The following is a 57,671-nucleotide window of genomic DNA, read 5'->3' on the forward strand; positions in this document are numbered from 1 at the left end:
GCTGGTCGCAGCCGGGCTCCGCGCACAGAGGCGGTTCCGGCGCGGCGATGCGGCCGTGGAAGCGTTCACGAGGTTTGCGGGGGGCGGTGATCGGGTCGGTCCTGAGTCTGGTTTTTGCCTATATAGGAAGGTGCGGCGGCAATGGCAGCCCCACTCCCGATCAGAGAAAATTCTCCTTTGAGAAAACCACGGCCCGCCATACGTTCTCCCATCGGCTTGGGGGAGCGGCACATGGAACAGCGAAAACGCGTCGGCGATATTCTATTCTTCCTGGCACTGACGCTCAGTATCAGTTGTATCTTTTACGTCCCGCTGGTGACCCTCCAGCCCTCCCCCGCCTTCATGCCCTATGTCACCGGCCTCATGTGGTCCCCCGCGATCGCCGCGCTCCTCACCGTCCGCTTCCGCCGCCTCGATCTCTCGTCGCTCGGCTGGGGATGGGGGGAGCACCGCTGGAACCTCACCGCCTATCTCGTTCCCCTCGGCTACGCGGGCCTTGCCTATGCCGCGGTGTGGATCCTCGGCCTCGGCGGCTTTGCCGACGCGGAGAACATCAAGCAGCTCCGCACCTTCCTCGGCTGGAAGGACGCGCACCCGGCGCTCGTCGTCATCGGCTACGCGCTCCTGATGGCCTCAGCAGGCATGGCGATTTCGCTCGCGACCGCGCTCGGCGAGGAGATCGGCTGGCGCGGCTTCCTTGCGCCCCGCATGGCCGAACTTACCGGGTTCATGCCGAGCGTGCTCATCGTCGGCCTCATCTGGGGCCTGTGGCACATGCCGCTCATCCTGCTCGGCGGCTATAACGCGAAGACCGAATTGTGGGTCACCATCCCCTGCTTCATGATGCTCGTGCTCGGCGTCTCGCTGATCGCGGCCTGGCTGCGACTGAAGTCTGGCAGCCTCTGGCCCGCCGCGATCCTGCACGCCAGCCACAACCTCTTCATCCAGCGCGTGTTTACCCCCCTCACCGGCCCCCGCGGCGAGGTGACGCCTTATGTGATCGACGAGTTCGGCATCGCGGTCCCGGTCGCGATCCTGATCTTCGCGGTCTGGTTCTGGAAACGCCGCGCCGTCGTCGCCTGACCGGCTGACACGCCAGCGCATTGCTGTATAGAGGCGGCATGACCACGATCAGCGCCGAAATCGAACGCCGCCTCGCGGCACTCCAGCCTACCCACCTCGAGGTCCGCAACGACAGCGACCGCCACCGCGGCCACGCCGGTCACGACGGTACCGGCGAGAGCCACTTCACCGTCAGCATCGTCTCGGAAGCCTTCGCAGGCAAAAGCCGCGTGCAGCGCCAACGCGCCGTCTACGCCGCGCTCGGCGATCTCATGGAGCGCATCCACGCCCTCGCCATCGCCGCTGCTGCACCAGGCGAACCCCTCCCGGAACGCTGAAACGCTTGATTTGCAGCCGCGCGCAAAGCAATAGAGCGCGGCGCGCCGGGTTAGCTCAGCTGGTAGAGCAACCGCCTTGTAAGCGGTAGGTCGTCGGTTCGAGTCCGACACCCGGCACCAGAAGCCCTCCCGCGGCGGCCTACATTTTCTCGCAAGCCCCTCTAAAATAGAGTGAAATCGGACATCGGTCATCTACCGGCGTCCATGCTCCACCTATTTCCACGAAGGCCGGATGGACGTCGGCCGCCGAGAACGCCCTTTCTTCAAATAACGCCTTCGTCCTGCAGGCTGTTCATCTGCTGCCGGCTCATCCCCAGAATATCGCCGTAAATCTCCTCGTTGTGCTGGCCAAGCTCCGGCCCCGCCCACGCAACCTCTCCCGGCGTTTCGGAAAGCTTGGGAAAGACGTTCTGCATCCACAGGTTCTGAAAGTGCGGATGCTGCACCTTGATAATGGCTTCGCGCGCCTTGAAATGCGGATCTTCCAGCATATCGGGCGCCTTGTAGATCTTCCCCGCCGGCACGCCGTGCGTCTCCAGGTGCGCCAGAAGATCGGCGCTGGGCCATGATTTCGTCCAGGCGCTGATCATGTCGTCCAGTTCGACCTGATGCTCGCCGCGCGCATGATGCGTGGCGAAGCGCGGGTCGCTTCCAAGCTGCGGATGCCCCATCGCTTCCGCCATGCGTTTCCAGACGCTGTCCTGATTTGCGGCGATCAGAATTTCGCCATCCGACGTGGAGTAAACGTTCGAAGGTGCGACCTTGGGCAGCGTCGCGCCTGTCCGTTCCCGCGTGAAACCGGCTTCGGTATACTCGGGAATCGTCGATTCCATCATGGCCAGCACCGCTTCATAAATCGCGGAATCGACCACCTGTCCGTGCCCCGTGCGATGCCGGTGCTGCAAGGCCATCAGCGCGCCGAGGCAGGCGAATGTGGCAGCCAGCGAGTCTCCTATCGACAGACCCACGCGGCTTGGCGGCGTTGAAGGATCACCCGCGAGGTTTCGGATGCCGCCCATCGCCTCGCCGATCGAGCCATAGCCGGCGCGCCGCGCATAGGGGCCGGTCTGCCCGAAGCCGGTCACGCGGATCATGATCAGCCCCGGATTGATGGCCGACAGCTGATCGTAGCCGAGGTTCCACTTCTCCATTGTGCCGGTACGGAAATTCTCGAGCAGGAAGTCCGACTTCTCCACAAGGCGCCGCACGATATCCTGACCGCGCGGATCGCGAAGGTTGAGCGTAATGCTCTTCTTGTTGCGCGCGACGACGGGCCACCAGACCGGCTTGTTCCGTCCCCACTCGCGCATCGGATCACCCTCGCGCGGCGCCTCGATCTTGATCACCTCGGCACCGTGATCGGCCATCAACTGTCCGCAGAAGGGCCCGGCGATAAGTTGCCCCATCTCGACAAGCCGCAGCCCCTGCAACGCCCCAGACGCCATCATCAACTCCTCTGGAGCTTCCGGATCAGCATCCGCCGATCCGGAAGGCTTCCAATTTTCTTACAGTCGCCAGGATCAGAACTTGTAAGCTAGTTCCACGCCATAGCTGCGACGGATGCCGGCGGTCAGGAAGTCGCCGCCAAATTCCGGTGCGGGAATAACCTCCGCCACGTAATTCTTGTTGAACATGTTTTCGGCAAAGGCGCTCACCGTCCAGCTATCCGATTTCACGCCGACGCGCAGGTTGAAGATACCATAGGGATCACGCTGCGAATTCTTGAAGTTCGCCGCGAGCCCGAAGATGGTGGGCACGGTATTGTCCTGCACGGTGTGGAACCAGGTCTTGCCGGTAATGCGGTAGTCGGCGCGCACCAGCAGCGACAGCGCGTCGCTGAGGGGAGCATCGATCTGGCTTCCGATGTTCAGCGTGTAATCCGCCGTATAGGGAGACTTGTTGCCCTCCGTGTACGGCCGCGCGTCGTTGCGCTTGATCTTGCTGTCGGTCACGTTGAACGAACCGAACAGCGACCAGCCGTCGATCAGGCGGAAGCTTGCCGAACCCTCGGCGCCGTACAGCTCCACCTTGTCGATGTTGGAGACGACACGCAGCAGTCCGAACGGCCCCACGAAGAACTCGAAGAACTGCATGTCCTTCACGGTCGTGTGATAGCCCGCGAAATCAAACGTCAGGCGCCCATCCAGCGCCTTACCCTTGATACCGGCCTCGAACGCACTCGAGCGTTCCTTGCGGTAATCGTCGAAGATCGACAGGCCCGAAGAGATCGCGGCGTTGAAGAAGTTGTCGATAACGGCCTGCGAACCGCCGTTGTTGAAGCCGCCCGACTTGAAGCCGATACCCCAGTTCGCGAACAGCGAAAGGTCGGGGCTGACCTTGTAGCTGAGCGTAACCTTGGGCTGCAGCTGCTTGTAGGTCTGGCTCCGGTCGGCAAGGATGCCGCTCGGGTTGTACGCGGGGTCAAGGCCGGGGTTCAGATAGTAGTTCGCGGGCGTCGTCGCCGTCCCGTTCGGGTTGCCCGTAAGCACGTTGCCCACCCAGCGGGTGAGCCGCCCGGTCGGCACGCTGTTGCTCGTGCTGCGATCCTCGATATCGTAGCGGAGCGCAAGGCCGACCTTGAACGCTTCGCTCACGTCATAATCGACCGAACCGAACGCCGCGTAGACCTTGGTCTTGAAATTGTCGTCGACCAGCGCTTCGGTGGGATTCCTCGGATCGGTCGTGTAACATTCGCGAACCACGCCCTGCCCCGTATCGAGACCAAGATTGATGCAGGTCCGCCGATCGAGCGTGAGGAAATAGCCGCCGAGCTGCCAGCGCAGCGAATCCGTTTCGCCGACCAGACGAAGCTCCGCGCTGAAATCCTCCTGATTGCGGCGCTGGTACTGCGTGCCGTCGCACGATGCCGGCGAATAGGGCTGCGCCCCGACGAACGCGCCTCCCAGATAGGCTTCATCGAACGGCGCCTGATTGACAACCGGCACAGTGCCGGCCGAGGTCGCGGCGCAGGTGGATTCGTTCGCGAAGAAGCCGAAGGCGCCGCTCGTGCCATCGGCATAAAAGTCGTTCTTGATGTTGCTGTACGCGACATAGCCGATCAGATCGACCGCACCCAGCGACTGCGTGAGGCGCGCCGACGCCTCTATGGTCTTCTGCGTGTTCAGAGGATCGATGTTCGGCGTGAAGATGAACTTGTGATCGTTGATGTCGATGTTGAACACCTTGTCGGCGCCTTCCAGCGCCGGAATCTGGAACGCCGCGTTGAACGCGATCGCACCGCTGCGCACCTTGCCATAGCGCGCCTTCAGATCGATTTCCGTGTCGTCGCTAGGCGTGAAGACGAGGCGGCCGTTCACATTCCAGCGCTCGTAATTGTCCATCGAGGCGGCTTTGGTGCTGTTGCCCGGATAGAGCGTCTTGTTGATATCGCTCGGCAGGAAGCTGTTGCGGAAATAGCCGTCCCCCCGCCCGTAGTCGCCGTTGATGACGAAACCCACGGTGTCGCTGAGCGGCCCCGCGATCAGCGCCGCGGCTTCCACCGTATCGTTGTTTCCGTAGCTGACGCGTGCACTGCCTTCCAGTTCCGTGCCCGGCTTCTTGGTGGTGATGATGACGGCACCCGCCGCGGCATTGCGCCCGTAAAGCGCGCCCTGCGGGCCCTTCAGCACTTCGATCTGCTGTACCGAACCCTGATCCTGGTTCAGCGACGACGTATTCGATTTCTGGACACCATCAACGACCAGCGCGACGTTGCTTTCCGCATCGCGCGCGCCATTGATACCGCGAATATTGATCTGCGTATCGGCCGCCTCGACATTGCCGGTGACGATGGTAACACCGGGCGTCAACTGCACGAAATCGGCTGCGACACGAGCGCCCGTGTTCTCAATGGCTTCCGCTGTCAGCACTGAAACCGCCGCAGGAACGTCCTGCAGTTTTTCGTCGAACCGGCGTGCCGTCACCACGATTTCGCCACCGACGGGTTCGGCGGTCTCGCTGGCCTGTTCCTGCGCGTAAGACGGCGCGGGAAGCGAAAGCACGATCGCAAAAGCGGTCGTAAGACACGTTGCAAGTCTAAGTTCGGATTTCGTCATGGTATCCCCCTTGTCCCTTTCCAATGCTGTTGCCCTGAACGCTCGCTTGCGGATTGATCCTGTTCCTGAAATCTCTACGCGGAATGCCGTTTGACCCATTGTTTGGAGATGATGATCCGCTGCATTTCGTTCGTTCCCTCGCCGATGCACATCAGCAGCGAATCCCGGTAATAACGTTCGATCTCGTATTCCTTCGAATAGCCGTAGCCCCCGAAGATCCGCATCGCCTCCTCGGAGTTCCGCACCGCGGCTTCAGAAGCGAAATACTTCGCCATTCCCGCCTCCATGTCGCAGCGCTCGCCGCGGTCGTAGGCTTCGGCGGCGTCCTGGGTGAGCAGCCGCGCAGCTTTCGCGCGCGTCACCATCTCGCCGATCTTCAGCTGGATCGCCTGATGCTCGCAGATCGGTTTTCCCATTGTCTGGCGAACCGTCGCATAATCGGTGGCGAGCCGCAGCGCGCCTTCGGCAAGCCCGACGCCGCGCGAAGCAACATTGATGCGACCAAGCTCAAGCCCGCCCGTTGCCTGAAAGAAGCCGTTGCCCTCCACGCCGCCGATCAGGTTCGCGGCGGGAAGCCGGTAATTGTCGAAAATAAGCTCGGCGCTATCGATGGCGTTATAACCGAGCTTCTTGATCTTCTTGCCGACCTCGAACCCGGCGATTTTCGGCGCGATGAAAAGGCTCATGCCTTTATAGCGCGGCTCCGCTTTCGGGTCGGTCTTCACGAGAAGCGCGAAGCAGCTTCCGTGGATGCCGTTCGATATCCACGTCTTCGTGCCGTTGATCACATAGTCGTCGCCGTCGCGTACCGCGGTCGTACGGATCGCCTGCAGGTCCGTCCCTGCATTGGGCTCGGTGAGCGCGAGGCCCCCGCGTATTTCTCCGCTCGCGAACTTCGGCAGCCATTCTGCCTTCTGCTCCGCCGTCCCGAAACGCTCGACGGCGGCTGCCAGCATCAGGTGCGAATTGAAAATGCCGGTGATCGCCATCCAGTATGACGCGATCTTCGAAACGACCTTCGAGTACGTGGTCGCTGGAAGGCCGAGACCGCCGTAGTCCTGAGAGATGGTGGCACCAAACAGGCCCATTTCCGCCATCTGGGCGACCAGTTCTGCCGGCCACAGATCGTTGTGATCGTGGTGCATCACCACGGGGCGCACCTCTTTGTCGATCCAGCGATCGATCGAATGCAGCAGAACGGCCTCTTCTTCGGGGTCGATCGTGCGGGCGGCGTTTGCGGATGTCATGTGCTTTGCCCTTAATCGTCAGCCGGGCCGAAGCCCTGCTTCCACACGAGGATCGAACGTTCGAACGTGCAGACGATGTCGCCGTGCTGGTTCTTGCCCGTCGTCCTTACGGTGACGATGCCTTGCTGCGGCCGGGAGGCGGACTCGCGCTTGCTCAGCACCTCGCTTTCGCCATAGAGCGTGTCGCCACAGAACAACGGATGTGAGAGGCGGATATCCGTCCAGCCGAGATTGGCCACGGCTTTCTGCGAAACGTCGCTGACGCTCATGCCGACAAGAAGCGCGACCGTGAGCGGCGAACACACGAGCGGCTTTTCGAATTCCGTCTTTTTCGCATATTCGTAATCGAAATGCGCCGGATGCGTGTTCATCGTCAGCAGCGTGAACCACACGTTGTCCGTATCGGTGATCGTCCGACCGGGCCGGTGCTCATAGATGTGCCCAACCTCGAACTCTTCGAAATAACGGCCGAAGGTTTCCCGGAACCGGCCCGGCGCAACCTCGATGACACCCTTACGCATTACGGCTTTCTCCAAATGCGGCGAGACGCTCCAGTCGGCGCATGAATGGCGCCTCCAGCATCCGGCCTTTGAACATGACAGCCTGCCCGCCGGCCTCGGCGAACGCCTGAAGCGCGGCGCGCGCTTCTTCGATGTCGGACGGCTGCGGACGCAGCACGCCCTGAATGATCTCGACTTGCGCCGGATGGATCGCGGCCTTCGCGGAAAAGCCGAGGCTCTTTGCGCGGCGGACCTCTTCGGCAAGTCCTTCCGGATCGGCGATATGGATGAACGGCACATCGATCGCGGGAACGCGGGCCCGCGCGCAGGCGAGGATGAACTGCCCGCGCGCCGCCGCGAGCGGTTCCCATTCCAGCGCGACGCCGAGTTCGGCGGAGAGATCGCCGCCGCCGAACATCATCGCCACCACAGCCTCCGCCGCCGCGATCTCCACTGCCGCAGCGAGTCCTTTCGCGGTTTCGATCAGCGGGATGATTGCGGGCGCGCCGACGGCTTGCAGTGGCGCAAGCTCGCCCGCGCTTTCCACCATCGGGACAAGCAGCAGGGGCAGAGGCCCGGCATCCTTCAGCGCCAGCAGATCGCGCAGCCCCGCCTCCGTGCGCATACCGTTCACGCGCACGGCGATACGCTCGCGTGGCAGGTCGGGGAGCGCCGCGATCACGGTTGCGCGCGTCTCGTCCTTCGCGGCAGGCGGCACGGCATCTTCAAGATCAATGCAAACCAGCTCCGCACCCGTCGCCAGCGCCTTTTCAAAGCGCTCCGGCCGGTTTCCCGGAACGAACAGAAGGCAGGAGGCGGCGCGGTCCATCGATCAATGCTGCGCGAAGAATTCGAACAGGCGCTGCGAGAAGCGGCTGCGCTGGTCCTTGCCGGCAAGCACGTGCGCCGCGCCTTCCATCACGAACCCGTTTGCGTTGGGCAGCGCCTCCTCGATAGGCTTCGTCGTGCGCGGACCCGTTATGGTGTCGAGCGGCGCGTGCATGATGAGTGCGGGGGTCTGCACCTGCTTCAGATCTTCGATCACATCGTAGTCGATGCTCGCATCGATGAAGCGTGCGTGCGTGTCGATCTTGCCCTGCAATTCGCGCCACGGCCCCTGCGGCCCGATGAGGCGACCCGCATTGGCGTTGTAATAGTCCGCGCTGAACGAATAGGCGCACACGAGCCGCTGGAATGTCGCCCAGCCGGCATCGCGGTGAATGTCCAGAAACAGTCGCAACTGATCCGCCAGCAGCGGGTCCATCGTCGCCCACGCGCCGGTGTTCACCAGCGTCCGCGCAAGATCGGGCCGCATGATGGCGATCTGCTGGCAAACGCACGCACCGATGCCGACCATGCCGAGCAGGTGGACGTTTTTCAGCCCCAGCGCATCGAGCACCGCAATCGCGTCCTCGGCATAGACGCGCATGGAGATCGGCGTGTCCAGATTGTCCGTGGACTCCGCAAGCCCGCGATAATCCATCAGGATCACGCTGTAGCGGTCAGTGAGTCCGAACGGCAGACCCGCGCCGTTGCCGTGGCAGAACGTGCCCCAGCCGCCGAGGCAGAGAACCGGATCGCCTTCACCGACGACTTCGTAATGGATCACTGCGCCGTCGGGGCGCTTCAGTTCAGGCATCGTTACGCTTTCCACTGATCGCTTGGATGACCTCTTCGAGGCCCAGAACATCGGCGTAGCGTCGCCCGACGTCGGCAAGGTTCGCCTGATGCGCGCTGATCTCCTGATCGCCGCAGCAGGGTTCCGGCACCATCACCCGGTATCCATATGAGAACGCGTCGACGATCGATGCACGCACGCAGCCGCTCGTCGTGCAACCCGTCACGATCACCGTGTCCACGCCCTGCCGCGTCAGGAAGGTCTGCAGTGGCGTGCCGAAGAAGATCGACGGGGCGCCCTTGATGAAATGAAAGTCGGACGGATCGGCGATGCGCGGATCAAGTTCCATGCCGGCGTCACCGTAGAACATGTCCTTGTAGACGGAGCTGACCTTCCAGTGCGCCATATCGCGCGGGCTGTTCCACCCGACACTGCACGTGGCGACCGGCACATTGTGCGCGCGAGCGACCTTCAGCAGGCGCGCCGTATTCTCCACGGCCTGATCGACATGGCCGGAGCGGCCCATCGGATAGGTGCTATCGGTGAACGCCCGCTGGAAATCGACGACCAGAACGGCCGGCTGTCGGCCGAACCCGATATTGCCCTGGTCGCCGTAGCCGGCTGCGGAAAAGCCGCTCATGTTTCACTCCGCCGCAATAAGGCGTTGCGGCATCGGCACGGGCTCGCCGCGCTTGCTGAACCATGCGGTGGCGATCGGCGAGGCGACGGGATCGACCGGCGGCTGGAGGCCGGTTTCCTCGAAGCAGCTGGCGCGCAGTTCCGCGATCGAAGGACCGAACTCGAACGCATTCACCTGCGGCCGGGTCTTGCGCATCTCCGCGCGAAGTGCCTCTGTTGCTGCATCGTCAACGACGCCGTCATCGGAAATGACCACGCCATAACGCCGCGCGCCTTCCGGGCTGACGAGTCCGGCCTCCACGTCGTAGGCGACGGCCGCGGTATCGCGTTCCAGCGGATCGCCCCAGCCGCCGCCACCCCAGGTGTCGAAGATCAGACGGTCACCGGGCTGCACGAAGATATGATCGATCTTCGACGGCAGGATTTTCTCCTCGCCGTCCGCGCGCACCAGCAACTTGCGGCTGCGCTTGCCCGGCTGTCCGCCCTTCACGCCCCACGGATAGGTGAGCCAGCGGTCGTCGTGGATGGAGATTTCGCCCTCCACGTCGAACACATATTCGGTGCGAACGCCGTTGCCGCCGCGATGCTTGCCGGCGCCGCCGGTGTCTATCAGCGATTCGAAGCGGTCGATGCGGATCGGGAAATAGGCCTCGATATATTCGTTCGGCACGTTGCGGAATTTCGGCCACAGCGAGTGCCCGTCCGGCCCGTCGCCGCCCGGCTTGCCGGGAATGCCGCCGAAGCCGATCTGAAACAGCAGGAACCAGTCATTGCTCTTGTTGAAGCCCGAATACATGAAGTGCGGGCTGTCGGAGAATCCGGCGGCGACAAGGAAATCCGGGTTCGCCGAACCAAAGAGCCCGCTGATGATATCGAAGATGCGCCCGAGCGCGTGCGTACGTCCGTTGAGCGCCGCCGGCGCAATCGGATTGAGCAGGGTGCCCTTCGGGATGCGCACGTCGATGAGATCGATGTAGCCGTCGTTGAGGACGATCTGCGGATCGTACACGTTCACCATGAACTGCCCGCAGAACATCTTGAACATCCGCTCATTGAGCAGGAAGTTGATACAGCCCGCCGATTGCGGATCGGTGCGCGAGAAGTCGAAGATCAGCTTGTCGCCTTCGCGCCACATCTCGCAGCCGAGCTTGTAGGGACCGTGGCCGGTGGCGTCGTCGCAGATCCAGTCTTCGAACACGACCTTTTTCTCGGGCATCGTCGAGACAATGAGCGCGCGCATCGCCTCGCGGTTGCGCTTCAGAAGCTGGTCCTGCGCCGAACACAGGACATCCGGCCCGAAGCGGTCTGCCATCTCGATAAGGCGCGCCGCGCCCGTGCGGCACGCGGAAAGGATCGCGAAGAAATCGGCCTCGTTCCAATCGGGCGTACGCGTGTTGCGCATCGCCATGCGCAGCAGGTCCTTCTGCAATTCGCCCTTGGACACGATCTTGACCGGCGGGATGACGATGCCTTCCTGCAACAGATCGGAAGACGTCACCGGCATCGAGGCCGCCGTCATGCCGGAAATATCCGACATGTGCCCGAACATCGCGGTCCAGCCGAGCAGACGCCCCTCGTAGAACACCGGCATGCAGAACAGCCAGTCGTTCAGATGGCTGATCGCGCCCTGACAGGCGTAGGGATCGTTGGTGAGGAGGACGTCGCCCTCGGAGACCTCCCCGTCATAATTGTCGACGAATCCATCAACGGGCGATCCGAACTGCCCTGCGAGCATCATGCCTTCGCGATTGGTCAGCACCGGGAAGCCGTCGCGCTGCTCGCGAATGATCGGCGAGATCGCGGTGCGGAACAATATCGCGTCCATCTGAACGCGCGCGTTCTGAAGCGCGTTCTCGATGACATCGAGCGTGACCGGATCGACATCGGCCGTCGGCCAGGGCGTAGTGTTGGTTTCGATGATCCTTGCCATCTTGTGCCTCCAGTTCTCAGCGGTCGTCGCGGATGAGCAGATTGCCGACGGCATCGACCGTCGCATGGCTGCCGGGCAGGATGAGCGTGGTGGAATCAAGCTCGGTGACGATGGCCGGTCCGTTCACGCGGTCCCCGGCGAGCAGTTTGCGCCTGTCGTAGATCGTCGCCTCGTGCCAGGCGCCGCTGTCGAAGACGCGCGTGCTGTGAACCGCGGCGCGCGCCGGGTCGCCGTCGCCTTCCGCCAGCGCGTTCTGGCCCACGTCCGCGCCCGGTCCCTGTGCGATGACGCGCAGGTTTACCAGCTCCTTCGCCTTGTCGAGGCTGAAGCTGAACATCTGCTCGTGCAGATGATCGAACCGTTCGGAGGCCTTGGCGAGGCCATGTTCCGCAAACTCGGCAGGCGGCAGCGAAACCGTGATGTCCGCCGATTGGCCCGCATAGCGCAGGTCCACCTGATACACGATCTCCTGTGCGTCCTCGGGGATACCTTCGACATCGAGCGTGGCACGCACGCGCTCCTCAAGCTCGTCGAGAAGCCCCTGCAGCTCGGCCACATCGATCCCGTCGACCGGGCGGATCATGGTGCGCGCAGCCTCGTCGCGCAGGCGTGTCGTCGCGTCGCCCACCGCGCACAGCACGCCGGGACCGCGCGGCACGATGACCGGCCACGCCTGCAACAGCCGGCCGAGCGCGTTCGCATGCAGCGGCCCTGCGCCGCCGAACGCCATCAGCGAAAAATTGCGCGGGTCATACCCCTGCTCGACCGAAACGAGCCGCAGTGCGCCGAACATGTTCTCGTTGACGATGCGGACGATCCCTTCTGCCGCCGTCTCCAGCGTGAGGCCGAGCGCATCGGCGACCTTCTGCACGGCCTGCTGCGCGAGATCGCGGCGGATCGTCATGTCGCCGCCAAGCCGCGCATCCGCCGGCAGATAGCCGAGCACGACGTTGGCATCGGTAACGGTCGGCTCCGTGCCGCCCTTGTCGTAGGCTGCCGGACCCGGGACTGCACCTGCCGACTGGGGACCGACACGGAGCGCCTTGGTAAGCTCCGGCACGGTTGCGATGGAGCCGCCCCCGGCACCCACCGTGCGCACGTCCACCGAAGACGCGCGAACGATCACGTCATGCACCACCGTCTCGCGGCGCACCTGCGCCTCGCCGCCTTCAACAAGGCAGACGTCCGTGGACGTGCCGCCCATGTCGAAGGTGATGATGTTGGGAAAGCCCGCCTGCTTCGCCACCCAGATCGCGCCGGCAACACCGCCCGCGGGGCCGGACATCAGCAGGTTGACCGGGAAGTCGGCTGCAGATGCCGCCGTGGCGAGGCCGCCGTCCGAACGCAGGATCGACAGCTTCACTTCGCCGGTGGTACGCGCTTCGAGATTGGTCTTGAGGTTGGAAACGTAGCGCGACACCACCGGCTTCACGAATGCGTTGGCCACCGTGGTGATGGCGCGCTCATACTCCTGCATCTCCGGCAGCGTGTCGGAAGATACGGAAATCGAGATGTCGGGAAGCTCCTCGCGGACAATCGCCTCCACGCGCTTCTCGTGCGCGGCATTCACATAGGAATTCATCAGCGAGATGGTGATGGAGCCGACGCCGCTGCCCTTGAAGCGCTGCAGATCCGCACGCAGCCGGGCCTCGTCGAGCGGGCGAACGACTTCGCCGCTGGCACTGATCCGCTCGGAGACTTCCAGCGTGTGCTTCAGGGCCGCCATAGGCTTGCCCTTCACGAAGTTGATCCACCCCGAAAGCGCACCGGGTACGAAGCCGCGCGCCAGATGCAGAACCTGCCGGTAGCCTTCGGTGACGATGAGACCGACCGCCGCACCATTGCCGGTCAGCACCGCATTCGTCGCGACCGTGGTGCCGTGCATCACATGCGTGATGTTCGCCATGTCGAGGCTGTTTTCGCGGCACGCCTTCTCGATCCCGGCAATCACCGCTTCCGAAGGATCGGACGGCGTCGACGGCACCTTGGCCGTGTAAGTCCGGCTGGCCCCTTCATCGAGCAAGAAAATATCCGTGAACGTCCCACCGACGTCCACTCCAACCCGAAGCCCCATGCCACTCCCTCCACTCGCGAAAACGGATCTCGTCGTGCCGGCACCCTCCCCAGGGTGCGGCCGCACATGTCGCGCAGCCCGTAAGCTGACAAAGGGTGGCGGGCAGGTCAACGGAAAAGTTCGAACTTTTAATCCGGTTGGTTTGATTTATTGAATTCTTCTGATTTTCGAGCCAAGTACGAACTGCTGACGCGGGCCATGCCTGCGGCGACGAAGGAGAATGGTGTGAGCAAAGGAAGCGCCGGAAGACGCCCAAGACACGAAGGGGTCTATGCCGAGCTGCGCGAGCGCATCGATTCGGGCGAATTCGCCGTCGGCTCGCCCTTCCCCACAGAGGTGCAGTTGTGCACCGAGCTCGGCGCCAGCCGCTACGCCGTGCGCGGCGCACTCCAGCAGCTTGAAGAGGAAGGCCTGCTCAGCCGCCGCCGCGGCGCGGGCACGACCGTGCTGCGCCACACGCCGATCCAGACGTTCCGCCACGCCGTTGGTTCGCGCGCCGATCTTCTGCACTACGCGCATGCAACGCACATGCGTTGGGAAGAGCGGGAACGCCTGAACGCCGACGGACAGCTCGCCCGCCTGCTCGGCTGTGACGAGATGCGCGAATGGCACAGCATTCAGGGCGTGCGCTTCGACGATCACAACATGCCGCTGTGCATCGTGCGTGTGTATGTCGATGTGTCGCGGGCCACGCTGCCCGAAGTCGAGTTCGGCGACGAGCCCGTCTACGAATGGCTGGAACGCGAGCACGGCATCAAGCCATTCGGCCTGTCTCAGGACATCCGCGCCAAGATGCTGACGCCTGCCGAAGCAAACAAACTCGGCGAGCCGATCGGGGTCTCCGCGCTCCAGATCATCCGGCGCTATTTCGATGCCGGCAACGGCATCTACCTGATTTCGGTCAACACCTTCCGTTCACGCGATTTTGTCTACAACATGCGCCTGGAACTGAAGGACTGAGCTTCAGCCCCGCGCCCAGCCCGAGGCGCGAATCGCGGCGCCATCTGCGTCCAGAGTCGGCGCGCGCAAATGCACCTCGCCAGGCTCATCCGCGAACTTGACCGGCGTGCCCACCACGCGCCCCCCGATTCCGTCATCGACGAGCATCTCCCGGGCCGCGGCATGCGGGTGATCGAAGCCTTCCGCCATGTCCAGAACCGGCGCCCAGCTGACCTCTACGGTCGGCAGGAACGCGCACCAGTCATCGAAATCGCGTGTCTTGAAGATCTGCCGAAGCTCGCCGATCAGCTGCTGTTGGACCGGGCCCGGTTCAACCTCCGCAAGCGGGATCAACTCTTCCCGGCCGAGCGCCGTGAGCAGCGACGTTGCGAACTTCATTTCGCGGCCCGTCAGCGCGATGAAGCGGCCGTCGCGCGTCTCGTAGAGATTGTAGAAACCGGAACCGCCGATTGACCGGTGCGTCCGCGTGGTCGGCGGCAGACCGCCGCCCAGCACCGGGCCGGACAGATGCGCCGTCCACGCCATCAGGGCGTCGTACATCGAAGCATCGACGATGTCTCCGCGCCCCGTCGCGTTGCGGCGGTGGAGCGCCATCAGGATCCCGACGAGCCCCGTCAGCGCGCTCCCCATGTCGGCGGACGGCAGTCCCGGCACCACGGGGCGCCCGTCGCCATTGTCGTTGATCGCCAGAAAGCCGGTATAGGCCTGCGCGCCCATGTCGTGGCTCGCCTTGTAGGAGAGCGGACCGGACTGCCCGAACGCGGAGAGCGAACAATAGACGAGGCGCGGGTTCCGCGCGCACAGCGTCTGCGCATCGATGCCCAGCTTCGTGGCCACGCCGGGGCGAAAACCCTCAACGAAGACGTCCGCCTCGTCTGCCAGACGAAGCAGCACAGCCAAATCCTCAGGCTTCTTCAGATCCAGAACGATGCTGCGTTTGCCGCGATGCGCATTCTTGAACCAGATCGAAAGTCCTTCGGCGTCATAAGGCCCGAAGGCGCGGCTCGGCTCGCCGCCCGGCGGTTCGATGCGGATGACGTCCGCCCCATGATCGGCCATGATCTGCGTCATCACCGGCCCCGGCAGAAACATGCTGAGATCGACGACCTTGATACCTTCAAGCTTCACGTTGCGTCCCTTCAAATAGCCCGCGCAGTGCAGGGCCATCCGCGTCCAGCCCGGGTGCGGCCCGCTGCGGAAGACGCGCGCCATCGAAACGCAGCGGGTTTGCAAACATCCTGAGCGTGCGGCCGGCAGGATGCGGCACGTCCTGCACCATGCCGACCTCGGCCACGAACGGATTGTCGATAGCGCCATCCAGCGATTCGACGGGTGCTGCCGGAATCTGGCCTTGCAGGAGCTGCATCCATTCCGCGCGCGTCCGGGTCATGAACACGGCATCCAGCACATCGGTGAGCAGATCACGGTTCTCGCGGCGGCTCGCCAGATCGGCGAAGCGCGGGTCCGTGCCAAGCTCCGGCCGATCGATCAGCCTGACGAGGATTTCCCAGAACTTCTGGTTCATGCAGCAGATGTAAAGCCATCCGTCGGCCGTCTTGTAGAGCTGCACCGGAACGGTCGAAGGATGCGCCGAACGCGGCGTCTGCGGCGTGATGACGCCTTCGTTCAGATACCAAGTGCCCTGATAGGCGAGTTGGTGGAGCGCCGCGTCGAACAGTGAAACGTCCACATCCATGCCGACGCCGCTGCGCTCTGCGCCCCGGATTGCGCTGACGAGGCCGAACGCCATCATCATGCCGGTCATGTAGTCGACCATCGAAAGCCCGACGCGCGTGGGAGGACTGCCGGGGTCGCCGGTCAGCGCCATGAAGCCCGCCTCCGCCTGCATCAGGAAATCGTAGCCCGGCCAGTCGGCGCGCGATCCGGTCCGTCCATAGGCGGAAATATGGCCGCAGACGATGCGCGGATTGACCGCCGAGAGCGCGGCGTAATCCAGCCCCAGCTTCGCGGGCAGACTGCCGCGCAGATTGTTCACGACCGCGTGGGAGTCGGCGACCAGCCGGTGCAGCAGCGCCCGGTCAGTATCGGCTTTGAGATCGAGGATCAGGCTGCGCTTGTTGAGGTTGAAGCACTGGTAATAGAGGCTGTCGGCCTCGCCCAGCGTCAGCGGCCCGGTCTTGCGCGCATAATCGCCGTCCGCACCCTCCACCTTCACCACGTCGGCGCCGAGATCGGCAAGGAACATCGTCGCGTAAGGCGCAGCGCCATACTGTTCGAAACTTATGATTTTCAGGCCGTCGAGTGGCAACGCGGTCATGAGCCCTCCCCTTAAGCTGGCGGAGACTGCCGAAAAGGCTGCGCACAATCAACACAAATGTTCGAACTTTTAAATGCGATTGATCGGACTTCGCGCGCGGTGATGCTCCGTGGCCGTCTCGAAGGCGTGCGCCACGCGGAACAGCAATGCCTCCGCGCGCCATGGCGCCGTGAGCTGCATCCCAATCGGCAGATTCCGCCGATCGAAACCGCACGGCACGCTCAGCGACGGCACCCCGGCTGCGCCAAGGTCATAGGTGTTGCGCGCCACGAGCCGCGTCGTCGCCACCATGTCCGAAGCCTCGGACCAAAGCGGCGCGGTGACGGGCGTCGTCGGCGTGAGCAGCACATCGACCCCGGCGGCAAACGTGTCACGAAGCGTCCGCTGAAACTGCTGCAGAAGCCGGATGCAGTGCGCGTAATCGGCGCCGCTCACCTGATGCCCAAGCTCTATGCGCCGCCGGACCTCCGCGCCGATCCGGTCCGCGTGCTCGGGGTACACATCGCGGCGCGCGTCGGCAACATCGGCGAGCACGAACCGGAATGCGCCGCCGGTGCGCAGCGTCTCGGCCTCGCCCAGCGGCACATCGACGAGCGTGCAGCCAAGCCGTTCCAGCACCGCCGCGGCGTCATCCACGGCCTGCCCCACGCAATCCTGCAAGTCCTCGAAGAAAAACGCGCGCGGCAGCCCGACGCGCAGGCCTTTCACGCCCCCGTCCATTCCTTCCAGCAGCGGCGCCGCGTCCGCGAAGGACAAGGGATCGCGCGCATCATAGCCCGCAATGGCCGCATACAGCCTTGCCGCATCCGCCACGGTGGCCCCAAACGGCCCGACCACATCGCAGATCGTGCTGACATCGAGCACGTCATGGTTCGAAACGCGCCCCAATGTCGGGCGCAGCCCCACGACACCGCACAGTGCGGCAGGCACACGCACGGAGCCGCCAGTATCCGTGCCGATCGCCGCGGGGACGATCCCGGCGCCCACGGCGGCGGCCGATCCGCTGCTCGATCCGCCCGTGATGCGCGCGGTGTCCCACGGATTGCGGCAGTTGCCAAAGGTTGCGTTTTCCCCGGTCGCGCCGAAGCAGAATTCACTGAGGTGCGATTTCCCGATGAGCGTCGCGCCCGTATCCCGCAGGCGGCGCACGACCTCAGCATCCCCGGCCGCCGGCGCCGCATCCCGATAGACCGCGGAGCCATGCGTCGTCAGCTGTCCCCGCCAGTCGATGCAGTCCTTCACCAGAACCGGCACGCCGCCGAGCGGACCCACGCCGGCCTTGGCCTCGCGGTCGAGCCACAGCACGGCATTGATCGAGGCATTGACTCGGTCGGCTGCGTCCAGCGCCCGCGCGATGGCCGCCTCAGCGTGATGTGCCTCGCCCTGCATCTTCATCTTCCACCCTTCAGCTTTGGCCGAACCAACAACGCGAAGCTTCCGCCGATCAGCAACACGACACTCGCAAATGCGAAGGTCCCGCCGTAGCTGCCCACGATTTCATAGAGCAGGGCAAAGCTCGCCGGCCCGACCATGACACCCGCGAAGACATAGACGAGAGAACTGCCCATCACGCTCCCGACATCGGCCGGCGCGGCGTGGCGGAGCACCTCCGCCATCGCGACGCCGTTCCAGCCGTTCAAGCAAAATCCCAGGAAGCTCAGCAACCCGATCTGCACGAACGCCGGAAACGCGGCCATCCAGGGCATGGCCAGCAGTACCGTGCCGCTGCCGAGGCCCACGATCGCCAGCACGCCGAATCCGGAGCCAAGCCGGTCCGCCACCACGCCCCAGCACACCCGGCCCAGCACGCCAAAGGCCTGCACGCCCGCCGCGGCCGATGCGGCCGGGATCAGCTTCCACCCGCAATCCGCCGTCAACATCAACACGGCGAAGGTGGAGAGCGTCAACTGAACCGAGGAGTAGAGAAAACCGATGATGGTCAGCACGCGCAGGTCGCCGCGCCTCCATATCAGTCGCTGCTCTTTCAGCAGGCCGCGCAGCAGCGGCACCGCGTTTTGCGGCGGCGTGTGCGGCACCTCATGGCCCGCCAGAATGACGAGCAGGGCGCTCGGCAATAGCGCCAACAGGACGAACGCCGTCCGCCAGCCAATCACCGAATCCAGCAAGGGTAGCGAAATGCTGACCAGCACCACCCCAAGCGGTGCCGCCGCCTGCTTGATCGAGAACACCACGTTCCGCCGAGCAGGGGGCGTAACGACGCTCAGGATCTGAGACGAGGCCGGATTCTGGAACCCATAGGCAAAGCCGATGAGCAGAGAGGCGATCACGCCGACGGAGATATTGGCCGTTGCCAGCCCGAGCAGACCAAGCGCGAACATACCCAATCCGAATTGTTCAGTGCGCACGGCACCCCAACTGCGGATCAGCGCGCCCGACAGCACGGACCCAAACGCGCCGGCCGTGAAAAGCAAGCTCACCTGATAGCCTACAACGTAGGCCTCAACGCCAAAATCCGCAGCAACGCGCGGTGCGATGGGAGGCAGCACCAGCGCCGTGCTGGTTGCCAACAACTGCACGAGCACCGTGAGAATCAGCGCCTTGCCCAAGCTGTCGGCAACCGAACGCGAATTTTGTTCGAACAACTTTTGGCCCATGCCCCCGCATAAGGCGAGTTTGCCGTAAAGGCCAAGAAGATTTGCCGACCAAGATTCGGAGAAGGCTTCTGGCCCTGAGATACGCTCGGTTCAGAATGTCGGCGGCGTGCACGCGCTGACGACACGCGCGGGTTCGGCGCTCACGCAGCGAAAGCGATGCGGTATCCGGCTCTCGAAGCTGTAGGCGTCGCCCGGGCCGAGGACACGCCGCGCGGTTCCGACCGTCACTTCGATCTGGCCCGAAATGACGATGCCGGCTTCCTCGCCGTCATGGCTCAGCGGGATGCGGCCCGTGTCCGAGCCCGGCTTGTAGCATTCGTCGAGCATCTGCAGCTTGCGCCCCGTCATCGATCGCCCGACCTGGCGGTACGAAACATTCCCCTTGCCGATTTCAATAAGGTCGTCCGCCGCATGGAACGTCGCGTCGTCCCGTTCCCGCTCCAGCGCGAAAAATTCCGACAGGCCGACCGGGATCGCATCGAGAATGCGCTTCAGGGCGCCGAGCGACGGATTGGCGCGGTCCGCCTCGATGAGCGAGATCGTGGAGTTCGTGATCCCCGCGCGCTTCGCGAGGACACGCTGCGAGAGGCCCGCCGCATGGCGCACATGACGCAGTCGCCATCCCACCCCGATATCTTCAGCCACCGCGCGCCTCCATGCGTTCATGTTGTTGAACCACACTCAACACCTTGCCTTCAATGCCCCGAAACGCGTGCCGGGCAAAGCATAAAGAAAACGGCTTGTTTTAACGTGCTCCGAGTGTTCGAGTGCTTGAGAAAGGACAACACATGCCGACCAACACCCCTGCCCTCGATAATTTCTGGATGCCGTTCACCGCGAACCGGCAGTTCAAGGCCGCGCCGCGCCTGCTCGCGGAAGCGGAGGGCATGTATTATCGCAGCGATGATGGCAGGCGTGTTCTGGACGGCACGGCCGGCCTCTGGTGCGTCAATGCCGGTCACGGCCGGCGCGAAATCGCCGAGGCCGTCGGCGAACAGCTGCGCACGCTCGATTATGCGCCGACGTTCCAGATGGGGCACCCCATCGCGTTCCGCTTTGCCGAGCGTCTCGGCGAGATCGCGCCTGCGGGGCTCGATCGCATCTTCTTCACCAATTCCGGTTCCGAAGCGGTCGATACGGCGCTGAAAATCGCCGTCGCCTACCAGCGCGCGATCGGGCAGGGCACGCGCACGCGCTTCATCGGTCGTGAGCGCGGTTACCACGGGGTCGGCTTCGGCGGCATTTCGGTGGGCGGTCTCGTCAACAACCGGCGCGTGTTCCCCACCCTCCCCGGCGCCGATCACCTGCGCCACACGCACGATCCGGCGCGCAACGCCTTTTCGCAGGATTTGCCGGAGCATGGCGCCGAGCTTGCCGACGATCTCGAGCGGCTCGTCGGTCTGCACGGCGCGGAAACGATCGCGGCGGTGATCGTCGAACCGATGGCCGGCTCCACCGGCGTCTTGCTGCCGCCGAAGGGCTATCTGGAGCGGCTTCGCGAGATCGCGACGCGGCACGGCATCCTGCTGATCTTCGACGAGGTGATAACGGGCTTCGGTCGCCTCGGCACACCCTTCGCAACGGAGAGGTTCGGCGTGCGGCCCGACATCGTGACGACCGCCAAAGCCATCACCAATGGCGCCGTGCCGATGGGCGCGGTCTTCTGCGCGCGGGACGTGCACGATGCGCTGATGCAGGGGCCGGAATCCGCTATCGAGCTTTTCCACGGCTACACTTACTCGGGCCATCCGGTCGCCTGCGCGGCGGGCATGGCGACGCTCGACATCTATGCGCGGGAGGGGCTCCTCACCCGCGCGGCAGAGCTCGAAACATACTGGAAAGACGCCGTTTTCAGCCTGCGCGATCTGCCGGCGATCACCGATATTCGTGCCATCGGCCTCGTCGCGGGGATCGAGCTCGCATCGCGCGATGGTGCGCCGGGCAGCCGCGCCTACGACGTTTTCACGGATTGCTTCCAGCGCGGGCTCCTGATCCGTGTGACAGGCGACATCATTGCCTTGTCCCCGCCCCTCATCGTCGAGAAGGGTGAAATCGACACGATGGTCGAGATGCTTCGGGAAACGATCGCGGCAGCCGCGTAAACCGCTCCGCACTCGCGTGAAGTGCGGTGGTTCGAACAGCGCGCGTCTAAATTCTGAACACGGTGGGTTAACCCCGCATTAGCCAGATTTGTTTATCGAGGCGGCACAACCCCTGTTTGGGGCGAGGGCCGCAAAACATGAATATCAACGTCCAGAATTTTGTCCGCGCGCGCAGCACACGCCTCGTGCTTGCCGCGTCGCTTATCGCTCTCGGCGCGATCGGCTTCGCGCCCTATGTTTTCAACGACGTCTCGACGCAGGCGGCGATCAACGCGCCGCTCATTCGCCTGTCGGCGCCGGTTGATGGCACGGTTGCGGACCTGCCTGCCGACGGCCGCTATTTTGCGAAGCCCGCCTCGATCCGGCTGCTCGATCTGTCGCAGGATACCGGAGAGGTGGCGGACCTCGCTGCGGCGGCCGATCTGGCGCAGGCGCAGATCGACCTTGCCGAGCGGCAGCTCGCGGAGCTTCGCAGGGAAGAGCAGCGGCTGGAAAAGCGCGCGGAGGCATTCAATTCCGCCACGAGCGCGCGCCTCGGCGAGGACCGCGGCGCAGCGCTTGCCGATCTCAAGGGATGCCAGGCCGAACGCGTGCAGCAGGCGGCCACGCTCGCGCGCGTGCGCAAGCTCGCGGGCGAAGGCTTCATGTCCCCCGCCGCCGTCGAGAAGGCCGAAGCTGCGGCAACGCGCACAAGCAGCGAATGCAACAGCGCGGCCGCGAAGCTGCGTTCGATCGAGGTGACAGAACAGGCAGCGCGTGCCGGCGTCTTCATCGGCGACAGCTACAACGACGCGCCGTATGCCACGCAGCAGGCGGATCGGCTGATGCTGCAGCGCCAGATCATCGAAAAGACGCTGGGCGATGCCACGGCGCAGCTCACGCAGGCGAAGTTGCGCCTGAAAGACGCGCTTGGGCGCGCAAGCTACCGCGCGCCGGCCGGAACGCTCATCTGGGCGGCAACCGCAAGCTCCGGCGCTGCCGTGCGCGCCGGTGAGCCCATCCTCGATCTCGTCGATTGCCGGCGCCGTTTCGTGCAGGTCGCGCTGCCGGAACGCAAGGCCGAGGCCATCGTGCCCGGCGGCCCCGCCGACGTGCGCCTGATCGGCTCCGACCGTTGGATGAAGGGCCGCATCTCCAGCATCTCCGGCGCTGCGAGCCGCCGCGAGGAGCGGCTGCTGGCCGCGTCCACCTATACGAAACCCGGCGCCCGCGAGATCCTTGTGGATGTCGCGCTCGCCGCCACCGCCCCGGATACGGTCGATCCCAGCCGCAGGTGCGATGTCGGGCGGCTGGCCGAAGTGCGGTTCAGCCGAACCATCTGACCGTCTTGAACACGCTGCCGCTGATCGAAACGCTGGCGCCCCTCGCCGTTGTGCTTGGGGCGCTGATCCTGTTCGGCGGTGTCCGCTACAGCCGGGCCGGCATCATCGCGACTGTCGGCACCACGATCCTCTACTATCTCCATTGGCGGATCACGCGGACGATTCCGTGGTCGGGCGGTCCGGGCGACCTGTGGTGGCCGCTCCTTTGCCTCACCGTGGAGCTCGCGGCCCTGTTTGACGCCGCGATCCTGCTGGCGATTCTCTCCCGCCCTACCGACCGATCCGCCGAAGCCGACGCAGGCGAAGCCCTGCTCCGCGCACGATGGACCGAGAGTCCCACGAAACTGCCCGCCGTCGACGTGTTCATCGCGACCTACGACGAGCCTCGTGACGTTCTGGAAAAAACCATCCTCGGGTGCCTCGCGCTCAACTGGCCCGACGCGCGGATCTGGGTGCTCGATGATGGGCGCAGGCAGTGGGTCCATGACCTCTGCGTCGCCAAGGGCGCCGGGTACATCAACCGTCCCGACAACAAGGGCGCCAAGGCCGGAAACATCAACCACGCCCTCACGCTCACGACCGCGCCTTATGTGGCTGTGTTCGATGCCGATTTCGTGCCGAGGCGCGATTTCCTGCTGCGCACGATGGGCTTTTTCGAAGACGAGAAGATCGGGATCGTCCAGATTCCGCACAGCTTCTACAACCACGATCCGATGCAGACGAACCTCGGCCTGCAGCAGGCCATGCCGGACGATCAGCGCTTCTTCTTCGAAGCGATCATGCCCGGCCGCGACGGCTGGGATGCCTCGTTCTGCTGCGGCTCGAATTCGGTCACGCGGCGCAAATTGTTCGAGGATATCGGCGGCGGCCTCCCTGAAGGTTCGATCACCGAAGACATGCTGCTGACGCTGGCGAGCCTGCGCCAGGGCTATGTGACGCGCTATCTCAACGAGCCGCTGGCGTACGGCCTCGCGGCGGAAAGCACGGCGGCGTTCTTCGTGCAGCGGCAGCGCTGGGCGCAGGGCGCGATCCAGATTCTCTATCTGAAGGAAGGCCCGCTCGGCCCCGGCCTCAAACTGCGGCACCGTTTCATGTTCCTGCCTTCGGCGTGGGTCACGCAGGGCCTGCAGTCAGCCTTCGCGATCCTGATGCCGATCATGTTCATGCTCTTCAACCTGTCGCCGATGATCGACGTCGACCTGCCCAGTCTCACGCGTTATCTGCTGCCGCTGGTGCTGGCGCTGCTTGTCGGCATTACGCTGCTCGCGCCGGGCCGGTATTACCCGCTCGCGGCGCAGGTTCTCGCGGTGTTCCAGATGTTCCGCATTCTTCCCGTCGTCCTGAAGACCCTGATCAAGCCGCGCGGCCACGTCTTCAAGGTCACGCCCAAGGGGTCTGCGGCGGGCGGCGGCAACTGGGAAACACGGGTCCTTTTTTCCTGTCTCTTCCTGATCGCCGCGAGCGTGGCGGGCATGGTCGCGAACATGGGCGCGGATTATCGCATCGTCGTACAGGACGAACTGCTGCCGATGGTGAGCTTCTGGCTACTGCTCAACATGCTCGTGATGATTCTCGTCGCGATGATGTGCCTCGAAAAGCCGCGCATTCGCGGAGAGGAACGCTTCGAGATTCAGCAGCCGCTATCGCTGCTCAGCGATGCCGGACACATGATCACCTCCGGCAAGGGCGATATCTCCCTGTCCGGCCTCGGCATGGAGGTCGACGAACCGGCTGATCTTGCGATCGGTGAGCGCGTGCAGGTGGTTCTCCCCGAAGTCGGCATCGTTCGCGGTTTCGTCCGCCGCACCGGCCGTCGCATCGGCGTCGCGTTCGATTTCCATTCCGAAGAGGCGCGAGACCGCCTGATCGTCTGGCTGTTCACGAACCGGATCCAGGTCAACACGCAGCGGCCGTCCGCGCTTGCGGTCGCGGGTGCGGTGATCCGTCGGCTGTGGGCTGCCGATCTCACGGTGCAGGCCCTGCCCGCAACCGCGCCCGAACCCGAAGCGCCGCAGATCAAGCTCTCCGCGGCGACGCGTCTCGTTCAGCCCGCCGCCGTCCGCAAGCTCGCGGCGGCAAACTTCGATACCGGCATCGCGATCGCCTCCGGTTCAGCCGAAAACGAACCGCAGGAGGAAACCGGCGCACTGCATCCCGCGCCCCTGCCCTTGCCCGCGCCGAGACACGCCGGCCTTGCCGGGTAAACATCCGGGCGTTGCCGATTACGGAGGCTCACCGGCGCGCATATTGTGAAATGCACGGCCCCTGACATAAAACGCCTGCGCTAACGCCGCCGGATCGGGAGTCGCCATGCTGGTCAAGTTGCGCCCGGACGGGTTCACGCTCGCGCTTTTCGCCGTCGTCGCCGTTGCAAGCGTGCTGCCGTGCCGGGGCGATGCCGCAGACGCCTTCGCGATCGCCACGCGGCTCGCCATCATGCTGCTGTTCTTCATGCACGGCGCCAAGCTCTCGCGCGAAGCGATCGTGCGCGGTGCGGGTGCGGTGAAGCTGCACCTGTCGGCGCTCGGCGTCACCTACATCGTGTTCCCGCTGATCGCGCTCGGGATCGCGCTGGCGCCGGACCGCTTTGTGTCCGCCGACATCAAGGCCGGACTCATGTTCCTCGCCGTGCTGCCCTCCACCGTCCAGTCGTCGATCGCCTTCACGTCGATCGGGCACGGCAATGTCGCCGCGGCCGTTTGCAGCGCATCGCTTTCCAACATCATCGGCGTGTTCCTCACGCCCCTGCTCGCCGGCCTCCTGATCCATGCGCAGGGCGCCGGCGGCGAGATCGACACGATCGCGGCGATCCGCTCGGTGGTTCTGACACTGCTGATACCCTTCATCGTCGGGCACCTGTCGCGGCCCCTCACCGGCCGCTTCGTCGATCGCCACAAGGCCTTCCTCGGCAAGCTCGACCGCGGCTCGATCCTGCTCGTCGTCTATACGGCGTTCAGCGCGGCGGTTGTCGATGGCCTGTGGTCACGCGTTTCGGGTGTCGACCTCGCGACCATCGCCGGGCTTTCCGTGCTGCTGCTCGCCGCCGTACTGCTGGTTTCCCTAACGCTGTCGCGCGTCTTCGGCATGTCGCGCGCGGATGAGGTGGCGCTGGTGTTCTGCGGCTCCACGAAGAGCCTGGCGAGCGGCGTGCCGATCGCGGCGGCGCTGTTCGCGGCGCCGCTCGTCGGGATGCTGATCCTGCCGCTGATGATCTATCACCAGATCCAGCTTATCGTCTGCGCCGTCATCGCGCGCGTCTACGCCGATCACCCCGAGCCGGCCGCCAGCGCGGCGGAATGACCCCCTCGTTCACCGCAAGGGACGCTGCGGCGAATCGAGGAACGCGTGGCGCCATCCGTGCGTTGAACCGGACAACCACGCAATCATCAGCAAGCCGCGCTCCCCCGACGGACGCGATATCGTTTTTGCGGGCAAGGAGATACGGAAATGCCAGAACATACCGATGCGATCGCCCTCCTGAAGGCGGACCACCGCAAGGTCGAAGCGTTGTTCGAAGCCTTCGAAAAAGCAGGCGACAGCAAGCGCAAGCGCGATATCGTCCAGGAGATCTGCACCGAGCTCAAGGTGCACACGATGATCGAGGAGGAGATCTTCTATCCCGCACTGCGCGGCAAGATCGAGGACGACATGCTCGATGAGGCTTATGTGGAGCATGACGGCGCCAAGGTGCTGGTGAACGAACTCCAGAACGCGTTCCCCGATGAGCAGTATTACGATGCGAAGGTGACCGTGCTCGCGGAGGAGATCAAACACCACGTCGCCGAGGAAGAGCGCCCGTCCGAGGGAATGTTCGCGCAGGCCCGCAAGACGGATGTCGATCTCGTCGCGCTGCGCGATGAAATGCTGGCGCGCAAGCAGGACCTCATGGCCAAGGCGGGCGAAAAACCCCTCCCCGCGGCAAAGCCGAGCACGCTCAAACTGATTGCAGCGTGATGACTGGGCGCGCTGCTCCGCCCTTTCCGTCTTCGCTCGGGCATATCGCGCTCATCGGCAACAGCGAGCCGCGCCGCTGCGGTATCGCCACGTTCACCACCGATTGCCGGAATGCGCTGAAGGCGGCCTTCCCCGATCTGCGCGTCGATCTCTACGCCATGAAGGGCACCGAAGCGGACGAAGCCTATGCCGGCGACGTCCACCTTCTGGATGATCAGGATCTTCCCGCCTATTCGGAGGCCGCGCGCGCCATTGAGGAAAGCGGTGCCCAGGCGATTTGGCTCCAGCACGAATTCGGTATTTTCGGGGGGAGCAACGGGGACTATGTCCTGCACCTGCTTGCCCGCACGACGCTGCCTCTCATCACGACGCTCCATACCGTGCTCGAACATCCCGATGCGGACCAGCGCCGCGTGATGAACGCGCTGCTGGCCCGCAGCAGCCGCATCATGGTGATGGCGGAGCGCGGACGCAGCATCCTTTCCGAATGCTATGGCGTGGCGCCCGGGCGGATCAGCGTCATCCCGCACGGCGTTCCCGACCGCGCCTGCGTCGATCCCGATACGATGAAGCCGCGCTTCGGCTGGGAAAAGCGCAAGATCATCCTCACCTTCGGGCTTCTCGCGCCGGACAAGGGCATCGACACGATGATCCGCGCGATGCCGGCGATCGCGGCGCGGCATCCCGATGCGCTCTATGTCGTGCTCGGCGCGACGCATCCGAACCTGCTCCGGGCCGAGGGCGAGAGCTACCGCGAGCGGCTCACCGCGCTGGCGCGGGAGCTGGGAGTCGATCGGCAGATCGCCTTCATCGACCGGTTCGTCGCCCGCGACGAGCTGCTCGATCACCTTCAGGCAGCCGACATCTACGTGACGCCCTATGTGAATCCCGCGCAGATCACATCGGGCACGCTCAGCTATGCCGTCGGCCTCGGCAAGCCCGTAGTGTCCACACCCTATCTGCACGCCACGGAAATCCTCGATGCCGACCACGGCATCCTCGTCCCGTTCCGCGACAGCGAGGCAATGGCGGAGTCCGTGTCGAGCTTGCTGTCGCACACGCGCACCCGCCTCGCCTACAGCGCGCGTGCCTATGCGCGCGGCCGTTCCATGCTGTGGTCGGAGCTGGCGCGCAGCGCACATGCGCTCCTGGTCGCGGCGGAAGAGGAAAAGCCCGCGCGCCTGTTGCCGCGGCCCGCCGAAATCATCCTGCCGCCCGACGCGAGCGCCGTGCTGCGGATGAGCGATGCCACCGGTATGCTTCAGCACGGCGTCTTCGCCGTCCCGGATCGCTCCCACGGCTATTGCACGGACGACAACGCCCGCGCGCTTATCCTCATGCACCGCCTGCCGGCGCTGGACGATGCCGTGCGCGATCACTGGACCTCGGTCTACGCAGCCTTCCTTCAGCACGCATGGAATCCCGCGCGCGGCCGTTTCCGCAACTTCATGACCTACGACCGCAGGTGGTGCGAGGAAGAAGGCTCCGAAGACAGCTGCGGCCGCGCGCTTTGGGCGCTCGGCGTCACGGCGCGCGAAGCGCCGCTCGGCAAACACCGGGATTGGGGCCTACGCCTTTTCGAGACAGCGGCGTGCGACATGGCGCTCGAATCGCCGCGCGCCATGGCCTTCGCAATGCTGGGCGCCGTAGCCGTGCTCGATGCGGTGCCGCATCATGCCATGGCACGCGATCTGATTGAGCGATCGGGGGCCAGGTTGCTGGCCATCCTCGACGCGGTGCGCCGTCCCGACTGGGCGTGGTTCGAGGTTATGCTGGCCTACGACAACGCACGGCTTCCCGAAGCGCTTCTGACCGCCGGACGGCGTCTGCAGAATCCCGCATTCATCGATACCGGTCTTGCCACCCTCCGCTGGATCGTGGATCAGCAGACGTCCCCCTCCGGTCATTTCCGCGCGATCGGAAGCGAGAGTTTCGGGCGTCGCTACAAGCGCCCGCTGCCGTTCGATCAACAGCCGCTCGAAGCGCACGCCACGCTCGAGGCTTGCCTCGCCGCCTTCGAGGTGGCGCCGGACAGGCACTGGGTTGAGGTGGGGCGAAGCTGCTACCAATGGTTCCTCGGTCATAACGATCACGGAACCCCGCTGGCCACGCGCAGCGACGGCGGGTGTTTCGACGGCCTGACCCCGGTCGGCGTCAACCGCAATCAGGGCGCGGAATCGCTGCTTGCGCTGCAATTGTCCTCCTGTGCGATGATCAGGCTTTCGAAACTCGCCCAATCGATGGCACAAGAGCCCCCGGCGGAAAAACTCTCCGCCTGAGCCGGAGAGACGGGGCCCATTTTGCACGCAATCCATACGTTGCCGCTCCGCCTGACTGCGGACCCCTCGCGGGTTGTGGTGCGCCCCTTCCACCTCGGCTGGCAGGCGACGGGCGCCGCACCGAGCCGAAGCCGGCGTATCGTCGATGCGGTACTCGCGCTCGACGAGCAGATGGTCGCGGACGAGCTTGCGCTCGTGATGCGCGATTTCGAGGCGCGGCATTGGCAGACGCAGAAGGTCTTCCTCACCCGCTGCGACGAGGTGGCCACGATGCTGGCCCTGGATACGGGCCCGCTCAGCACGGCGCGGCGGCAGCTGATCGGCGCCTATTTCTGCCATGAATACAGCTACGCCGCCGCCGCGCTCATGAACCCGAGCGTCGTGCCGCATGTCGATCAAAGCGGTCTTGGCAAGGAAAGCGTGCGCATCGTGCTGTCGCTGCGCGCCGTCGGCGAGGGGCATATTTCCTCCGTCGCCTTTCGGGAGGGCATTCTTGGGCCCGAAGGCACGCTTCAGCTTGCCCCGCAGCCGCCTTTCGCAACCGCAGCAGACGCGCATAGCCCCGAGGAAACGCTACAGGAAGGGCCAGTCTGCGTGTATCGCCATGCCGACAGCACGCTTTCGGGCACGGTTTTGTTTCCGATCACCCCCGCGCAGACCAACGGCCTTGAAGACCTGCGTCTCCTGCGTTTCGAACACGACGACGGAAGCCATGAATGGCTTGGCACCTACACCGCCTATAACGGCCGCGAGATCCGCTCCGAGATGCTCTCGACGCGGGATTTCCGCAGCTTCCACCTCACTCCGCTTACCGGCCGGGCAGCGCGCAACAAGGGCATGGGCCTGTTTCCGCGCAAGATCGACGGCCGCTACCTGATGATCGGCCGGCAGGATGGTGAAAACCTCTACCTGATCGCGTCCGACACGCTCACCCATTGGGATGAGGGCGAGCTGCTGCTCACGCCCAAATACTCCTGGGAGCTTCTGCAAATCGGGAACTGCGGCGCGCCCATCGAACTCGACGAAGGCTGGCTCGTGCTCACCCACGGCGTCGGCGCGATGCGCAAATATTCGATCGGTGCCGTGCTGCTCGACAAGACCGACCCTTCCCGCGTGCTCGGGCGCACGTCTGCGCCGCTGCTCGCCGCCTCCGAAGAGGACCGCGAGGGTTATGTGCCGAACGTCGTCTACACCTGCGGCGCGCTGCGCCACGGGGATTGTATTTTCATGCCCTACGGCATCGCCGACAGCACCGTGGCGTTCGGTTTCATGCGCATCCCCGACCTGCTCGCGACACTATCCTAGGGCGCGTTCAGGGCAGTGCGGCGAACGGCGCCATTGCCTCCGCCGCCTCCCGCGCAGCGTCCTGCAATCGGGCGAGCACCGGCACGCGGCTACGTCGCGCCGGCCAGTTTCCGCGGCCTGACAGCGACACCGCGAAGGTCACCGCGCCGCGCGCGGCAGGCACCGGCACGGCAAGGCAGGTGAGGCCGGAAACCACCTCCTCGTCATCGACGGCATATCCCTCCGCGCGGATACGATCGAACGCCTGCCGCAGGGCGTCCGGGTCCGTGATCGTGCGCGGCGTCAGCGCGATGAACGGCGCGCTGGCGAGATACTCGGCTTGCTCCTCCCCCGGAAGGTGCGCGAGCAGAACCTTGCCGATGCCCGAACAATACGCCTCGAGCTGGATGCCTTCGCGCGTAAACAGGCCCGCCTCGTCGCCTTCCTTGATCAGGTAGGTCACCATGTTGCTTTCAAGCCGGCCGAGATGCGCCGTCAGACCCGTGCGCTGCGCCAGCTTCGCAAGCACCGGCCGCGCCGCCTCCGCGGCCGCGGCATGCGCCGAAATCGCGCCGCTCACCGCGAGCAGCGCTGGACCCGCCACGAAACGCCCGCGCCGCACACGGTGCAGATAGCCGCCCTTCGCTAGGGTCGCGGCAAGGCGGTGCGTGGTGGCGATCGGCAGGCCGAGTTCCTGCCCGATGTCGATCGCGGATCGCTGCGCCCCATCGCGTGCGACAGCCGCGAGGAGCGCAAGGCCCCGCTCCAGCGCGGCCACAGATGGCATTCCCTTTTTCACCTGATGAGAACTAGAGGCTTTGCCTCGCTGTGCGCAACAGCCGCTTGCGCTTATGGTCGGCGACGAAAAGCAGGAGAAGCGATCTTGGGCCGGGATTTGGAAACCACCGCCGCGCGTCTGCGCGATGCCTACGCGGGATCGGTGATCCCGCCGCTCCGCGATGCGCTGGAGCCTAACGATGTGGACGGCGCCTATGCCGTTCAGGCGATCAATACACGCTTCTGGGAAGCCGCGGGACGCCGCATCGTGGGCCGCAAGGTGGGATTGACCGCAAAGGCAGTGCAACAGCAGCTCGGCGTCGATCAGCCCGACTTCGGCGTCCTGTTCGACGACATGGAGGTCGCCGACGGCGGCGTCATCCCGGCCGGACGCCTCATTCAGCCCAAGGCGGAGGCGGAAGTCGCGCTCATCCTCGGCAGCGACCTTGCCGGGCCTGAGATAACGCGCGCCGATGTCGAAGCGGCGGTCGCCGAAGTCGCAGCCGCCATCGAGATCGTCGACAGCCGCATCGCCGACTGGAAGATCACCTTCGCCGACACGGTCGCCGACAACGGCTCCTCGGCCATGTTCGCGCTCTCGGAAACACGTCGTCCGCTCGCCGGGCTGGACCTCTGGACGTGCGGCATGGCCCTCGAAGTGAACGGCGCGGTCGTCTCGCTCGGCGCGGGCTGCGCCTGTCTCGGCCATCCGCTGAACGCCGCCGCGTGGCTCGCGCAGACCCTCGCGGCACGCGGCGAGCCGCTGCGCGCGGGCGACATCATCCTCACCGGCGCGCTCGGCCCGATGGTCCCGATCCAGCCCGGCGACAGCGTGCGCGCCACCATCGGCGGGCTCGGCACCGTCTCGTTCGCTTATGGAAAGGAAAGCGCATGAGCGCGAAGGTGAAGGTCGCGATCATCGGTTCGGGCAACATCGGCACCGATCTGATGATCAAGGTCATGCGCCTGTCGGATACTCTGGAAATGGGCGCGTTCGTCGGCATCGACCCGGACTCGGATGGGCTGAAGCGCGCCGCGCGCATGGGCGTGCCGATCACTGCGGGCGGCATCGACGGCCTCGTCGCCATGTCCGAATTCGCCGACATTGCGATCGTCTTCGATGCCACATCAGCGGGCGCGCACGCGAAGCACAACGAAGTCCTGCAAGCCCACGGCAAGCGCGTGATCGATCTCACCCCTGCCGCGATCGGTCCGTTCACGATCCCGCCGGTGAACGGCGACGCCAACCTCGATGAGCGCAACGTCAACATGGTGACGTGCGGCGGCCAGGCGACGATCCCGATCGTAAACGCCGTGAACCGCGTCGCGAAGGTGCATTACGGTGAGATCGTCGCGTCGATCGCCTCCAAGTCCGCAGGTCCCGGCACGCGCGCCAACATCGACGAGTTCACCGAAACCACGAGCCGCGCCATCGTCGAGGTCGGCGGTGCGACACGCGGCAAGGCGATCATCATCCTCAATCCCGCCGAACCTCCGCTCATCATGCGCGACACCGTCTATTGTCTTGCCGAGGATGGCGACACCGCCGCGATCGAGGCGTCCGTCGAAGCGATGGTCGCCGAGGTGCAGAAATACGTGCCCGGCTACCGCATGAAGCAGAAGGTGCAGTTCGAGCATATCGGCTCCAACCGTCCGCTGCGTATCCCCGAGATGGACGGCGAGTTCACCGGCCTCAAGGTCAGCGTGTTCCTCGAAGTCGAAGGTGCGGCGCACTATCTCCCCGCCTACGCGGGCAATCTCGACATCATGACCTCCGCGGCATTGAAGACTGCCGAGAAGATCGCGGAAAGGATGGCGGCATGAGCTTCGACCCCACCAAGACCAAGCTCTACATTCAGGACGTCACGCTGCGCGACGGGATGCACGCCATCCGTCACCAATATGGTCTCGATCATGTGAAGACGATCGCGAAGGTACTCGACCGCGCCAAGGTCGATGCCATCGAAGTCGCGCACGGCGACGGGCTTTCTGGCAGTTCCTTCAACTACGGCTTCGGCGCGCACACCGATTGGGACTGGATCGGCGCCGTCGCCGAGGTGCTGGAACACAGCGTGCTGACGACGCTGCTGCTGCCGGGCATCGGAACGATCCACGATCTCAAGCACGCCTACGATCTCGGCGTGCGCTCGGTGCGCGTCGCGACGCATTGCACCGAGGCGGACGTTTCCAAGCAGCACATCGAATACGCGCGCGGTCTCGGAATGGACGTCTCGGGTTTCCTGATGATGAGCCACATGTCCGAGCCCGAATCTCTCGCGAAACAGGCCAAGCTGATGGAGGATTACGGCGCGCACTGCGTCTACGTCACCGACAGCGGCGGCGCCATGACGATGGATCAGTATGCCGCGCGCCTGCAGGCTTACGACCGCGTGCTGAAGCCCGAAACGCAGCGCGGCGTCCACGCGCACCACAACCTCTCGCTCGGCGTCGCGAACTCCATCGTCGCCGTGCAGAACGGTGCGGTGCGTGTCGATGCAAGCCTTGCGGGCATGGGCGCAGGCGCGGGCAACGCCCCGCTCGAAGTGTTCATCGCCGCCGCCGATGTTCACGGCTGGAACCACGGCTGCGATCTCTACGCGCTGATGGACGCCGCCGAAGATCTCGTCCGCCCGCTGCAGGACCGCCCCGTCCGCGTCGATCGCGAGACGCTCACGCTCGGCTACGCGGGCGTGTATTCAAGCTTCCTGCGCCACGCCGAAAAGGCCGCTGCCGAATACGGCCTCGATACGCGCGCGATCCTCGTCGAACTCGGCCGCCGCAAGATGGTCGGCGGTCAGGAAGACATGATCGTCGACGTCGCGCTCGACATGCTCAAGGAAAGCGCCGCCTAAAGCGCCACGACGATGCGCCCCCGCACCTTGCCCTGAAGAATGTCCCCCGCCGAGGGAATCACATCTTCGAGCGCGATCTCGCGGATCATGCTTTCAAGCTTCGCGGGATCAAGGTCACGGGCCAGGCGGCTCCACGCCTCCTCTCGATCCCCGCGCGGCGCCATTACGCTATCGACACCCGACAGCGTCACGTTGCGCAGGATGAACGGATAGAGCGTCGCCGGCAGGTCGATGCCCTGCGCGAGGCCCGTCGCCGCGACGATGCCCCCGTAGCGCATCTGCGCGCAGACGTTGACCAGCGTATGGCTCCCAACCGTGTCGATCGCGCCCGCCCAGCGTTCGGCCTGCATCGGTGCACCCGGCTCGGCGAGCGTATTGCGGTCGATGATCTCCGCCGCGCCAAGCGCTTTCAGATAATCCGCGCCCTCGGGCCTGCCCGTGGAGGCGGCGACGCGGTAGCCGAGTTTCGAAAGCACAGCGATGGCGACACTCCCGACCCCGCCGCTCGCGCCCGTCACGATAACCTCGCCGTCGCCGGGCTTCACACCCAGCTTCTCCAGCCGCAGCACGCACAGCATCGCGGCATATCCCGCCGTGCCGATCGCCATCGCCTGCCGCGTCGTGAACGCATCCGGCAGCCGCACCAGCCAGTCCCCATCCACGCGCGCCTTGCCCGCCAGCCCGCCCCAGTGCCGCTCGCCAACGCCCCAGCCGTTCAGCACCACCCGGTCGCCCGCTTTCCATTTGGCATGGTCGCTCGCCTCGACGACCCCGGCGAAGTCGATGCCCGGCACCATCGGAAAGCTCTGGATCAGCGGAATGGCGCCAGTGATCGCGAGCCCGTCCTTGAAGTTCACCGTGGAATATTCGACGCGAACGGTCACGTTCCCCGCGGGCAGATCGCTGTCGTCCAGCGTGTCGATCCGCGCCGCCTGTCCGGCGTCGGTCTTGTCGATGATGATGGCCTTGAACATGCGGCGATACTCCTATGATTTCCGAAAGCGGTCGGCGATCGCGCGGCCGTTCAGCAGGCCCCACGGGATCAGCAGCCCCGTCTTCGCCTTGTAGTCCGCCCAGCCCGGATGGCGCGAGATCGCGTGGTCCTTCTGGTACATGCGGGGCAGGAAGGTGGAGACGGTCGCGTAGATCACGATGGCCCACGCGATCCAGTGCTGCGCGAGCAGCGCATAGGCCGAATAGATCATGATCTCGCCGAGATAATTGGGATTGCGCGTGTACGCATAAAGCCCGCCGGTGAAGAGCCCGGAGCGGTACTTCAGCGTGAAGTGCCGCTGGCCGTCCGCCGCGATCATCGTGACGACGCCAAGCGTATGGAGCGCGATCGCGGCGGCAAGCAGCGGCCCGGAAGGATCGATGTGCCGCGACAGGAACAACCACGGGATCAGCCAGTACCACGCCACCAGCATCACATACATGTTCACCGCGCCCCACCACGCCGTCGTGCGGTCGAGCTGATGGTCGCGAAAGCCGAGATCCTTGATCAGCCAGCAATAGCCGTAGCAGCCGTGCAGCGCGAGATAGACCCACGCCGCATCGCTGAAATTGCCCGTCACGCGCATCATCGCGAAGATGATGAACACCGTGAAGATCTTGTGCAGGTTCACCGCGGTGGCGACCTTGATGCGCGGGCTGCCCTTCGCCTCGAAGATCAGGTGTGCATGAATCCACAGCATGAAGCGCGCCCACGCCGGAACCGGTTCGCGCTCCGTTTCCGCTCCGCCGATTGCCGTCGTCGCCATCTCGCCCTCCCCTCAGAGTATCTCGTAGGTGCGGTATTGAACGCCGCCGTTCCCCGTGCTGCCGATCCCGACCGCGCAGATGCCGTTCAGCCACGCATAGGCCGGACTGCCGGTTTCGAAGAGAATGAGCGTGCGGAAATAATAGCGCGAAGGATCGACAGGCGCCGCGCTCGCCACATCCAGCACGGCGGGCAGCAATGCAGGATCGGCAACGATGCGCCCCGTATAGGTGAGATAGACGAAAGCGCCGTCATCGGTTTCCACCGTCGCGCGCACATCGAGCGCGATCGATCCGTCCGAGCGCACCAGCGCCCAGTCGCCCCCCGGCGGCACGAAGCGGCCATTGATGCGCTCACCTTTGAGCGTGCCGCCGCCCACCGGAAAGATCGCGCGCTGCCCATTCGGCGTCGCGCCGATCGTGATGGGCGCGGTGAGCGCGATGTCCGCGTCGTAAATGTGCCGGTATCGAAGCTCGGTCATGCCGCCGTGTACCCTCCGTCCACGATGAGTTCGCTTCCCGTCATGTACCGCGCATCGTCGCTGGCGAGAAACAGGATCGGCCCCGCGATTTCGTCAGGTACGGCAAAGCGCCCGATCGGGATGCGCGCCAGCGTTTCGGCGGCGAACGCCGCGCCTTCGTCGGCGGGCATCGATCCGATGGCGTCCGAAACCAGTAGCGTCTCGGTATAGCCCGGATGCATCGAGTTGACGCGGATCGGATAGGCCTTCCGCGCGCAGTGCAGCGCCGCGTTGCGCGTCAGCAGCTTCACCGCGCCCTTCGAAGCGTTATACGCCGCCAGCAGCGGCTCCCCGACATTGCCCGCGATCGAGGCAACGTTGATGATCGCCCCGCCCTTCTCCTTCATCGCGCCGATCGCCGCCTTGGTGCCGAGGAACACGCCCTCCACGTTCACCGCCATCGTCAATCGCCAGTCCGCGAGCGTGGTATCCTCCACCGACGCGATACGCGCGATCCCCGCATTGTTCACCAGCACGTCGAGGCGGCCGTGCCGATGGATCACGTCCGCGACGAGCCGGTCCCAGTCCGCCTCGCGCGTCACATCCTGCACCGCCGCCTCAACGGCCAGGCCCTCGCCTGAAAGCCGCTCTGCCTGCGCCTCGACCTCGCCCGCGAGCACGTCGGTGATGACAACCACCGCGCCCTCGCGCGCGAACCGCTCGGCGGAGGCGAGGCCGATGCCCCGCGCTCCGCCCGTGATGACGACGACCTTGCCTTCGAAACGCCGCATGATCGCCTCCGCTCTCAGAACCGCGCCGTGACTTCGACGCCGTAGGTGCGCGGCGATCCACGATTCAGGTAATCGAGGCCGAACACGTCGATGTTGAGCCCGTAGGTGTAGTAGAACTTGTTGGTCAGGTTCTTGCCCCACACGCTGATGGACACATTTTCCATGTCGTATGTCAGGCGGCTGTTGAACAGCCAGTAGCCGGGATTGCCGCAGGCGATGGCGGGGCCAGCCTGCAGGATGTTGGAACCTGCCGCAGGCGTGTCGCACGGCGACTGGCCGTAGTCCTTGAACGGGTCGAAATAATATTTGCCCATGTAGGACGTGTCGCCGCGCAGCGTCAGCGTGCCGTTCCCGATCTCCGCGACATCCCAGTCGAATCCGGCCGAGAACGTGATCTCCGGCGCGTTCGGAAACGGGTTGCCGTTCACGTTTCGCGTCGGGCTGCTCGGATCGGTGGGATCGAGCGTATTGCCCTTGTATTTGCTGTTGAGGAGGCCGAGCGACGCATCAAAGCGCAGCGTGTCGAGCGCCTGCCACGCCAGTTCCGCCTCGCCGCCGTAAAGCCGCCCGTTGGCGCTGCGCGTGAACGTGGTGGCGCCGATCACCTGCGTCACCTGGTGGTTCGAATAATCGTAATAGAAGCCCGCGAGATTGAGCTGCACGCTGCGATCGAACAGGCGCGTCTTCAGGCCGCCTTCGTAGGCATTCACCTTCTCGGGCTGGATGTAATAGACCTGATTTGTGCCCTGATAGGCGAGGCCGTTGAAGCTGCCGCTCCGGTAGCCGCGGCTGTAGTTCACATAGCCCATGATATCGTCGGTGAAATCGTAGCTCACGTTGATGCGGCCGGTCAGCCGGTTCGCCTTCTCGCGCTGGCTCACCGCGGGCAGGCTCGGATCATAGGGGAAACTGTACGGGATCGTGCTCGCCACGATATTGTTGCCCGCAAGATCGTAAAGGATCGTCCGCCCGTTCGAATACTTCACCTTGTCCATCGTGTAGCGAAGCCCGACGCTGATGTTCAGCTGGTCGGTCACGTCGAAGCTGACGTCGCCGTAGATCGCCTTCGAAGGCCGCGTGATCGAATAATATTGATCGCCGAGGATCGGGCTGAACGGCGGCGCCCCCGCCGCGCGGCACGCTGCGGAGAATGCCCCGCCGAAGCCGCCGCCGCCGCTGTTGTCCACCGCAATGTCGGTAAGCAGCGCAACGAGCGAACGCGCATCGAGGAACCCGGTCGGGTTGACGTTCACCGGCGCGCAAAAGCCGGGGTCCGATGGCGCAAGCGTCGGGTCGAGCGCGAACGCGGGCAGGATGCCGATCGAATCCGGCGTCGCGATCGCAGGGTTGCTGTAGGTGCCGGGCAGCCCCGCGCCGAGCAGGATCGGACGCAGGACACCGAAGAAGTCGACCTCGTTGTGCGTATCCACTTTGTCGCGGCCGTAATAGAGCCCGCCGACCACGCTGATCCGGTCTCCGTCGTAGGTCAGGCGCAGATCCTGGTTGAAGTTCTCGCTCTTTGAATAATAGCGCAGCGAGCAGAGATCGTTCGGGGAGCCGTCGCAGTCGAACGGCGAATTGCGGTACTTGCCCTTGTCGTAGCCCGTGATCGAGGTCAGCGTCAGTTCGTCGCTGACATCGTAGGCGATGGTGAGCGCGATACCCTTCGATGAGCTGTAGTATTTCCCCCCCGTGTCGGAGGCCACTTCGTTGCGCTTCAGCAAACGCCCGCCGAGCGCCGCTTGCGGATCATAGCGCGAATAGCCGAGCGCATCCCGCCCGCCCGAAAGCTGGCCCTGCGAATAGGCGAGCGCCGCCCACGGATCATCCTTGGAGGCATAGCCCTTCACCGTGATGTCGAGCGCATCGGTCGGCTTGAAGCGCACGGTGATGCGGCCCGCGATCGAATCCGTCGTGGCGACATCGCGATCCTGGATCGGGTTGAACATGAAGCCGTCGCCCTTGGACCGCGTTCCGGCGAAGCGGATGCCGAGCACGTCGGGAATGAGCGTCGCCTCGAACGCGGCTTCGGCGGACTTGGTGTCGTAATTGCCGTAGCCGAGCGTCAGATAGCCGTCCGTCCCGTCGAGATCGGGGCGCTTGGTGAAGAAGCTGATCGCGCCGCCCGTCGTGTTGCGCCCGTAGAGCGTGCCCTGCGGGCCGCGCAGCACCTCGACGCGGTCGAGATCGTAAAGCTGCTGGCCGTGGCTGGCGCGGAAGCTCTGGTAGACTTCGTCCACATAGACGCCCACGGGCGATGCGGTGGAGGCGGTGAATTCGTTCGCCACCGAAATGCCGCGCAGCGAGAAGTTCGGCTGCGTCTTGCCGTAGGGCGTCGTAACCTGAAGGTTGGGCATCGTGCCCATCAGGTCGGACGTTTCCGAAACACCGCGCGCCGCGAGATCGTCACCGGTGAACGCCGAAACCGCGACCGGCACGTCCTGCAGGTTCTGGCTGCGCTTCTGCGCGGTAACGACAATCTCCTCGAGACCGCCCGAAACCTCTGTGGCGGCGTCCTGTGCGAATGCGGGCGCGGCCATCGCGGTCGAAAGCAGCAGCGCTACGATCCGCGTCGTTTCCATTTTCCTGTCCATATGATCCTCCCCTTGATCGTTTGTGCGGACAAAACCCATCTGTTCCCGCCGAAGCATTCGGCAGGCCCTAACCTCTGTGATGATCTTTGGGGCTTCAGCCCCGCGCGCTATCGCGCCTTGCGATCACGTCGCCTGCGCCTCCCACGTGTGATACCCATGCTCCGCCCATACGTTCAGGATGGTGCGGGCGCCGAAAGCCTTGGCCGGAGACTGGAAACCGGCGGCGAGAAGTTGTCCGCGCAGGATGCGGCGACAGGCTTCCGCCGCGAGCAGACCCGTCTGGATGTAAGGTGAATTGCCGCGCAGGATCACCGATACGCCGGACGTGTTGCCGCGCCCGATGCACGAGATCACCGATCGGTTGACGTCGGGGTTCTCGCGGTCGGGCTCGACCTGCGTCAATTGCCCGCCGAGTTCGTTGCAGATGCGCTCCTGCTCGGCGTCGGGCAGGTGGCTGTATTCCTTCTCGAACTTTTCCAGCGTGGCGATCACCGCGTCGAACATCACCTGGCTGCGGAAGCCGACGAGCGTCGAACAGTTGCTGACGCGCGCGTCGCCCTCGTACCACACCGGCTCGCCGCCGCCCGACCACGGCAGACCCCGGAACAGCCGGTGCGAATCCGGCGCCTTCACGAGGTAGGACGTCGCCATCGGCCACACCGCGAGCTTGCGGTGCTCGATGTAATATTGCGGCCGCGTGCACATGCGCAGGAACGACTTCGTCGAAGCGACGCTGGTCGCTGAATCCGCGAGGTAGAGTATATCGAGCGAGTCGATGCCGGGGGTTTCGAGCGCGATCTCCGCAGCGATATTCCCCGCCGCCCACATGTAGGACGTGGCGGGCGCAAGCAGCAGACCTTTCGCGGCGAACTTCGCGCCATAGGTCTCGCGGACGTGGCGCATCCAGTCCGCCTCGCCCGTGGTATCGAGATAATGACACCCGGCTTCAAGACACGCCTGCACCACGGGGTCGCCAAGCTGCATGAACGGCCCTGTGACGTTGTAGACGACCTTCGCGCCCGCGAAGAGCTTGGCGAGCGACGCCGCGTCGTGCGAAACCGCGCGGCATTCGAAGTTCGCGCCCTTCAGCTCGGGCACGCGCGCCATCTGCTCTTCAAGCCGCTTCTGGTCGCGCCCGGCGGCGATGAACGGGATGCCCGCTTCCGCCAGATGCCAAGAGATCAGTTTGCCGGTGTAGCCACTGGCGCCGTAGACGATAACAGGTGCGCTCATTGCGTCGCTCTCCCCAGGGTGATTGTGGTTGGCCCCGATGGGCCGAAGACTACCGCATCGGGCGCGCCCAGCATCGTGATGAGATGCCGGGCCTGCGGTTTTTCAGAGGCGGTTTTCGGAATTTCGCCGACGATCTGCACCAGCGAGGGCATCGACGCCGAACCGATCCGCTCCCGGCAGTGCGTGAAGACGGAGAGCGGGTCGAAATCCCCGGCAGGCACGATCGCCGCGACGACCTCTTTCTCGCCCGGCGCATTCTGCGCCGTGGCTGCGCCGTAGACGTGGACGTCCCCCACACCGTCCATCGCGGCGATCTCCGCCTCGATCTGCACGGCGTTTACAAAATCCCCGTTTCGCCGGATCGCGTCGCCCGCCCGGTGCGAGAAGAACACCCAGCCGTCCGCGTCCTTGTAGCCGATGTCGCCGGTGCGAAACCACCCGCCCCGCGTCTTCGCCGCCGACGCTTCGGGGTTGCGGAAATACTCGACCGCAGGCGTCTCGCCCCCCTCTGGCCGAAAGCACATCTCCCCCAGAACCCCGGGCGCGCAGTCTTTGTCGTCTTCGTCAAGGATCGCGCAGATAGTCCCGGCAGGCGGCTTCCCGATCGAACCAATAGGCCCGACGCCCGGAAGGTTGATGGTAAGCCCCCCTTCCGCCGCCCCGAAGAACTCCAGAACCTGGACCCCGAACCGCGCCTCGAAATCCCGCCACATCGCAGGCGGCATCCCCGCGCTCAGCACCATGCGCACTTTGTGCGCCCGGTCGCGCGGCGAAGGCGGCTCCGCGTAGATCGCCACCGCCATGCCGCCGAGCAGGTTGAACACCGTGCAGCCGTAATGCCCCAGGATTTCCCAAAGCCGCGACTTCGAAAAGCGCCGGCTGACCACCAGCGGAAGCTGCATCGCAAGCGCGTTGCCGAGCGTGATGAGCTGCGCGTTCGCGTGCGTGAAGGAGAGCCCCGTATAAAGCTTGTCGTCGCCGCGCACCTGGAGCAGCGGCCCGAACGTGGAAACCGCGGCATAGCGCGCATAAGGCGCCAGGATCGCCTTGGGGTCTCCCGTCGTGCCGGACGTGTAGAGCATCTGCATCGGCCGCGCGAGGTCGGTGCCCGGATCGGCGGGCGCCGCCCCTGCCCCGGCAAGCACCTGCGCCAGCGTCGCGACCCGGACGCCGGGCAAAGGCTGCGATGTATCTCCCAGCACCCACACCCAGCCGAGATCGGGCACGTCGGCAATCACCTCCGCGAGCGCGGGCAGGGCTTCGGGCGCCACGATCGCGCCCCGGCATCCGGCGAAGCGCAGCATGAACGCCAACCGCGCGCCGCGCGTTCTCGGGTCGATCGGCACGAAGATCGTCGCGGCAAGTTCGGAGCCGATCATCGCATCCACGAACTCGGGGTGGTTCGGCATCACAAGCGCGAAGCTGTCGCCCGACTTCATGCCCTCCCCCGCGAGCGCACCCGCGATGCGCGCGCCGTTCGCCAGGAGCTCACCGTAGCTCCGCGTCTCCTCGGCAAAGCGCCCGTCCGGCCCGATATCGACGAACGTCAGCATTGCCCCGTCGCGTACCCCCGCGCCGGCACGGAGCATCTGCACGGGCGTGCGCAAGGCGTGTACTTCACTCACCGCGACAGCACCGTCATCACCAGCGCCGCCGCATCCCGCCCAAGGAAGCCGCCGCCGTTCTCCGCAACCGCAAGCCGCGCCCCCTCCACCTGCCGCGCACCGGCACGACCGCGAAGCTGCTCGGTTAGTTCATATACTTGCGCAAGACCCGTCGCGCCGATCGGATGCCCCTTGCGGACAAGCCCCCCCGACGTGTTCACCGGCACCCGCCCGCCAAGCGCCGTCGCGCCGCTTTCGAGCAGCGCCACCCCCTCGTTGCGCGGACACAGCCCAAGGTATTCGTAGTACATCAGCTCGGCAGGCGACGTCGCGTCGTGAAGCTCGACACAGTCGATATCCTCGGCCGCGATCCCCGCCATCGCATAAGCCTCACTCGCCGCCCATTCGGTGATCCCCGGCGCGCCCGGCGCAGGCTCGAAGGCACTGGCGATCAGCGAGCTGCGCACATGCACCGGATCGGCGATCCCACGTCCGCGCGCGAACTTCGGCGACACAATCACCGCCGCCGCCGCGCCGTCGCCCAGCGGCGAACACATCGGCAGCGTCAGCGGCGCTGAGATAAGCGGCGCCGCCAGCACCGCGTCGGCATCGAGCACGTCACGAAACTGCGCGCGCGGGTTGAGGCTGCCGTGCAGCGAATTCTTCGCCGAAACTTCAGCGAAATGCCGCGCCGTCGCGCCGCTCCGCGCGCTGTAGTCGCGCGCCATGCGAGCATAGATATCCATGAACAGCGAACGCTGCCGGCCCGACTCATCGTTCGCAGAACGATCACCGTCGACATAAGCGTAAAGCTCTTCCGGCTTCTCGACGTCGACGGCGCCAAGGAACACGGCAAAGCTCTTCGCTTTGTCTTCGTGGAAGAGTTTCTCGACACCGAACGCCAGCACCACGTCATAAACGCCAAGCGTCACCATCGTGCACGCCTGCTGGAACGCCGTGGATGCGGTGGCGCAGGCGTTTTCCACGTTCACCACTGGAATACGCCCGACGCCCATGCCGCGCAGGATCGCCTGCCCCGCGATGCACGCCTGCCCGGTCACGAGCGGCGCGGCGGCATTCCCCGCCCATGCCGCCTCGATCTCGCGCGCCCCGACGTTCGCATCCTTGAGCGCCTCACCGATCGCCTCGTGCGCGAGGCTGGACAGGCTTCGGTCCAGATGCTTGCCGAAGCGGGTCATTCCGACACCGGCAATGATCGCGTTCTGCTTCATTCCATCCCCTCGGACAAACCTTCCCCGTCGGCCGAAAACCCGTTCGGCCGCACCTTTTTTACTCTGTGTTTCCGCCGTCAGCCGGGCAGCAGATCCGGATCGGTCAGCAGCATTCCCCCCTTGATCGCGATGACCTCGTTGCACCCGTCTTCGATGAGCGAGGCGCGGGCATCGCGGAACAGTTTTTCCATCGGATATTCGCGCGTCAGCCCGTTGCCGCCGAACATCTGCAACGCGTCGCTCGTCACCTCGAGCGCGTGCTGCGTCGACGTCACCTTGGAGAACATTGCCGCCTGAAGCGCGGGCATGGGGTTATTCATGTTGAACGCCGTCACCCGCCGCGCCAGCGCGCGCGAGATTTCCACCTTGCGCGCCATATGAAACAGCCGCCGCGCCACGTCCTGATGCCGAATGAGCGGCACGCCGCCCTGTCGCCGCTCATGCGCATAGCTGTGAGCGAGTTCATAGGCGGCGCGCGCACAGCCCGTGAACGTCGCGCCCATCAGGGCGTTCGCCTCGCTGTGGATCGCATAGACACCCTTCAGATAATCTTCGGGCGCCACCAGCAGATGGTCGATATCGAGCGTCACGTCGTTGAAGAAGATTTCGCCCTGCGGCAACGCGCGCTGGCCCATCTTCTCCAGCGGCTTGCCCTTCGATACGCCCGGCGCATCGAGCGGCACGATGACCACCGCGCCGCGTGCCGGATCGTAGCCCGATCCCGTCTCGGCCGCGCAGTAAAGGATGCAGAGGTCAGCGACCGGGCCGTTCGAAACCCACGCCGATTTCTGGCCGTTGATGACGATCTTGCCGTCAGATATCCGCGCAACGCAGTTCGGCCGGTTCGGCTTTCCCGCAGCGTGAGCCGCGTGCCCGCCGGGGTCGATCGAATCGCTCCCCCGGTCGGGCTCCGTGATGCCCCAGCTCCCGATCAGCGACTCAGGGTAGGTGCGGGCCACGAAACCATTGCCGAATTTCGCCGCCATGTAATGCGGCAGCAGGCCGGCGCCTGCGGAAATGGCGAGACCGGAATCGCCCCAGCCAAGCTCTTCGAAGAGGATCGCGAACACGTGCGGCATCTCTTCGGCAGAGAAGGAGGCCAGCGTCTCCATGTTGATGCCAAGCTCGGCGTAGGCACGGCGGAATTCCCAGTAGCGCGAAGCCCTGTCGACGACCGCGTCCGCGCTAAGACGATCGAGTTCGGTACCGATCGGACGCATGACCTTCTCCGCGAAGCTGTGCAGCGACTTTTGGAGTTCGGCCGCAATCTCCGGAAGCGGCGGCTCCGCACCAAGCTGACCCAGCTTCACATGCGGGTTCGTATCCCACTGCGTGAAGGGGAGCGGTCCACCGCCAAGGGCGATGTCGTGATCGACGACGGCAAGCTGATGGTTCACGATCTTCCTCCAAGGTCGGGCCGGATCGATCTTGTGTCATCCATTCCCGATGCTGCGATCAAAACATGAAGCCGGGCATCATTGAATGTCGTCTCGCGCCAAGCTTTTGACTTTAACTGCCACGCCGCGCATGATGCGCAGCGGGAGGCAGTCATGAAAATCGAACTGCTCGGCTCGATGCGGATGCCGAACCAGAGCGTCCGCATCATGCGCGCGGCGTTGGACGAGGCCGGGATCAATCCGCTGCCTTTGCTCGCAGACGCCGGCATCGCGGCGGCCGAGGCCGACGACCCGCAGGGCGAGGTGTCGGGTCTTCAGGAATTGCGCTTTCAGGAGATCTTTGCCACCGCGACACGCGACGTTCCCGGCCTGTGGTTCCACACCGGAATGCGCTACCGGTTGATGACCTACGGCCCGCTCGGGCTTGCCGTGCTCTCCGCCGGAACCGTACACGACGGGCTGAAGGTGTTGGTGGCATTCCAGGCGCTCACCTATTCGCTCCTGCAATATCGGCTTTACGACGAAAGCGGCACGCTTGCGGGCATGGAGGCGGACGACAGCAACGTCGCGCCCGATCTTCGCGAATTCTGTCTCGTCCGCTCGCTCGGCTCGGCGACGACCTTCCTCAAGGACATGCGGCAGCCGTTTCCGCTGGCGCGCATCGAATCGTCCGTTCCGCCGCGCAGCGACGGCATCGACTATGCGGCAGAGCTTGGCGTGCCCGTCGTGTTCGGCGCGCCGGTAACGCGTTGGGTGTTCCAGCCCGGCGCCGCCGATCTGGCGCTGCCGATGGCGAGTCCTCTCCTCGAACAGACCTATCAGCAGCTCTGCGCGCGGCTGATCGACGAGGCGCAGGTCAGCGACGACATGGTCGGGCGGCTCTACTCGCTGCTTGTCCGGTCGAGCCGAGGTTTCCCCTCGGCAGCAAAGGCCGCGGCGGAACTCGCGGTTTCGGAACGCACGCTGCACCGCCGCCTTGCCAAGCAGAAGCTCGGTTTCGGTGATGTGCTCGATCAGGTCCGCGAGCAGCGCGCCTGCTACCTTCTCGATCGCTCGCACCTCTCGGTCGAAGCGATCGGCGAAATGCTCGGCTTTGCCGAAACCGCGAGCTTCTCCCGCGCCTTCAAGCGATGGACGGGCGTCTCACCCATCAAGTTCCGGCAGCGCCCGCGCTAAGCTTCGATTTAAGGCACGCCGCCGGCAAGGATGATCGCAAGATGCGCCGCATCGAGATGCCCTCCCGAAACGATGCACACGACCGGTCCCGGATGCTCGCCCGCAAGTGCAGCGGCGACCGGAGCGGCGCCAGCGCCTTCCGCGATCACGTGATGACGCTCGGCGAGCATCCGCACAGCGGCGGCTGTTTCCGCTAGCGAGACGAACGCGCTCCCTTTCAGAAGGTTGCGTACCAGCGGCCACATGGCCGGGATTACGGTCGGGCCGCCCATGCCCGTGATGAAGGATGGCGCAAACGGTACCGTGACCGGCTCTCCGGCAGCAAACGCCGCGCGCACCGGCGCGCCTGCCTCGCTCTCGCTCGCGACAACCGCGGCCGCAGATCCATAGGCCTTGAGCGCTGCGGCAATACCGCAAGCGAGCCCGCCGCCGCCGTAGGGCGCGAGCACCGTCGCCACATCGGGCAGATCCTCGACGATCTCGGCGCCGATCGTTGCGTTTCCGGCGAGCACCTCGCTCTCCATGACAGGATGGATGAACGCCGGATCGGCGGGGGGCTCGGCAAGCATCGCCCACCAGCGATCATAGGCAAGCGGCACCACGCGTGCGCCGAACCTCTGCAGCGCCTCCACCTTGCTGCGCGCCGCCGTATCCGGAACGTAGGACGTCACCGAAATGCCCCGCGCGCGTCCGGCATAGGCAAGGCCCTGCGCAAAATTCCCGGCGCTCGCCGTGAACACGCCACTGCGGCAGGAATCGCCGCGGCTGAGGAGCGCATTCGCCGCGCAGCGTATCTTGAAGGAGCCGACTGGCTGCAGCATTTCGAGCTTCAGATAGATATCATTCCGCGCGCCGCCCTGCAGCCGGATAAGCGGCGTGCGCACGGCAAGATCGCGGATACGTTCGCGCGCCACGTCGATTGCCGCGCGATCCGGTATCACGGTGCTCATCGCGTCTTCGCCGGCGTCGAGGCGCAGCCCGAAATCATGGCCGATGCGCAGTGCATACTTGCCTCCTCCCTACGCTGATCAGTCTGTCCCCGCCGGAGCGCCGCCATGCTGTGCTATTGCAAGCCCGTGATGCGCTTTCCGGCCTCGACCTGTGCCGCGAACCCGGCGATGTCGATGTTCGCGCCGCAAACGATCACGCCCACCCGCTTGCCGCGCACGCGCTCTGCGAGCGGGCCCATCAGCGCGGCGGTCGCTGCCGCTGCCGCCGGCTCGACCGCAAGGCGCGCCTCTCGGAACAGCAGGTCCATGCCCGCGCGCAGCGCATCGTCGGAAACCAGCACGATCTCCTCCACGGCCTCGCGGCACAGCCTAAAACTGTACGGCAACGAATAGGGCGGTCCCAGGCTGTCCGCGATCGTCGCGATTTTCGCGTTGGTGGCGGGCGCGCCTTGCGCGAAGCTGCGGTACATATTGTCCGCGCCTTCCGGCTCCACGCCGAACACCCGGCAATCGGGCATCAGCAGCCGGATTGCGGTCGCGAGCCCGCCGCAGAGTCCGCCCCCGCCGATCGGGCAGATCAGCACGTCGAGCGGTTCGGTCTGGCTTGCCCATTCAAGGCCGATGGTGGCGGTGCCGAGCGCCGTCAGCGGGCCTTCGAAAGGGTGCACGAAAACGCGACCTTCTTCGGCCTCGATCTGCTTCGCGCGCTCGAATGCCGCTGCACCGTCCGCCGCGATCTCCACCTCCGCGCCGAGACGGCGGCAACGTTCGATGCGCGCCGGATTGGCTGTGGGCATCATGACCACCCGCGCCGAAATCCCCAGCGTCCGGGCGGCATAGGCGGTGGCGATCGCGTGATTGCCGGCGCTGACAGCCGTAACGCCGCGCGCACGCTGGGCCTCCGAAAGCGCCATCATCACGGTGAGCGCGCCACGGGGCTTGAACGTCCCCGTCCGCTGGAAGAGTTCAAGCTTCAGATTGACGCGCGTGTCAGGGCCCAGGCGGTCCCGAAGTTCGTCCGCCTCCCAGTCGAGCGTCGGGGTGGTGACGATGCGGGTGCCGAGGGCGGCGCGTGCATCGCGAATCGCATCAATCGTTATTGCAGGATCAGTCATCCAGCGAGTTTTTGCATGTTTTCAACCACAAGGAAGGCTGATTCTTCGCGAAACCGACTTAGCGGCGAGGAAAGCGTGCCTTCATAATGCGTGTCAGCTGATCGTGCGGAATGCCGTAAACCTTCACGTTGTTCGCGCCCGTCATGGTTTCGGACGCCACGAGCTGGTTCACAAGCGCTTCTTCCGTGGCGTGTACGACACCCGAAAACAGCGCGTTCATTGTCTCGCTGTCGGTATCGTTGATCATCGCCGGCAGGCGCGGAGGCCCGCCGAGCGGGATGATGTGACTCGTCGAGAAGGCGAGCGCGAATTCGCCGGAGAGCGCCCCGGCCGTGCTTCCGTTGCGGCCGACGCCGAGCGCGGCGCGGCGGGCAAGCCGCTCCAGCTGGTGCGGCATCAGCGGTGCGTCGGTTGCGATCACGATCAGCAGCGAGTTCTTGTCCTGCGGCTTTCCCGCATCGGGGCCGAGAACCGCCACGCCGTTCACCTCAGGCCATGCGCCCTTGATCTCCTTGCCGATCGGCACACCCGCGATGCGCAGATCGTCGCGGCTTCCGTGGTTCGCCTGCACCAGCACACCGACGGTATAACGTTTGTCGCCTGCCGAAACGACGCGCGACGATGTGCCGATGCCGCCCTTGAAGGTGTAGGCGATCATGCCCGTGCCGCCGCCGACATTGCCCTCGGCGACCGGGCCGCCTTTGGCGCCGTCGAGCGCTGCGAACACGTGGTCGCGCGTAAGGCCGTGCCCGAAGACGTCGTTGAGCCGGCTGTCGAGCGTTTCGCCGACGACCGGGAGCACCCGAGAGAACAGCGCCTCTTCCGGCACCTTGCTGATCGACCAGTCCATCAGGCTCTGATGCACGAGGCCGACGTTGCCGGAACCGGTGAGCGCGATCGGCCCCAGGAACTGCCCGATCTCGTCGACGAGATGCATTCCGGTCCATTCGCCGGTGCCGTTGATCACGGCCCTGCCCGCGGCCACACCGTCGATGCTGCCCTTGCCGAGCGGGTGAATGATCGTCACGCCGGTGCGGTAAGGCCCCTTGCCGATCACCATCGGCCCATCGCCTGAAATCACGGTGGTGTGGCCGACTTCGACTCCCGCGACGTCCGTTATGGCATTCAGCGGCCCCGGCGTACCTTCGAACGGAACCCCCAGATCGCGGGCACGCGGCCCCGCGATCGACGCCGTCGCGGCGATCGAAACGATCAGCGCCGCCAGCAGCGGCAACGCACCGGACCACAGTCTTTGCATCGAAGTCATGGCGTGATCTTTCCTGTCAAAAGGGTTTCATAGACGCGGCGGAACCGCAGGAGCAGCAGCAGGCTCGCCGCCACAAGCAGCGAGGGCAGAATTGCAAACGCAACACGAATACCTGTGAGCGCCGACTCCGGCTGCGTCACCACCGTTCCGCTCGATGCGACGAAGCTTGTCCACGAGAGTACGGCGCCCGTCGCCAATCCGCCGAGCGCAAGGCCGAGTTTTTCGCCTGCCGTCCACAGCCCCGTGAACATGCCCTGCCGGTGGATACCCGTGGCGCGCGCGTCGGCATCGAGAACGTCGGGCAGCAGCGCGAAGGGAAACAGCTGCTGCCCAGCGAAGGCGAGACCCATCAGGCAGACCTGCGCATAGAGAAGCGCATCGGGCGTTTCGCTGTCGCAGAACCAGAGTCCCGCAGTCGCAAGCACGAGCAGCACGCTCGATCCGATATAGGCGCGCACCTTGCCCACGCTTCGGGAAATGCGCACCCAGAGCGGCATGGCAACGATCGCCGAGACGTTGAGCGCAACGAACAGCAGCGTCACGGTCATCCCCGAACCCTCGCGGATATGCACGGCATAATAAGGCAAAGCGCCCGAGAAACAGCCGAGCCCCGCCAGTTGCAGCAGATAGGTGACGAGGAGCAGCAGAAACGGCTTGCAGGCCGCCGCCTGCCGAAGCCCCTGCCAGAACTGGAAATCCGCCGAAACCGATGCCGCCGCCCCCAGCCTGCGCGTCGCCGCCACGGGTACGAGCATTGCTATGCCGCACACGATTCCAATCGTCAGCGCCATCGCGGCGTAACCGGCACGCCCGCCGCCCGCGAGATCGACAAGGAACGGCGCGCCTGCGCCGCCGAGCAGGATGCCGGCCATCGCAAATCCCATGCGGAACGACATCAATGTCGTGCGTTCCTCCGGGCTGCGAGATATCTCGGCGGGCATCGCGATATAAGGCACCGAGAACACCGCGTAAGCCGTGGCGCAGGCCATGTACGCGGCGGTCACGTAGACGAAGCTCTCGAGCGGCGTTTCGAACGCGGGGACCGAAAACAGCATCACGAAGAAAAGGCTCATCGTGATGCCGCCAACCAGCATATAGGGCCTCCGCCGACCCCAGCGGCTCTGCGTGCGGTCCGAAAACATCCCGATCATGGGGTCGATCAGCACGTCCCAGAACTTCGGGATGAACACGGTAATGGCGGCGAGCGCCGGCGAAATGCCGAGAACGCTTGTCATGAAATAGAGCAGCAGCACGCTCGGCACGGTGGAGAACACGCCGGTTCCAAGCGAGCCGACGCCAAACGCCGCCATGGTGCCGATGGAGAGGCCGCGAGCGTCCACCGATGCCACCGCGCCGCCCATGGCCTTGTTCACCGCGCGCCGCTCAACTGCCGCACTTCTTCGCGAAGCGCGTGCTTGTCCACCTTGCCGATCGGCAGCAGCGGCAGCGCCTCGCGGACCAGGAAGGTCTTGGGCACCTTGTAGTTCGCAAGCCGCTCCGCAGCGAATGCGCGGAGCGTAGCCTCGTCGATCACCGCGCCCGGCGCGGGAATCACGAATGCCCAGCCGACCTCGTCATAACGCGGATCGGCCACCGGGATCACGGCCGCCGCCGCGACGCCCGGATGCTCTTCGAGCGCGAGTTCGACCTCGCGCGGATAAACGTTGTAACCGCCCGACTTGAACATCTCTACGCTGCGCCCGACGAAGCGCCAGTTGCCAGCCGGCAGCAACTCCACCTGATCGCCGGTGCGGAACCAGCCGTCCGCCGTGAAGGCCGCGGCAGTCGCCTCGGGATTGTTGAAATAGCCGAGCATCACGCCCGGCCCCTTGATCTGCACTTCGCCGATACCGTGCTCGGGAACGGGCTCGCCCCCCTCATCGACGACACGATAAGCGTTGTGGTGATCGTGGTGCCCGATCGTTTCCGTCAAAAGCGCGAAATCCGCGTCTGGCGGATTGACGCTGTTGATCGACCCGCCTTCGGTGAGCCCATAGTGCAGCGAGAAGAAATAGCCCTTCCCCTCCAGCCGGCGGAGCAGCGGCGCAGGCATCGGCGCGCCGCCCCATGCGATCACCGATACGCTGGAGAGGTCGCGCCGCGCGGCATCGGGATGATCGAACACCGCCTGATGCATCAGCGGCAGCCCGCCGAGGATCGTGATCTTCTCGCGCTCCGTCGTCTCCAGAATTCCGGCTGGATCGAAGCTTTCCATGAACACGATCGTGCCGCCGTCGATCAGGCAGTTTCCACACACGTCGGACTGGCAGCCGACATGGTTGGTCGGCAGGTTGCAGATCACGCGGTGCCCGGCGCGCAGACGTTCGCGGCCCACGAACGATTCCGAAAGCGCCCGGTACGAATGAAAAAAGCTGTCGTGCGAGAGCACGGCCCCCTTGGGCTTTCCGGTCGACCCCGAGGTGTAGACGATACTCACGGGATCGCGGCGCGAGGTGCGATTCAATCGGCGCGCGACATCATCAAGGGCATCGCCGTCCGCGAGAAACGCATCGAGCGATCGGCCCATCCCATTCAGAACACCGCCGATGGTGACGAGGCTGACGCCCGCGACGACATCGCCCGCAAGATCTCGGAGGTCATCGTCATAGCGGCGTCCCGCCGGATCTTCGAGAATCGAAACCAGCAGTTTCGGCTGACAGTCCCCGAGCACATGGCGCATTTCCTCGCGCCTGTATTTCGGGTTCACGCCCACCCACACGGCACCCGCACGCATCGCGCCAAGCAGCATCAGCATGAACTCGGGGCGCGGCGTCACGATCATGGCGACACGGTCGCCAACCGCCACGCCCGCAGCGATCAGCGCGCGCGCATAGCGATCGATCTCGCGGTCGAAATCCGCATAAGACAAGCGCTGATCGCCGAAGATGATCGCCTCGCGATCAGGAACCGTCCGCGCATAGGCGGCAACTGCGTCCGGCAGCCTCTCGATACTGGCGACAAGCGCCGGACCGTGCGGCGCCTGCATCAGGCCGCCTCTCTCGAAATCAGGCCGATCCATTCGGCTACGAGAGCCGGACGCTCCTGCCCCTCGATCTCGATCGTGTTCTCGGAGGTGACAAGATAGGCGCCATCCTCGCGCTGCTCCACGCTCTTGATCACCATGCGGTTGCGGAAACGCGCGTTCACCGGAACCGGCGAAATGAAACGCACCCGGTTGAGCCCATAATTCAGATCATAGCCGGCGACGCCCCCGCCGTGGCGATAACGGATCGGCGAGCAGAGATGGCTGAGCATCGACAGCGTCTGAAACCCGAACAATATGGTCTGGCCGAACGGGCTGTGTTCGCGCGCATAGTCGGGATCCATGTGCATGGGATCGATGTCGCGCGTCACCCTGCCGAAGGCGTCGATCTCGTCCTGCGAGAGCGATATCCAGTCGCTGACAAGTATCTCCTGCCCGACGAGCGACGACAGGGTTTCGACATCATATTCCATCGGTGTTACGCAGCCCTTCCGGTTTCGGAACGGGACGTCGGCACTTCGCATCGCAGAACGCCCGCGCACGAACGACGCACCCTTCCGTCTTGATACAGGCGGCTTAACACGATTGAATTTAAATTCAAGTTTATAAATTGCCGTACGAGGCTATGATTAGAAATTGGTTTTAAGGCCGGTATCCGGTATCACGGGCGCAATCGAGGTTGATCAAGAGCGCAATGGCAACAAAGAAAAAAGCCGTGGGCGAAAGGCCTGCCGTCGCACCGCTGGGCCGCAAGGAACGTCGCAACGCCGTCAGCAAGAAACCTGCCGCACCACAGACGCAGCGCGGCAATCAGACGCGCGAGAAGCTGAAGGAAGCGACCGTGCGCGTGCTGGAGCGGATCGGCTACCGCGCCATGCGCCTTTCCGACATCGCATCCGAAGCCGGCGTCAACGTCAGCCTCCTCTACCACTATTTTTCGGGCAAGGCGGACCTCACCCACGAGATCCTTGTTGAACTGCTCGATAGGCAGCGTTTCGACGACCTCTCCGGCATGCCGCCGACCAGTGACCCGTTCGATTCGATCGTGCGCGCCAACAAGGTCATGGTTTCCACCTATTCGCGCACGCCAGGCCTGATGCGGTGCCTGCTCCACTTCGACGAGGAGGAGGCCGAGTTCTCCGAACTCTATCGCAAGGTGAGCGCGGACTGGAGCCTCAAGATCGCGAAGGACATCGCAAAGCGATGCCCCGGCGTGGCACTGGGCGAGGAGCAGCGGTTGATGATCGCCTATGCCCTCGGCGGCATGGTCGACAACTTCCTGTTCGAGCTTTACGTCGATCGGAATCCGACGCTGGTGAAGGCCTTCTCGTCGCCGGAGGATGTGGCGCATTTCCTCGCGATTCTCTGGTACAGGGCGATTTACCTCGCAAATCCGCCCGCCGAGCAGTTGAAGGGCTATGAGGGCTTCACAAGCCTCAAGATGGCCTGAACCAGGTCGTCAGTTTGCGGCTGCCGCGCGTGGGCGCGCGGCGCGCAGCAGGTCGATCGCCCAAATAGCGGGATTATGCCCCACCTGATTGAGCGTTCCGCCGAGGCTGATCCCCGTGCCCGGTTCATAGAGCATGATCGCGCCCCAGAATCCGGTGTGTCCGAAATACGAGATGCCGTCGGGCGTCGTCAGTCGTGACACGCCAAGCCCACGTTCCACCGCGATATCGCCGCGCATCTGGCGCCACTGAGGCGACGTCATCAGCGCCAGCGTTTCCTTTTTCTTGAACAGCCGCCCCTCGCCGAGCGCGCGGATGAAGCGGTTAAGTTCGTCGGCCGTTGAGACGACACCGCCGCCCGCCCAATCGAAGGAAATGTTGAAGCGCCCGGTGCGGCCGGCGAAATCCCCGATATAGAAATCCGCAGCGTTGCCCTCATAGGGCGTGGTCGCTGGCTTGGTCGCATATTCGAGATAGGTGTGCTTCAGCCCGAGCGGATCGAACAATCGCTTACGGTAGGCCTCATGCAGCGTGGCGCCGGTGAGCTTTTCGATCACCAGGCCGAGAATGATGTAGCCGGTATCGCTGTAGTGATACCCCTGCCCCGGCGCGAACAGTCCGTTCGTCGCGCCGCCGTTATAGCTGAGGTAGAAATTGAGGATGCCGGCCTGCGGATCATCCGGCCGTGACGGGTCCCACGGCGCCCATGTCTTTCCGGTTGCCAGCGTCGCGATATCGCATCCCGGCGTCTCGAGGCACTTGCGATGCGTGCCGAGCACGCCGAGCAGCACGCCGCCGAAGGACTCCGGCGCCGCCTGCCCCTGGCTTTGTTCCGACGTGAGCTTTGCGTCGTCCATGAAGACGTCGCGCATACCCGACTGGTGCGCCAGCAATTGCCGGATTGTCAGCCCGGCGCCATAGCTGCGCCCTTCAAACGTCATCAGGCGGTCGAGGACCGCGGGCGCGAGCACGCCGAGCGAACCGAGCGTCGTTTCGATCCCCTCCGGGCCAAGCTTCCCCTCTTCGGCGAGTTGCAGAATCACCGTCGCCGTCATCGTTTTGGTCACGCTCGCGATCGGGAACTGGTCGTGTGCCGTAATCGCGGCCGTACCGCCTTCGCGCGCGGGGCCGACGCCCTTTGCATAATAGAGCTTTTGCGCGGGATCCTCCACGACCACCGCCGCATTGTGCATGGCATCAGCGGGTGCGGGCGAAGACGATGCCAGCGGCAAGGCCTGCATCACGGCATCGAGGCGTGCCGCCTCGGGCGCCGCCGGTGCCGTGCCATGCGCGCACCCGGCCGCCATCAGCATTAAAGCGCCAGCGATCGCGCAACCGGCTTTCCGTACCATCATAGAGCCTCCGAACCTCGCACCTTGAATCCCGCCACACGGGCCGTCACTTCAGCATCGAGCAGGCTCGCGGCGAGGTTGATTGTTTCCTCCGCCATCGCCGCCTCGATACGGTCACGCTCAAGCAGGTTGATCGCCCGTTTCAGGTTGCGTACCGCCTTCGCCGGGCGCGACGCAATGCGCTGAGCGAGTGCGAATGCCGCTTCGAGATGCTGTCCGGTCGGCGCGATCTCGGTCACGAGCCCCGCCTCATTCAGCGCCTTCCCGTCCAGATGTTCGCCACCCATGATCCATCTGAACGCCCGCTGCGGGCCGATCAGACGCGGCAGCAGCGCGGTCACGCCGCCGCTCACGAACATGCCCCATTCGATCTCGGGGAAAAACGCGCGCGCTTCCTCGGACCAGATCACCGCGTCGCAGTTGATCGCCCATTCGAAGCCGCCGCCCACGGCCCAACCGTGCACGGCCGCGATCACCGGCTTTACGCCGAACATGATCTCCCGGCTCACCTGCTGCATCACGTCCACACGTGCGCGCATCGTCATTTCGTCCACGTCCTCCGGCGCCTCGTGCGCGGTCAGGTCGTCGCCTGCGCAGAAGGCCTTGCCGCTCCCGTGAAGCACAATCGCCGCCGTCGCCTCGTCGGCATTGGCTTCGCGCAGCGCAGCGATGAACGCGCGGACCATCGGTTCGTTGATCGCATTGAGGCACGCGGGCCGATTGAGCGTGATGACGCTGGCCCGGCCCTGACGGGACAGAAGGACTTCCGGCGATTCAGTCAATTCTCGAACCCTCAAACACGACGCGTGCGGCGCCCTCATTCTTTCGCTATTTGATTTTAAATTTAATTTCAAGTAAAGCTGCGGATAGTGATGGCGTCGTTTGGAGGGCGAGCCGGTTGGGAGGCGGCCCTGCACGCGGCCCATGCACCGCTATTGGGAGGGGCAGGTGTTTTGCTGAACTGGAATCAGGGGAAGGCTCCGGGCCTCCCGGTCACGAAGACCAACGCAAAACTTGAATATGAATTTATGTTCTATCAATCGATCTGAAAAAGGGGGAAGGAATGTCGAAATCGGTTAACCCTGCACGTAACCTGTCCGTGCGCCAGCTGATGCGATCGGCCGCGGTGCTCGCGCTGCTCTCGCCCGTACCCGCGCTGGCGCAGGAAGACGCCTATGGCATCGAGATCATCACCGTCACCGCCCAGAAGCGCACGGAAAGCGTGCAGGACGTGCCGATCGCCATCACCGCATACTCCGAAGCTGGCCTCACCGCGCGCGGCATCGACGGGCTAGGCGATCTCGCACAGAATACCCCGAGCCTCGGCTTCGGCAACTTTTCCGATCTCAAGCTCTCCCCCATCGCGCTGCGCGGCATTTCCGCAAGCTCGGGCTCGGCCGGGCAAGACCCCGCCGTCGGCGTCTATGTCGACGAGGTGTTCATGGGCGGCGGCGTCGGCGCCAATATCGACATGGTCGATGTGGAGCGCGTCGAGGTTCTGCGCGGTCCGCAGGGCACGCTCTTCGGCCGCAATACCGTCGGCGGCGTGATCAGTATCACCACGAAGAAGCCGACCGACGAATTCGAAGGCTATGTCTCGGCTGGCTACGGCGACTACGACGCGGTCAACCTGCGCGGCGCCGTCAGCGGACCGATCATTGCCGACAAGCTGCTCGCCCGCATCTCGGGGCAATACGAGGACCGCAAAGGCTTCACGCGCAACGAGATCGACGGAACGCGCGGCGACGATTCCCACACATGGAGCCTGCGCGGCCAGCTGCTGATGCGGCCTACCGAGAATGCCGAGTTCGTGCTTACCGGCGAATATCGGAAGGTTGACCAGCGATCCAAGTATTTCGAAACCCTGGCCTACAACCCCGACCAGTTGCTCCCGCAGCTGCTCGAACTGTTCGAACTTCCGCTCAACACCGACCCCTTCGACCGCCGCGTCTATTCGGACCTCGCGACGAAGGAAACGCTGAAGGCGTGGGCCGTCTCGTTCAACGCGAATATCGATTTCGGCGGCGTCGATTTCACCAGCATCACGTCCTACCGCGAGCATGAATACGACAACATCGGCGACACCGACATGTCGCCGCTGCGCTGGCTCTACGACGGCGACCCCGAAGACGTCTGGCGCTTCAGCCAGGAGCTGCGCCTCGCCTCGAAGGGCGACACGGCGCTCAGCTGGATCGCGGGCCTCTATTATTTCCACCAGACGAGCCGCAACCTCAGCTTCGTTCGCCTCGGACAGGATCTCGCCGATCTGCTCGAGGTGCCCGCGATGGACATCGGGTCCGACGCGGACATGAAACTCGATAGCTACGCGGCTTACGCGAACATCTCCTACAAGATCACCGATCAGCTCGAAGCGACGCTCGGCGGCCGCTACACCTACGAAAAGAAGTCGATCCTCTATTCGCA

The 57,671-nt window shown here is 64.7% G+C and carries 48 protein-coding genes and 1 tRNA gene (1 of these 49 running past the window's edge); 17 read left to right on the plus strand and 32 right to left on the minus strand.

From position 1 onward, the window contains the following. Positions 1-231: 231 nt before the first annotated feature. The 3 genes from H2052_RS11330 to H2052_RS11340 all read left to right on the plus strand — a co-directional run bounded on the left by H2052_RS11330 (position 232) and on the right by H2052_RS11340 (position 1,520). The gene (locus tag H2052_RS11330; RefSeq protein WP_293781675.1) at positions 232-1,083 is read left to right on the plus strand and encodes a type II CAAX endopeptidase family protein; all 852 of its coding nucleotides are present in this window, start codon (positions 232-234) and stop codon (positions 1,081-1,083) included. A gap of 38 nt (positions 1,084-1,121) precedes the next feature. Further along, complete coding sequence (locus tag H2052_RS11335) at positions 1,122-1,400, plus strand: BolA family protein (protein ID WP_293781677.1); 279 nt, start codon at positions 1,122-1,124, stop codon at positions 1,398-1,400. A 44-nt stretch (positions 1,401-1,444) separates the two neighbouring features. Then, positions 1,445-1,520, plus strand: a tRNA-Thr gene (locus H2052_RS11340). A gap of 143 nt (positions 1,521-1,663) precedes the next feature. On the opposite strand, the gene H2052_RS11345 is transcribed toward H2052_RS11340, so the two are convergent. From H2052_RS11345 to H2052_RS11385, 9 genes are all read right to left on the minus strand, one after another. Further along, complete coding sequence (locus H2052_RS11345; RefSeq protein WP_366484471.1) at positions 1,664-2,845, minus strand: CoA transferase; 1,182 nt, start codon at positions 2,843-2,845, stop codon at positions 1,664-1,666. 75 nt (positions 2,846-2,920) lie between these two features. Further along, a complete protein-coding gene (locus tag H2052_RS11350) occupies positions 2,921-5,455 on the minus strand; it encodes a TonB-dependent receptor (protein WP_293781681.1) in 2,535 nt (844 codons plus the stop codon). 74 nt (positions 5,456-5,529) lie between these two features. Further along, positions 5,530-6,702, minus strand: a complete 1,173-nt coding sequence (locus H2052_RS11355; RefSeq protein ID WP_293781683.1) for an acyl-CoA dehydrogenase family protein — start codon at positions 6,700-6,702, stop codon at positions 5,530-5,532. A gap of 11 nt (positions 6,703-6,713) precedes the next feature. Continuing rightward, on the minus strand, positions 6,714-7,223 hold the full coding sequence (locus H2052_RS11360) for a MaoC family dehydratase (RefSeq protein ID WP_293781685.1): 510 nt from the start codon (positions 7,221-7,223) through the stop codon (positions 6,714-6,716). Beyond that, a complete protein-coding gene (locus H2052_RS11365; protein WP_293781687.1) occupies positions 7,216-8,031 on the minus strand; it encodes a CoA ester lyase in 816 nt (271 codons plus the stop codon). The genes H2052_RS11360 and H2052_RS11365 overlap by 8 nt, the downstream gene beginning before the upstream one ends. Before the next feature lie 3 nt (positions 8,032-8,034). Next, a complete protein-coding gene (locus tag H2052_RS11370; protein ID WP_293781689.1) occupies positions 8,035-8,841 on the minus strand; it encodes an alpha/beta hydrolase in 807 nt (268 codons plus the stop codon). Next, positions 8,834-9,460 carry an isochorismatase family protein gene (locus tag H2052_RS11375; RefSeq protein WP_293781691.1) on the minus strand — a complete coding sequence of 209 codons (627 nt, stop codon included), beginning with the start codon at positions 9,458-9,460 and terminating at the stop codon, positions 8,834-8,836. The genes H2052_RS11370 and H2052_RS11375 overlap by 8 nt, the downstream gene beginning before the upstream one ends. A 3-nt stretch (positions 9,461-9,463) precedes the next feature. Next, positions 9,464-11,389, minus strand: coding sequence for a hydantoinase B/oxoprolinase family protein (locus H2052_RS11380; protein ID WP_293781693.1), 1,926 nt, complete (start codon positions 11,387-11,389; stop codon positions 9,464-9,466). A 16-nt stretch (positions 11,390-11,405) separates the two neighbouring features. Then, complete coding sequence (locus H2052_RS11385; protein WP_293781695.1) at positions 11,406-13,463, minus strand: hydantoinase/oxoprolinase family protein; 2,058 nt, start codon at positions 13,461-13,463, stop codon at positions 11,406-11,408. A 225-nt stretch (positions 13,464-13,688) separates the two neighbouring features. On the opposite strand from H2052_RS11385, the gene H2052_RS11390 reads away from it, so the two are divergent. Further along, positions 13,689-14,423, plus strand: a complete 735-nt coding sequence (locus tag H2052_RS11390) for a GntR family transcriptional regulator (RefSeq protein ID WP_293781697.1) — start codon at positions 13,689-13,691, stop codon at positions 14,421-14,423. Positions 14,424-14,426: 3 nt separating this feature from the next. On the opposite strand, the gene H2052_RS11395 is transcribed toward H2052_RS11390, so the two are convergent. The 5 genes from H2052_RS11395 to H2052_RS11415 all read right to left on the minus strand — a co-directional run bounded on the left by H2052_RS11395 (position 14,427) and on the right by H2052_RS11415 (position 19,961). After that, positions 14,427-15,551 carry a CoA transferase gene (locus H2052_RS11395; protein ID WP_293781699.1) on the minus strand — a complete coding sequence of 375 codons (1,125 nt, stop codon included), beginning with the start codon at positions 15,549-15,551 and terminating at the stop codon, positions 14,427-14,429. Continuing rightward, on the minus strand, positions 15,541-16,701 hold the full coding sequence (locus H2052_RS11400; RefSeq protein WP_293781701.1) for a CoA transferase: 1,161 nt from the start codon (positions 16,699-16,701) through the stop codon (positions 15,541-15,543). Before H2052_RS11400 ends, H2052_RS11395 begins: the two co-directional genes overlap by 11 nt. Positions 16,702-16,770: 69 nt before the next feature. Beyond that, complete coding sequence (locus H2052_RS11405) at positions 16,771-18,096, minus strand: amidase (protein ID WP_293781703.1); 1,326 nt, start codon at positions 18,094-18,096, stop codon at positions 16,771-16,773. Continuing rightward, entirely contained in the window at positions 18,093-19,316 is a 1,224-nt protein-coding gene (locus tag H2052_RS11410) for an MFS transporter (protein WP_293781705.1), read from the minus strand. Before H2052_RS11410 ends, H2052_RS11405 begins: the two co-directional genes overlap by 4 nt. Before the next feature lie 90 nt (positions 19,317-19,406). Further along, positions 19,407-19,961, minus strand: coding sequence for a cupin domain-containing protein (locus H2052_RS11415; RefSeq protein ID WP_293781707.1), 555 nt, complete (start codon positions 19,959-19,961; stop codon positions 19,407-19,409). 143 nt (positions 19,962-20,104) lie between these two features. Between H2052_RS11415 and H2052_RS11420 the strand changes: the two genes are divergently transcribed. From H2052_RS11420 to H2052_RS11450, 7 genes are all read left to right on the plus strand, one after another. Next, complete coding sequence (locus H2052_RS11420) at positions 20,105-21,418, plus strand: aspartate aminotransferase family protein (protein WP_293781709.1); 1,314 nt, start codon at positions 20,105-20,107, stop codon at positions 21,416-21,418. A gap of 137 nt (positions 21,419-21,555) precedes the next feature. Next, the gene (locus tag H2052_RS11425) at positions 21,556-22,740 is read left to right on the plus strand and encodes an HlyD family secretion protein (RefSeq protein WP_293781711.1); all 1,185 of its coding nucleotides are present in this window, start codon (positions 21,556-21,558) and stop codon (positions 22,738-22,740) included. A gap of 5 nt (positions 22,741-22,745) precedes the next feature. Continuing rightward, positions 22,746-24,944: a glycosyltransferase gene (locus H2052_RS11430; RefSeq protein ID WP_293781713.1), complete on the plus strand. Its 2,199-nt coding sequence runs from the start codon at positions 22,746-22,748 to the stop codon at positions 24,942-24,944. Between the two features lie 106 nt (positions 24,945-25,050). Then, on the plus strand, positions 25,051-26,040 hold the full coding sequence (locus H2052_RS11435) for a bile acid:sodium symporter family protein (RefSeq protein ID WP_293781715.1): 990 nt from the start codon (positions 25,051-25,053) through the stop codon (positions 26,038-26,040). 147 nt (positions 26,041-26,187) lie between these two features. Then, a complete protein-coding gene (locus tag H2052_RS11440; RefSeq protein WP_293781717.1) occupies positions 26,188-26,694 on the plus strand; it encodes a hemerythrin domain-containing protein in 507 nt (168 codons plus the stop codon). Beyond that, positions 26,694-28,973, plus strand: a complete 2,280-nt coding sequence (locus H2052_RS11445) for a glycosyltransferase (RefSeq protein ID WP_293781846.1) — start codon at positions 26,694-26,696, stop codon at positions 28,971-28,973. Before H2052_RS11440 ends, H2052_RS11445 begins: the two co-directional genes overlap by 1 nt. 21 nt (positions 28,974-28,994) lie before the next feature. Next, the gene (locus tag H2052_RS11450) at positions 28,995-30,278 is read left to right on the plus strand and encodes a glycoside hydrolase family 130 protein (RefSeq protein ID WP_293781719.1); all 1,284 of its coding nucleotides are present in this window, start codon (positions 28,995-28,997) and stop codon (positions 30,276-30,278) included. Between the two features lie 7 nt (positions 30,279-30,285). On the opposite strand, the gene H2052_RS11455 is transcribed toward H2052_RS11450, so the two are convergent. Beyond that, positions 30,286-31,044, minus strand: coding sequence for an IclR family transcriptional regulator (locus tag H2052_RS11455; RefSeq protein ID WP_293781721.1), 759 nt, complete (start codon positions 31,042-31,044; stop codon positions 30,286-30,288). Between the two features lie 96 nt (positions 31,045-31,140). Here H2052_RS11455 and H2052_RS11460 point away from each other — a divergent pair, with 96 nt between their 5' ends. Genes H2052_RS11460 through dmpG form a run of 3 tightly spaced genes read left to right on the plus strand, consistent with a single transcriptional unit; the run spans position 31,141 to position 33,886 of the window. Next, positions 31,141-31,929, plus strand: a complete 789-nt coding sequence (locus H2052_RS11460) for a fumarylacetoacetate hydrolase family protein (protein WP_293781723.1) — start codon at positions 31,141-31,143, stop codon at positions 31,927-31,929. Continuing rightward, positions 31,926-32,858: an acetaldehyde dehydrogenase (acetylating) gene (locus H2052_RS11465; protein ID WP_293781725.1), complete on the plus strand. Its 933-nt coding sequence runs from the start codon at positions 31,926-31,928 to the stop codon at positions 32,856-32,858. The genes H2052_RS11460 and H2052_RS11465 overlap by 4 nt, the downstream gene beginning before the upstream one ends. Further along, the gene (gene dmpG, locus H2052_RS11470) at positions 32,855-33,886 is read left to right on the plus strand and encodes a 4-hydroxy-2-oxovalerate aldolase (protein ID WP_293781727.1); all 1,032 of its coding nucleotides are present in this window, start codon (positions 32,855-32,857) and stop codon (positions 33,884-33,886) included. Before H2052_RS11465 ends, dmpG begins: the two co-directional genes overlap by 4 nt. Here the strand turns inward: dmpG and H2052_RS11475 are convergent. The 9 genes from H2052_RS11475 to H2052_RS11515 all read right to left on the minus strand — a co-directional run bounded on the left by H2052_RS11475 (position 33,883) and on the right by H2052_RS11515 (position 44,956). Further along, complete coding sequence (locus H2052_RS11475; protein WP_293781729.1) at positions 33,883-34,860, minus strand: MDR family oxidoreductase; 978 nt, start codon at positions 34,858-34,860, stop codon at positions 33,883-33,885. The genes dmpG and H2052_RS11475 overlap by 4 nt on opposite strands. A 12-nt stretch (positions 34,861-34,872) precedes the next feature. Beyond that, the gene (locus H2052_RS11480) at positions 34,873-35,646 is read right to left on the minus strand and encodes a DUF1295 domain-containing protein (protein ID WP_293781731.1); all 774 of its coding nucleotides are present in this window, start codon (positions 35,644-35,646) and stop codon (positions 34,873-34,875) included. A gap of 12 nt (positions 35,647-35,658) precedes the next feature. Further along, positions 35,659-36,126, minus strand: coding sequence for a DUF3237 domain-containing protein (locus tag H2052_RS11485; protein ID WP_293781733.1), 468 nt, complete (start codon positions 36,124-36,126; stop codon positions 35,659-35,661). Then, positions 36,123-36,896: a glucose 1-dehydrogenase gene (locus H2052_RS11490; RefSeq protein ID WP_293781735.1), complete on the minus strand. Its 774-nt coding sequence runs from the start codon at positions 36,894-36,896 to the stop codon at positions 36,123-36,125. The genes H2052_RS11485 and H2052_RS11490 overlap by 4 nt, the downstream gene beginning before the upstream one ends. Before the next feature lie 14 nt (positions 36,897-36,910). Then, positions 36,911-39,490, minus strand: a complete 2,580-nt coding sequence (locus H2052_RS11495) for a TonB-dependent receptor (protein ID WP_293781737.1) — start codon at positions 39,488-39,490, stop codon at positions 36,911-36,913. A gap of 123 nt (positions 39,491-39,613) precedes the next feature. Beyond that, positions 39,614-40,723 carry a DUF5938 domain-containing protein gene (locus tag H2052_RS11500; RefSeq protein WP_293781739.1) on the minus strand — a complete coding sequence of 370 codons (1,110 nt, stop codon included), beginning with the start codon at positions 40,721-40,723 and terminating at the stop codon, positions 39,614-39,616. After that, complete coding sequence (locus H2052_RS11505) at positions 40,720-42,348, minus strand: AMP-binding protein (RefSeq protein WP_293781741.1); 1,629 nt, start codon at positions 42,346-42,348, stop codon at positions 40,720-40,722. The genes H2052_RS11500 and H2052_RS11505 overlap by 4 nt, the downstream gene beginning before the upstream one ends. Continuing rightward, positions 42,345-43,559 carry a thiolase family protein gene (locus H2052_RS11510; RefSeq protein WP_293781743.1) on the minus strand — a complete coding sequence of 405 codons (1,215 nt, stop codon included), beginning with the start codon at positions 43,557-43,559 and terminating at the stop codon, positions 42,345-42,347. The genes H2052_RS11505 and H2052_RS11510 overlap by 4 nt, the downstream gene beginning before the upstream one ends. A 77-nt stretch (positions 43,560-43,636) precedes the next feature. Further along, positions 43,637-44,956, minus strand: a complete 1,320-nt coding sequence (locus H2052_RS11515) for an acyl-CoA dehydrogenase family protein (RefSeq protein ID WP_293781745.1) — start codon at positions 44,954-44,956, stop codon at positions 43,637-43,639. Between the two features lie 153 nt (positions 44,957-45,109). Between H2052_RS11515 and H2052_RS11520 the strand changes: the two genes are divergently transcribed. After that, positions 45,110-46,132, plus strand: coding sequence for an AraC family transcriptional regulator (locus H2052_RS11520; protein ID WP_293781747.1), 1,023 nt, complete (start codon positions 45,110-45,112; stop codon positions 46,130-46,132). Positions 46,133-46,140: 8 nt separating this feature from the next. On the opposite strand, the gene H2052_RS11525 is transcribed toward H2052_RS11520, so the two are convergent. From H2052_RS11525 to H2052_RS11550, 6 genes are all read right to left on the minus strand, one after another. Beyond that, positions 46,141-47,082 carry a pyridoxal-phosphate dependent enzyme gene (locus tag H2052_RS11525; RefSeq protein ID WP_293781749.1) on the minus strand — a complete coding sequence of 314 codons (942 nt, stop codon included), beginning with the start codon at positions 47,080-47,082 and terminating at the stop codon, positions 46,141-46,143. 113 nt (positions 47,083-47,195) lie between these two features. After that, positions 47,196-48,197 (minus strand): threonine/serine dehydratase, encoded by a 1,002-nt coding sequence (locus H2052_RS11530; protein ID WP_293781751.1) that lies wholly within the window; start codon positions 48,195-48,197, stop codon positions 47,196-47,198. Positions 48,198-48,255: 58 nt separating this feature from the next. Then, positions 48,256-49,464, minus strand: a complete 1,209-nt coding sequence (locus H2052_RS11535) for a P1 family peptidase (protein ID WP_293781753.1) — start codon at positions 49,462-49,464, stop codon at positions 48,256-48,258. Continuing rightward, positions 49,461-50,837 (minus strand): MFS transporter, encoded by a 1,377-nt coding sequence (locus H2052_RS11540; RefSeq protein WP_293781755.1) that lies wholly within the window; start codon positions 50,835-50,837, stop codon positions 49,461-49,463. Before H2052_RS11540 ends, H2052_RS11535 begins: the two co-directional genes overlap by 4 nt. Beyond that, positions 50,834-52,450 carry an AMP-binding protein gene (locus tag H2052_RS11545; protein WP_293781757.1) on the minus strand — a complete coding sequence of 539 codons (1,617 nt, stop codon included), beginning with the start codon at positions 52,448-52,450 and terminating at the stop codon, positions 50,834-50,836. The genes H2052_RS11540 and H2052_RS11545 overlap by 4 nt, the downstream gene beginning before the upstream one ends. Then, positions 52,450-52,971: a MaoC family dehydratase gene (locus H2052_RS11550; RefSeq protein ID WP_293781759.1), complete on the minus strand. Its 522-nt coding sequence runs from the start codon at positions 52,969-52,971 to the stop codon at positions 52,450-52,452. The genes H2052_RS11545 and H2052_RS11550 overlap by 1 nt, the downstream gene beginning before the upstream one ends. 170 nt (positions 52,972-53,141) lie before the next feature. Between H2052_RS11550 and H2052_RS11555 the strand changes: the two genes are divergently transcribed. Next, entirely contained in the window at positions 53,142-53,897 is a 756-nt protein-coding gene (locus H2052_RS11555) for a TetR/AcrR family transcriptional regulator (protein ID WP_293781761.1), read from the plus strand. 9 nt (positions 53,898-53,906) lie between these two features. Here H2052_RS11555 and H2052_RS11560 read toward each other — a convergent pair whose 3' ends face one another. Beyond that, on the minus strand, positions 53,907-55,247 hold the full coding sequence (locus tag H2052_RS11560; RefSeq protein ID WP_293781763.1) for a serine hydrolase domain-containing protein: 1,341 nt from the start codon (positions 55,245-55,247) through the stop codon (positions 53,907-53,909). Further along, on the minus strand, positions 55,247-56,029 hold the full coding sequence (locus H2052_RS11565) for an enoyl-CoA hydratase/isomerase family protein (RefSeq protein ID WP_293781765.1): 783 nt from the start codon (positions 56,027-56,029) through the stop codon (positions 55,247-55,249). The genes H2052_RS11560 and H2052_RS11565 overlap by 1 nt, the downstream gene beginning before the upstream one ends. Positions 56,030-56,310: 281 nt before the next feature. Between H2052_RS11565 and H2052_RS11570 the strand changes: the two genes are divergently transcribed. Further along, positions 56,311-57,671 carry the 5' portion of a TonB-dependent receptor gene (locus H2052_RS11570; RefSeq protein WP_293781767.1) on the plus strand. The gene runs 856 nt beyond the window's last position, so the window shows 1,361 of its 2,217 coding nt (coding positions 1-1,361); its start codon is at positions 56,311-56,313; its stop codon lies beyond the right edge, outside the window.

The organism is Sphingosinicella sp., from assembly GCF_013911755.1.
Lineage (GTDB): Bacteria > Pseudomonadota > Alphaproteobacteria > Sphingomonadales > Sphingomonadaceae > Sphingosinicella.

Coding starts and splice junctions, on each gene's coding strand:
- H2052_RS11525 (WP_293781749.1), bottom strand. CDS start 47,082: ATGAGCACCGTGATACCGGATCGCGCGGCAATCGACGTGGCGCGCGAA.
- H2052_RS11410 (WP_293781705.1), bottom strand. CDS start 19,316: ATGGGCCAAAAGTTGTTCGAACAAAATTCGCGTTCGGTTGCCGACAGC.
- H2052_RS11530 (WP_293781751.1), bottom strand. CDS start 48,197: ATGACTGATCCTGCAATAACGATTGATGCGATTCGCGATGCACGCGCC.
- dmpG (WP_293781727.1), top strand. CDS start 32,855: ATGAGCTTCGACCCCACCAAGACCAAGCTCTACATTCAGGACGTCACG.
- H2052_RS11350 (WP_293781681.1), bottom strand. CDS start 5,455: ATGACGAAATCCGAACTTAGACTTGCAACGTGTCTTACGACCGCTTTT.
- H2052_RS11500 (WP_293781739.1), bottom strand. CDS start 40,723: ATGAGCGCACCTGTTATCGTCTACGGCGCCAGTGGCTACACCGGCAAA.
- H2052_RS11520 (WP_293781747.1), top strand. CDS start 45,110: ATGAAAATCGAACTGCTCGGCTCGATGCGGATGCCGAACCAGAGCGTC.
- H2052_RS11535 (WP_293781753.1), bottom strand. CDS start 49,464: ATGACTTCGATGCAAAGACTGTGGTCCGGTGCGTTGCCGCTGCTGGCG.
- H2052_RS11440 (WP_293781717.1), top strand. CDS start 26,188: ATGCCAGAACATACCGATGCGATCGCCCTCCTGAAGGCGGACCACCGC.
- H2052_RS11445 (WP_293781846.1), top strand. CDS start 26,694: ATGACTGGGCGCGCTGCTCCGCCCTTTCCGTCTTCGCTCGGGCATATC.
- H2052_RS11485 (WP_293781733.1), bottom strand. CDS start 36,126: ATGACCGAGCTTCGATACCGGCACATTTACGACGCGGACATCGCGCTC.
- H2052_RS11550 (WP_293781759.1), bottom strand. CDS start 52,971: ATGCGAAGTGCCGACGTCCCGTTCCGAAACCGGAAGGGCTGCGTAACA.
- H2052_RS11420 (WP_293781709.1), top strand. CDS start 20,105: ATGCCGACCAACACCCCTGCCCTCGATAATTTCTGGATGCCGTTCACC.
- H2052_RS11385 (WP_293781695.1), bottom strand. CDS start 13,463: ATGGGGCTTCGGGTTGGAGTGGACGTCGGTGGGACGTTCACGGATATT.
- H2052_RS11405 (WP_293781703.1), bottom strand. CDS start 18,096: ATGAAGATGCAGGGCGAGGCACATCACGCTGAGGCGGCCATCGCGCGG.
- H2052_RS11545 (WP_293781757.1), bottom strand. CDS start 52,450: ATGCAGGCGCCGCACGGTCCGGCGCTTGTCGCCAGTATCGAGAGGCTG.
- H2052_RS11355 (WP_293781683.1), bottom strand. CDS start 6,702: ATGACATCCGCAAACGCCGCCCGCACGATCGACCCCGAAGAAGAGGCC.
- H2052_RS11510 (WP_293781743.1), bottom strand. CDS start 43,559: ATGAAGCAGAACGCGATCATTGCCGGTGTCGGAATGACCCGCTTCGGC.
- H2052_RS11555 (WP_293781761.1), top strand. CDS start 53,142: ATGGCAACAAAGAAAAAAGCCGTGGGCGAAAGGCCTGCCGTCGCACCG.
- H2052_RS11375 (WP_293781691.1), bottom strand. CDS start 9,460: ATGAGCGGCTTTTCCGCAGCCGGCTACGGCGACCAGGGCAATATCGGG.
- H2052_RS11465 (WP_293781725.1), top strand. CDS start 31,926: ATGAGCGCGAAGGTGAAGGTCGCGATCATCGGTTCGGGCAACATCGGC.
- H2052_RS11490 (WP_293781735.1), bottom strand. CDS start 36,896: ATGCGGCGTTTCGAAGGCAAGGTCGTCGTCATCACGGGCGGAGCGCGG.
- H2052_RS11360 (WP_293781685.1), bottom strand. CDS start 7,223: ATGCGTAAGGGTGTCATCGAGGTTGCGCCGGGCCGGTTCCGGGAAACC.
- H2052_RS11495 (WP_293781737.1), bottom strand. CDS start 39,490: ATGGACAGGAAAATGGAAACGACGCGGATCGTAGCGCTGCTGCTTTCG.
- H2052_RS11435 (WP_293781715.1), top strand. CDS start 25,051: ATGCTGGTCAAGTTGCGCCCGGACGGGTTCACGCTCGCGCTTTTCGCC.
- H2052_RS11475 (WP_293781729.1), bottom strand. CDS start 34,860: ATGTTCAAGGCCATCATCATCGACAAGACCGACGCCGGACAGGCGGCG.
- H2052_RS11330 (WP_293781675.1), top strand. CDS start 232: ATGGAACAGCGAAAACGCGTCGGCGATATTCTATTCTTCCTGGCACTG.
- H2052_RS11560 (WP_293781763.1), bottom strand. CDS start 55,247: ATGGTACGGAAAGCCGGTTGCGCGATCGCTGGCGCTTTAATGCTGATG.
- H2052_RS11455 (WP_293781721.1), bottom strand. CDS start 31,044: ATGCCATCTGTGGCCGCGCTGGAGCGGGGCCTTGCGCTCCTCGCGGCT.
- H2052_RS11480 (WP_293781731.1), bottom strand. CDS start 35,646: ATGGCGACGACGGCAATCGGCGGAGCGGAAACGGAGCGCGAACCGGTT.
- H2052_RS11425 (WP_293781711.1), top strand. CDS start 21,556: ATGAATATCAACGTCCAGAATTTTGTCCGCGCGCGCAGCACACGCCTC.
- H2052_RS11380 (WP_293781693.1), bottom strand. CDS start 11,389: ATGGCAAGGATCATCGAAACCAACACTACGCCCTGGCCGACGGCCGAT.
- H2052_RS11345 (WP_366484471.1), bottom strand. CDS start 2,845: ATGGCGTCTGGGGCGTTGCAGGGGCTGCGGCTTGTCGAGATGGGGCAA.
- H2052_RS11335 (WP_293781677.1), top strand. CDS start 1,122: ATGACCACGATCAGCGCCGAAATCGAACGCCGCCTCGCGGCACTCCAG.
- H2052_RS11370 (WP_293781689.1), bottom strand. CDS start 8,841: ATGCCTGAACTGAAGCGCCCCGACGGCGCAGTGATCCATTACGAAGTC.
- H2052_RS11400 (WP_293781701.1), bottom strand. CDS start 16,701: ATGACCGCGTTGCCACTCGACGGCCTGAAAATCATAAGTTTCGAACAG.
- H2052_RS11365 (WP_293781687.1), bottom strand. CDS start 8,031: ATGGACCGCGCCGCCTCCTGCCTTCTGTTCGTTCCGGGAAACCGGCCG.